The organism is Desulfobotulus alkaliphilus, from assembly GCF_007830435.1.
GTDB classification, from domain to species: domain Bacteria; phylum Desulfobacterota; class Desulfobacteria; order Desulfobacterales; family ASO4-4; genus Desulfobotulus; species Desulfobotulus alkaliphilus.
Genome location: NZ_VLLC01000018.1, coordinates 1 through 57,671 on the forward strand (window position 1 = coordinate 1; position 57,671 = coordinate 57,671).

The 57,671-nt window shown below is 51.9% G+C and carries 50 protein-coding genes (1 of these 50 running past the window's edge); 22 read left to right on the forward strand and 28 right to left on the reverse strand.

The features are described from left to right. Positions 1-173 precede the first annotated feature (173 nt). Positions 174-524, forward strand: a complete 351-nt coding sequence (locus LZ24_RS11240) for a hypothetical protein (protein WP_222427617.1) — start codon at positions 174-176, stop codon at positions 522-524. A 90-nt stretch (positions 525-614) separates the two neighbouring features. On the opposite strand, the gene LZ24_RS11245 is transcribed toward LZ24_RS11240, so the two are convergent. From LZ24_RS11245 to LZ24_RS11265, 5 genes are all read right to left on the reverse strand, one after another. Then, positions 615-2,156: an SDR family oxidoreductase gene (locus LZ24_RS11245; RefSeq protein WP_144685403.1), complete on the reverse strand. Its 1,542-nt coding sequence runs from the start codon at positions 2,154-2,156 to the stop codon at positions 615-617. A 102-nt stretch (positions 2,157-2,258) separates the two neighbouring features. Then, on the reverse strand, positions 2,259-2,570 hold the full coding sequence (locus LZ24_RS11250) for a hypothetical protein (RefSeq protein WP_144685404.1): 312 nt from the start codon (positions 2,568-2,570) through the stop codon (positions 2,259-2,261). A 414-nt stretch (positions 2,571-2,984) separates the two neighbouring features. Next, the gene (locus LZ24_RS11255) at positions 2,985-3,677 is read right to left on the reverse strand and encodes an arylesterase (RefSeq protein ID WP_144685405.1); all 693 of its coding nucleotides are present in this window, start codon (positions 3,675-3,677) and stop codon (positions 2,985-2,987) included. A gap of 266 nt (positions 3,678-3,943) precedes the next feature. Then, on the reverse strand, positions 3,944-6,442 hold the full coding sequence (locus LZ24_RS11260; protein WP_144685406.1) for an ABC transporter permease: 2,499 nt from the start codon (positions 6,440-6,442) through the stop codon (positions 3,944-3,946). Next, positions 6,426-7,097, reverse strand: coding sequence for an ABC transporter ATP-binding protein (locus tag LZ24_RS11265; RefSeq protein WP_144685407.1), 672 nt, complete (start codon positions 7,095-7,097; stop codon positions 6,426-6,428). The genes LZ24_RS11260 and LZ24_RS11265 overlap by 17 nt, the downstream gene beginning before the upstream one ends. 113 nt (positions 7,098-7,210) lie before the next feature. On the opposite strand from LZ24_RS11265, the gene LZ24_RS11270 reads away from it, so the two are divergent. Beyond that, positions 7,211-7,660, forward strand: coding sequence for an NUDIX hydrolase (locus tag LZ24_RS11270; RefSeq protein WP_144685408.1), 450 nt, complete (start codon positions 7,211-7,213; stop codon positions 7,658-7,660). Positions 7,661-7,733: 73 nt separating this feature from the next. Here the strand turns inward: LZ24_RS11270 and LZ24_RS11275 are convergent, their stop codons facing one another. From LZ24_RS11275 to LZ24_RS11320, 10 genes are all read right to left on the reverse strand, one after another. Further along, positions 7,734-8,585, reverse strand: coding sequence for a rhomboid family intramembrane serine protease (locus tag LZ24_RS11275; protein ID WP_144685409.1), 852 nt, complete (start codon positions 8,583-8,585; stop codon positions 7,734-7,736). Between the two features lie 29 nt (positions 8,586-8,614). Further along, positions 8,615-8,971: a HepT-like ribonuclease domain-containing protein gene (locus tag LZ24_RS11280; protein WP_144685410.1), complete on the reverse strand. Its 357-nt coding sequence runs from the start codon at positions 8,969-8,971 to the stop codon at positions 8,615-8,617. After that, entirely contained in the window at positions 8,964-9,263 is a 300-nt protein-coding gene (locus LZ24_RS11285) for a nucleotidyltransferase family protein (RefSeq protein WP_246118585.1), read from the reverse strand. The genes LZ24_RS11280 and LZ24_RS11285 overlap by 8 nt, the downstream gene beginning before the upstream one ends. A gap of 21 nt (positions 9,264-9,284) precedes the next feature. Then, on the reverse strand, positions 9,285-10,322 hold the full coding sequence (gene rlmN, locus LZ24_RS11290) for a 23S rRNA (adenine(2503)-C(2))-methyltransferase RlmN (protein WP_246118586.1): 1,038 nt from the start codon (positions 10,320-10,322) through the stop codon (positions 9,285-9,287). Positions 10,323-10,328: 6 nt separating this feature from the next. Then, on the reverse strand, positions 10,329-10,655 hold the full coding sequence (locus LZ24_RS11295; protein ID WP_144685411.1) for a hypothetical protein: 327 nt from the start codon (positions 10,653-10,655) through the stop codon (positions 10,329-10,331). Positions 10,656-11,093: 438 nt separating this feature from the next. Further along, positions 11,094-12,917: a UbiD family decarboxylase gene (locus LZ24_RS11300; RefSeq protein WP_144685412.1), complete on the reverse strand. Its 1,824-nt coding sequence runs from the start codon at positions 12,915-12,917 to the stop codon at positions 11,094-11,096. Beyond that, complete coding sequence (locus LZ24_RS11305; protein WP_144685413.1) at positions 12,914-13,417, reverse strand: pyridoxamine 5'-phosphate oxidase family protein; 504 nt, start codon at positions 13,415-13,417, stop codon at positions 12,914-12,916. The genes LZ24_RS11300 and LZ24_RS11305 overlap by 4 nt, the downstream gene beginning before the upstream one ends. 91 nt (positions 13,418-13,508) lie before the next feature. Beyond that, the gene (locus LZ24_RS11310; protein WP_144685414.1) at positions 13,509-17,225 is read right to left on the reverse strand and encodes a pyruvate carboxylase; all 3,717 of its coding nucleotides are present in this window, start codon (positions 17,223-17,225) and stop codon (positions 13,509-13,511) included. Positions 17,226-17,353: 128 nt separating this feature from the next. Further along, a complete protein-coding gene (locus LZ24_RS11315) occupies positions 17,354-18,235 on the reverse strand; it encodes a biotin--[acetyl-CoA-carboxylase] ligase (protein WP_186443087.1) in 882 nt (293 codons plus the stop codon). Further along, a complete protein-coding gene (locus LZ24_RS11320; protein ID WP_144685416.1) occupies positions 18,235-19,923 on the reverse strand; it encodes a glutamine--tRNA ligase/YqeY domain fusion protein in 1,689 nt (562 codons plus the stop codon). The genes LZ24_RS11315 and LZ24_RS11320 overlap by 1 nt, the downstream gene beginning before the upstream one ends. 632 nt (positions 19,924-20,555) lie before the next feature. Here LZ24_RS11320 and LZ24_RS11325 point away from each other — a divergent pair. Continuing rightward, positions 20,556-21,077, forward strand: a complete 522-nt coding sequence (locus tag LZ24_RS11325) for a DUF84 family protein (protein WP_186443088.1) — start codon at positions 20,556-20,558, stop codon at positions 21,075-21,077. Here LZ24_RS11325 and LZ24_RS11330 read toward each other — a convergent pair. Further along, positions 21,074-21,952 (reverse strand): pyruvate, water dikinase regulatory protein, encoded by an 879-nt coding sequence (locus tag LZ24_RS11330; protein WP_144685418.1) that lies wholly within the window; start codon positions 21,950-21,952, stop codon positions 21,074-21,076. The genes LZ24_RS11325 and LZ24_RS11330 overlap by 4 nt on opposite strands. A 140-nt stretch (positions 21,953-22,092) precedes the next feature. Between LZ24_RS11330 and LZ24_RS11335 the strand changes: the two genes are divergently transcribed. Beyond that, positions 22,093-22,674, forward strand: a complete 582-nt coding sequence (locus LZ24_RS11335) for a hypothetical protein (RefSeq protein ID WP_144685419.1) — start codon at positions 22,093-22,095, stop codon at positions 22,672-22,674. Here the strand turns inward: LZ24_RS11335 and mnmH are convergent. Genes mnmH through LZ24_RS11350 form a run of 3 tightly spaced genes read right to left on the reverse strand, consistent with a single transcriptional unit; the run spans position 22,623 to position 24,779 of the window. Beyond that, positions 22,623-23,867: a tRNA 2-selenouridine(34) synthase MnmH gene (gene mnmH / locus LZ24_RS11340; RefSeq protein WP_186443089.1), complete on the reverse strand. Its 1,245-nt coding sequence runs from the start codon at positions 23,865-23,867 to the stop codon at positions 22,623-22,625. The two genes, LZ24_RS11335 and mnmH, sit on opposite strands and share 52 nt — an antisense overlap. After that, the gene (locus LZ24_RS11345) at positions 23,857-24,399 is read right to left on the reverse strand and encodes a dihydrofolate reductase family protein (protein WP_246118587.1); all 543 of its coding nucleotides are present in this window, start codon (positions 24,397-24,399) and stop codon (positions 23,857-23,859) included. The genes mnmH and LZ24_RS11345 overlap by 11 nt, the downstream gene beginning before the upstream one ends. After that, entirely contained in the window at positions 24,396-24,779 is a 384-nt protein-coding gene (locus LZ24_RS11350) for a hypothetical protein (protein ID WP_144685421.1), read from the reverse strand. Before LZ24_RS11350 ends, LZ24_RS11345 begins: the two co-directional genes overlap by 4 nt. A gap of 161 nt (positions 24,780-24,940) precedes the next feature. Between LZ24_RS11350 and LZ24_RS11355 the strand changes: the two genes are divergently transcribed. From LZ24_RS11355 to LZ24_RS11385, 6 genes are all read left to right on the forward strand, one after another. Then, entirely contained in the window at positions 24,941-26,065 is a 1,125-nt protein-coding gene (locus tag LZ24_RS11355; RefSeq protein WP_186443090.1) for a hypothetical protein, read from the forward strand. Continuing rightward, positions 26,062-26,571 (forward strand): flagellar basal body-associated FliL family protein, encoded by a 510-nt coding sequence (locus tag LZ24_RS11360; protein WP_144685423.1) that lies wholly within the window; start codon positions 26,062-26,064, stop codon positions 26,569-26,571. The genes LZ24_RS11355 and LZ24_RS11360 overlap by 4 nt, the downstream gene beginning before the upstream one ends. A 315-nt stretch (positions 26,572-26,886) precedes the next feature. Continuing rightward, positions 26,887-28,134: a glycosyltransferase family 4 protein gene (locus tag LZ24_RS11365; RefSeq protein ID WP_144685424.1), complete on the forward strand. Its 1,248-nt coding sequence runs from the start codon at positions 26,887-26,889 to the stop codon at positions 28,132-28,134. After that, positions 28,121-28,831, forward strand: a complete 711-nt coding sequence (locus tag LZ24_RS11370; protein ID WP_144685425.1) for a class I SAM-dependent methyltransferase — start codon at positions 28,121-28,123, stop codon at positions 28,829-28,831. Before LZ24_RS11365 ends, LZ24_RS11370 begins: the two co-directional genes overlap by 14 nt. Positions 28,832-29,003: 172 nt before the next feature. Further along, positions 29,004-29,873 (forward strand): hypothetical protein, encoded by an 870-nt coding sequence (locus tag LZ24_RS11375; protein ID WP_144685426.1) that lies wholly within the window; start codon positions 29,004-29,006, stop codon positions 29,871-29,873. A gap of 1,182 nt (positions 29,874-31,055) precedes the next feature. Then, positions 31,056-31,457 (forward strand): putative signal transducing protein, encoded by a 402-nt coding sequence (locus LZ24_RS11385; RefSeq protein WP_144685428.1) that lies wholly within the window; start codon positions 31,056-31,058, stop codon positions 31,455-31,457. Between the two features lie 225 nt (positions 31,458-31,682). Here LZ24_RS11385 and LZ24_RS17960 read toward each other — a convergent pair whose 3' ends face one another. Beyond that, complete coding sequence (locus LZ24_RS17960; protein ID WP_281282287.1) at positions 31,683-31,808, reverse strand: hypothetical protein; 126 nt, start codon at positions 31,806-31,808, stop codon at positions 31,683-31,685. Positions 31,809-31,814: 6 nt separating this feature from the next. Here LZ24_RS17960 and LZ24_RS17245 point away from each other — a divergent pair, with 6 nt between their 5' ends. The 4 genes from LZ24_RS17245 to LZ24_RS11400 all read left to right on the forward strand — a co-directional run bounded on the left by LZ24_RS17245 (position 31,815) and on the right by LZ24_RS11400 (position 35,188). Next, complete coding sequence (locus LZ24_RS17245; RefSeq protein ID WP_186443092.1) at positions 31,815-32,270, forward strand: B-box zinc finger protein; 456 nt, start codon at positions 31,815-31,817, stop codon at positions 32,268-32,270. 1 nt (position 32,271) lies between these two features. Further along, a complete protein-coding gene (locus LZ24_RS11390) occupies positions 32,272-32,886 on the forward strand; it encodes a GNAT family N-acetyltransferase (protein WP_186443093.1) in 615 nt (204 codons plus the stop codon). A gap of 76 nt (positions 32,887-32,962) precedes the next feature. Further along, positions 32,963-33,730 carry an alpha/beta fold hydrolase gene (locus LZ24_RS11395; RefSeq protein WP_186443094.1) on the forward strand — a complete coding sequence of 256 codons (768 nt, stop codon included), beginning with the start codon at positions 32,963-32,965 and terminating at the stop codon, positions 33,728-33,730. Between the two features lie 183 nt (positions 33,731-33,913). After that, complete coding sequence (locus LZ24_RS11400) at positions 33,914-35,188, forward strand: citrate synthase (protein WP_144685431.1); 1,275 nt, start codon at positions 33,914-33,916, stop codon at positions 35,186-35,188. Positions 35,189-35,696: 508 nt separating this feature from the next. Here the strand turns inward: LZ24_RS11400 and LZ24_RS11405 are convergent. Further along, complete coding sequence (locus LZ24_RS11405) at positions 35,697-36,932, reverse strand: uracil-xanthine permease family protein (protein WP_144685432.1); 1,236 nt, start codon at positions 36,930-36,932, stop codon at positions 35,697-35,699. A 135-nt stretch (positions 36,933-37,067) separates the two neighbouring features. Beyond that, entirely contained in the window at positions 37,068-37,694 is a 627-nt protein-coding gene (gene upp / locus LZ24_RS11410) for a uracil phosphoribosyltransferase (RefSeq protein ID WP_144685433.1), read from the reverse strand. Between the two features lie 301 nt (positions 37,695-37,995). On the opposite strand from upp, the gene priA reads away from it, so the two are divergent. Next, a complete protein-coding gene (gene priA / locus LZ24_RS11415; RefSeq protein ID WP_144685434.1) occupies positions 37,996-40,392 on the forward strand; it encodes a replication restart helicase PriA in 2,397 nt (798 codons plus the stop codon). A 93-nt stretch (positions 40,393-40,485) separates the two neighbouring features. On the opposite strand, the gene LZ24_RS11420 is transcribed toward priA, so the two are convergent. From LZ24_RS11420 to LZ24_RS11430, 3 genes are read right to left on the reverse strand one after another with little or no spacing between them, the layout of a single operon-like run. Further along, positions 40,486-43,287 carry an ATP-binding protein gene (locus tag LZ24_RS11420; protein ID WP_144685435.1) on the reverse strand — a complete coding sequence of 934 codons (2,802 nt, stop codon included), beginning with the start codon at positions 43,285-43,287 and terminating at the stop codon, positions 40,486-40,488. Between the two features lie 23 nt (positions 43,288-43,310). After that, positions 43,311-44,441, reverse strand: coding sequence for an ABC transporter substrate-binding protein (locus tag LZ24_RS11425; RefSeq protein WP_144685436.1), 1,131 nt, complete (start codon positions 44,439-44,441; stop codon positions 43,311-43,313). Positions 44,442-44,501: 60 nt separating this feature from the next. Then, on the reverse strand, positions 44,502-45,665 hold the full coding sequence (locus LZ24_RS11430) for an indolepyruvate ferredoxin oxidoreductase subunit alpha (RefSeq protein ID WP_186443095.1): 1,164 nt from the start codon (positions 45,663-45,665) through the stop codon (positions 44,502-44,504). 553 nt (positions 45,666-46,218) lie between these two features. Here LZ24_RS11430 and LZ24_RS11435 point away from each other — a divergent pair. After that, on the forward strand, positions 46,219-47,157 hold the full coding sequence (locus LZ24_RS11435; RefSeq protein ID WP_144685438.1) for a hypothetical protein: 939 nt from the start codon (positions 46,219-46,221) through the stop codon (positions 47,155-47,157). A 177-nt stretch (positions 47,158-47,334) separates the two neighbouring features. Here the strand turns inward: LZ24_RS11435 and LZ24_RS11440 are convergent, their stop codons facing one another. From LZ24_RS11440 to LZ24_RS11450, 3 genes are all read right to left on the reverse strand, one after another. Continuing rightward, positions 47,335-49,299: a M48 family metallopeptidase gene (locus LZ24_RS11440; RefSeq protein ID WP_144685439.1), complete on the reverse strand. Its 1,965-nt coding sequence runs from the start codon at positions 49,297-49,299 to the stop codon at positions 47,335-47,337. Positions 49,300-49,332: 33 nt separating this feature from the next. Continuing rightward, complete coding sequence (locus tag LZ24_RS11445) at positions 49,333-49,923, reverse strand: LemA family protein (protein ID WP_144685440.1); 591 nt, start codon at positions 49,921-49,923, stop codon at positions 49,333-49,335. A 145-nt stretch (positions 49,924-50,068) separates the two neighbouring features. Next, complete coding sequence (locus tag LZ24_RS11450; protein ID WP_144685441.1) at positions 50,069-51,553, reverse strand: amidase; 1,485 nt, start codon at positions 51,551-51,553, stop codon at positions 50,069-50,071. Between the two features lie 308 nt (positions 51,554-51,861). On the opposite strand from LZ24_RS11450, the gene LZ24_RS11455 reads away from it, so the two are divergent. From LZ24_RS11455 to LZ24_RS11480, 6 genes are all read left to right on the forward strand, one after another. Next, positions 51,862-52,629: a substrate-binding periplasmic protein gene (locus tag LZ24_RS11455; protein ID WP_144685442.1), complete on the forward strand. Its 768-nt coding sequence runs from the start codon at positions 51,862-51,864 to the stop codon at positions 52,627-52,629. A gap of 83 nt (positions 52,630-52,712) precedes the next feature. Further along, the gene (locus LZ24_RS11460; RefSeq protein ID WP_144685443.1) at positions 52,713-53,501 is read left to right on the forward strand and encodes a substrate-binding periplasmic protein; all 789 of its coding nucleotides are present in this window, start codon (positions 52,713-52,715) and stop codon (positions 53,499-53,501) included. A gap of 282 nt (positions 53,502-53,783) precedes the next feature. Next, positions 53,784-55,370: a methyl-accepting chemotaxis protein gene (locus LZ24_RS11465; RefSeq protein ID WP_144685444.1), complete on the forward strand. Its 1,587-nt coding sequence runs from the start codon at positions 53,784-53,786 to the stop codon at positions 55,368-55,370. Between the two features lie 46 nt (positions 55,371-55,416). Continuing rightward, the gene (locus LZ24_RS11470; RefSeq protein WP_144685445.1) at positions 55,417-56,163 is read left to right on the forward strand and encodes a substrate-binding periplasmic protein; all 747 of its coding nucleotides are present in this window, start codon (positions 55,417-55,419) and stop codon (positions 56,161-56,163) included. Positions 56,164-56,215: 52 nt separating this feature from the next. Further along, a complete protein-coding gene (locus tag LZ24_RS11475; protein ID WP_144685446.1) occupies positions 56,216-57,421 on the forward strand; it encodes an ABC transporter substrate-binding protein in 1,206 nt (401 codons plus the stop codon). A gap of 15 nt (positions 57,422-57,436) precedes the next feature. Continuing rightward, positions 57,437-57,671, forward strand: the beginning of a protein-coding gene (locus LZ24_RS11480; protein WP_144685447.1) for a substrate-binding periplasmic protein. 482 nt of this gene lie beyond the right edge of the window; only the first 235 of its 717 coding nucleotides appear in the window; the start codon lies at positions 57,437-57,439; the stop codon falls past the right edge of the window.

Here is a 57,671-nt window from a genome sequence, read left to right on the forward strand (position 1 = left end):
TGCTGGATTTTTGTATGCTGGTTATTTGGTGATTGTTTAACGGAGTTCAGGTTTTCAGGTGTTTTAGCTGTAATCTTAAAATCTGATGTTGAATTCAAGGTAATCATTATAAGACCCCCTTCCCGATTAAATCAGCATAATAACAATCAATTTTGATTATCTTAATGAATAATATGATTTGGCCTTTACAGGCATTTTATCTGGCAGGTCAGATCAACTGGAAATCTATTTACAGATGTATCGGCATTGCAGCAAAAACCTTTAAAAAAATGAAATGTTCATTTCAAAGCAATGCAACACAAAAAGCAAGCAGCAAAGGTGTTACACCTGAACGAGCGCTGCCGGTTTTACCCTCTGACAGAGGAATAAAATCCGGTTCTTTCTTGTTGGACGGACAAAGACGAAATGCAGTTTTCCATATTTTGCCCTTTAATACCAGCATGAACACAGAAAAAAGGGGGGTGACCCTTCCCGATCATGCGATGCTGGCTGGGCTGAATGCTTTTGTATCAACAATGGCATAGATCACATAAAGGTCTGTCCAGGTGTCATTATTATCCCTACGGTTTTATTCACAGACCGTAAAAAATGGCGCAAGAAAGCATGCTGTTTGCTCACTCATCCAGCGTACACACAAGGGCTTTCCAGTCATAGGAAAAGGCTTTAACACTGCCTGCGGGTTTTCCAGCGGCTTCTGCAATGCGGCCCAGCATCCCTTTAAAAATCAGATGATGAAAAGGAAGCAGGGCATACCAGTAGACAATACCCAGCAGCCCTTTGGGAAGAAAGCGGGACATCTGCTGCAGTTCACAATGTCCATCCCCCAGATCCTTCATGCGGAATTCCAGAAGGGCTTCACCGGGAACACGCATCTCCGCCAGAAGCAAGAGGCGCTCCCGGGTTTTCACATCCAGCACCCGCCAGAAATCTAAGGCATCCCCCACCAGAAGCTCCTCGGGGTGTCTGCGTCCCCGGCGAAGGCCCACGCCCCCTGTGATCTGATCCCAGCGTCCCCGGATACGCCAGAGCAGATCCCCGTAATACCAGCCATTTTTACCACCGATGGATGTCACCTTCTGCCAGATGTTTTCTGGATTTCCCCGGATTTTCACCTTGTAGCAGCAATCCAGAATGGTGCCGCCGCTGTAGGAGGGGTCCGTACACTGCACCCATTCCGGCGGAAGGAGCTTTCCCGCATCGGACCAGCGGGTTTCCACCTCTTCCTGGGCCACCTTGCGGATGGCCTCGCGGATGGCTTCCCTGCAGGAGAGAAGTTTCTGGGGAATCAGCCCGGCAATGCGCATATCCCCACAGACCACCGGATTTCGGAGGCCTTCTGCAAGGGGCTTGGCAATGCCTGCGGGAAGGGGGCAGACCAGATGCACCCAGAAGGCTGAAAGCCCCGGAGTCTGAAAAGGAACCGGTATAATCATCCGCTTTTTCAACCCGGCCTCTTCCGCATAGAGCTGCATCAGATCCTGATAACTTAAGATGTCCGGGCCGCCGATGTCAAAGGTTTCTCCGCCCATGTCCGGATGCACCATGGCTCCCACCAGATACTCCAGAGTATTGCGTATGCCGATGGGCTGGCAGGAGGTCCGTATCCACTTTGGAGTCAGCATAAAGGGCAGGCGATCCACCAGATAGCGAAGAATTTCAAAGGATGCGCTGCCCGAACCCAGCACCATGGCGGCCCGGAGAACCGTCACCGGCGTTTTGCCGGAAGAAAGTATCCTTGCAACGGCATGCCTGCTTTTCAAATGGGAACTGAGATGGGGATCCTTTTCATCCCCAAGGCCGCTCAAATAGACGATCCGTTCCAAACCGGCCTTTTCCGCAGCCTGCACCATGTTCTTTGCGGTTTTTTCTTCCCTTGCGGCAAAACCGGCCGAATCTCCCTCCATGGAATGCACCAGATACCAGGCTCCGGCACAGCCTTGGGCAGCTTTTTCCAAAGCCTTGCCATCCATGAGATCGCAGGCCAAAAGCTCCACATTGGGGTGCCTGCTCCAGGGCCGGGCATGCATTTTTCTCAAGGATCTGGAAAGGGCCCTGACTTTAAATCCTCTGGACAGCAAAAGGGGCACCAGCCGCCCCCCGATGTAACCCGTTGCCCCCGTAACCAGCAGGGGCTTTTCCGGAATATCAACATCCATGGATGCTCCTTTCATGGAAAACCAGCAAGGTGCAGCATCAAAAAGGGCGGGAGGTCCAAGCACCTTCCCGCCCGTATCTTTTATCAAAACACAAACAAAAAATTATCCTGCAATGGAAACAGGGGCGTAGCGGCCGATTTCTTCCATGGTCTTTTCATAGCGGCCACGCATATCCACATGGGCTTCTTCAATACGATCCTTCACCGGCGCCCACTCCGCAGGGCACTCAAAACGCAGCTGATTGATGCGGTCATCCAGCTCCGCCACAATCATATGCAAATCTTCCACATTGGCCGTTACCTTCTGCTTATCGGCTGCGGAAAGGGCATCCAGCTTGCGCATCATGTCATAGAGTCTGGCTTTCCATACGGTGAGTTCCATTTCCGTGCCTTTGCAATAGTCTTTTACATCCATGGCAGGCTCCTTTAAGGGTAAGGATTGAAAAAAGATCATCTGGGGAGAGAACGGTGGTTGCTCAATAGAACGGAACAACCTGAAGATGAACATACTCTAAGGCATAAAATCCATCAGGTAAAGGTCGGATATCAAAAAAAACAGGGAATTATTTGCGCCACTGTCTATATTTGAAAGAGTCGCAGAAATAGCTGATTCTGTGGATTTTATCAGCCAAAAAGACCATGAGCGGCAAGTGATTCAGGCTGCCGGTAAAATGGCGGAAGACACATTTAAAAAGATTTGGGACAATGCCGAGGACGATGTTTATGACCGATTTTAAGAAAACTGGGTAGCATCACAGATAATGACCGGGCTGCTCTGAACGAAGGTCTGCAAAGCATTCTCGGTGAATGATCCATGAGAACTTTCAAATCATCGGGCATGAACTTTCTCTGCAGAGAGATCCAGCCCCGCCTTTTCAAGCTTTCTCTCCACAAAGGGAAGAAGCTGATCCGTGATCCTTTCATAACCCTTTGCATTGGGATGAATCCCGTCGGACTGATTCATGGCAGGTTCACCAGCCACCCCTTCCAGAAAAAACGGAATCAGCTCCACATCCCATTTTTTAGCAAGCCTCGGGTACACCGCTTCAAACTCCTTTATATAATCCGGCCCCAGATTGAAAAACATCCGCATCCCCCCCATAATAACGGGAATACCCGCCGCATCCAGACGTTGAAGCACTTCACCCAGATTCTGTTCCATGGCATCCACGGGAAGACGACGCAGCCCGTCATTGGCACCGCTGACAAGGATCAGCAGATCCGGCTTCAGGCGGCTAATGATCCAGTCCACCCGTGAAAGGGTCCCCGCCGAAGTTTCTCCACTGACACCCGCATTAATGACGGAAACGGGCCATCCCCTCTCCTGCAAAGCCTGCTCCAGACGGGCCGGATAAGCCTCGTCCGGCAGCACACCAAGGCCTTCCGTCAGGCTGTCTCCCATGGCAACGATGGTATAGGCCATTTTCATGGGCTCCTTTTTGGCAACTTCAGGCTCCGGTGTGCGGTCACATCCTGCAATGAGCAGCACGCCGCAGACCAGACTACAGAGTACTTTTTTCATCAATCCTCCCCACCTTTCATCCCATTCTATTTTCTGAATACCACTCTCTTTCAGCCACAGGAATTTTAAGCCATTGAAATTACATGACCAGATTTTACGATTGTTGGCTTAGCACCCGTAAAGGGTGCCCCTACAAAACAGGGGCTGTAAAAACCATTCGTAGGGGCAGGCCCCTGTGCCTGCCCGTATTAAAGCCCGCACCATGGACCTGACAACAATCTGACCAGCAGACTATGGCTGAGTCAGGGTAGTAATCAGATTCTATTTTACCTGCTCCGACCCCGTACGGCATCCGCAGGCCGCGTTCCCATGGAGGGCCATGCAGCCCCCGTACCCAGAAGAACAATCACAAACAGGGCCAGAACGGAACAGCCGGAAAGAAGAAGGAGTTCCGGATTAAAATCCAGCCCAAAGCCCTTGACCACCACAAAACCCGCAAGGCCTTCTGCAATGAAAAAACCCAGACCAACAGCAAGCAAGCCCTGAATACCCGTTTCCAGCACCCCGGTCTCCAGAAGAAAGCGATGGTCCGCTCCCACCACCCGAAACAAAACAGCATCCCTTGCCCGATCCGCAGCCGTTGCCGCAAGGCCACCCAGCCAGACAAGAATTCCCGCACCAAAGGCGAGCATGGAAAAGGCCCGCAGAAGCCCTGCCATCTGCCTTGCAAGGTCCGCATGGCGCTCAATCATCTCCCGAACGTCAATAATGCGGATATTGCTGAACTGCTCCGCAAGGTTTCGCTCCAGAATTTCCTGCTGTTTCCCGTCTGCGGACAGGGCCGCAAACAGGGTGTGGGGCACATCCACAAGGTCCTTTTCCCGGAGATTGAAAACAAAAAAGGGCCGCAGACTGCCATCCTGGCGTTTGCGTACACTGGTAATCACCGCGGTCATGGAAACCCCCTGTATGCGGAAGGTAATGCGGTCTCCCACACGTAAGGGGTAGGTCTCCCGGATATAATCCAGAATGGAGACCTGGGCTTCTTCCAGATCATCCCGGAACAGGCTCTCCCCCTCCACAAGGGCCTCGTCCTCCATGACCCCGTGCCATGTGAGGCTGAATTCCCGGCCAAGGTTATCCCCCCGCTTCTTTCTTTCCGCAGCCGCATCAATGGGCCTCTCATTCACCGCCAGTACCCGTGCCCGCACCATGGGGAAAAACAGGGCTTCCGGTCCCAGAAGATCCGCCACGGCCTCCCTCTGGGAGGGCTGAATATCAATCACATAAAGATTGGGAGTATTTTCAGGAAAGGCATCCAGAAAAAGACGGGACAGGTTGCGCTCCATCAGCACAAGGGCCAGCACAAGGCCCGTGGCAATGGCCATGGAAACAACGGTGGCAACTGGCGTGGCCCCCGGCCTTTTCAAGGCCTGCATAACCACCCTGTGCCTTGCACCCCTTGCCGGGAAACGGATGGCCAATTGCACCAGCAGCCAGGCAGCAGCAGCGGTGGCTGCCATGGAAGCCATAAAAATCAGTACGGGCACACGGCTTCCCCCCGCCTCCTGCAACATGCGGGCTGCCAGAACGAGAAGCCCTGCCACCCCTGCCCAGAAAAGAATACGGGCGGTCCTTCCTGCCCTGCCGCTGTTTTCTCCCCGGTGCAGAATTCTCACAGGCGGAGTTGCCACCATACGGCTGAAGGGAAGGATGGAAAACAAAAGGGTGAAGCCACCGCCCACAAGGAGGGTCAGCAGCAGGGTTTCCATGGAAAACCCGAAAACAAGCCCCCGGGGCAGCATTTCCGCCATAAAAGAACCCATGGCAAGGGCCAGAAACCAACCCGCAAGCCAGCCCGCAAGAAGGGCCGGAATCACGATGGAAGCAAGGAAAAGGGCCATGTGCCAGCCCACCTGCAAGGGCGTTGCCCCTAAGGTTTTCATCAGGGCCACAGCCTTTTCCCTCTGCATCCACAGGGCCACAAGGCTGCCCCGTATGCCAAAACCGGCCAAAACAAGAATACCGATACCACAGAAACGCAGATAATAAAAAAGGGAGTCCATCCAGCGCAAAGCCCGGTTTCCCGTGTCCTCATAGGTCCGCAGTTCCTCGGTGCCGTCCATCAAAGCGGCGGAGAGTCGGGCTTTCACCGCGGCCCTGTGCCCTTCTTCGCTCAGTGCCACCAGAAGTCGGTGGCGGACACGGCTTCCTGTGACGGCAAGGCCCGTTGCATCAAGGTCTTTGTGATGGATGAAAACCCTCGGTGCCAGCCCTGCCGCATCAATGGGACGGTCCGGCTCCGAGAGTACGGCATCCTTAACGGTGAAAAAGGCATCTCCCAGTTGCAGCCGCTCCCCTTCCCCCACACCGAGGCGGCGAAGGGCCATGGGCTCGGCAATGAGAATACCGGGTTGCAGAATCTCTCCCAAAACGCCATCCGAGGCAAGTGTCACCTGACCGTAAAAGGGATACCCTTCGGAAACGGCCTTAACGGAAACAAGACCGGTACGCCCCTCTTCGGGCAGGGCCATGGCGAGAAATTCCGTCACAAAGGCCGTGCGTATCCGCCCGCTTTCCTCCAGCGCCTTCACCTCGGCCATGGCCCCATGGGAAAAGACAAAGGCAGACCGGATCTCCATGTCCGATGCGATAAAACTTCTGGCCTCCTGTTTCAGCATGCGGTCGGCGGCCATGCGCAGGTTCTCCACACCGGAAAAGGCGGCAACGGAAAGAAAGACACAGGCAAAAAACAAAAGGGCTGTCCCCGGAGCATGACGCCACTCGGAACGGATGCGGGCCAGCATCCTAAGCACCGCTGTCATGGGCCACCTCCCCGTCGGACAGGGTGATCACACGATCGGCCTGTTCCGCCACCTCGGCGCTGTGGGTCACCACCACAAGGGTGGCCCCCTCCTCTTCCTTCAGATCCACCAAAAGCTGCATAACCCCATCCGCCGCCGCCGAATCCAGATTTCCTGTGGGCTCATCGGCAAAGATGATTTTTGGCCGGTTCACCACGGCACGGCAGATGGCAACCCGCTGCTGCTCGCCACCGGAAAGCTGGCGGGGCAGATGCTTTCGCCTTTCCCAGAGTCCAACCTGACGCAGAAGACTTTCCGCCCGTTCACGGGCATGGGCGTTTCCGGACAGCTCTGCTGGAAAAAGAACATTTTCCAGAGCCGTCATGCCGGGAATCAGGTGGAAATCCTGAAACACAAAACCGATTTTTTTGTTTCTGAAGGCAGCCATGCGGGATTCCGGCCAGTCCGTAATATCGTCTTCATCCAGAACAAGACGCCCCCCCGTTGGCCTGTCCAGACCGGAAAGCAGGGTCAGGAGGGTGGTTTTACCGGAACCGCTGCGGCCCTGAATGGCTGCAAAGGAAGCTGCTTTAATATAAAGATCCATGGGATGGATCACAGCAAGGGTACGTCCGTTCACCTGATAGGATTTTTCAAGGGCTTGGGCCCGGATCATACGGCCTCCATGGTGTTTTAAAAAAAGGTAATCCTTGCAGGGCAAGGGCAGTTCATGGAAAAGTATGCACATTTTTAAGGGGAAACAACAGCAATTCAGCAAAAAGGTGTCCGATGACAGAAAAAAACGCTTACCCGGTCCCTGCGGTGGGGGCTGTGGTCTTCCATGAAAATAAAGTGCTTCTGGTCAGACGGGGCAAGGCTCCGGCTGCGGGATACTGGGCCATCCCCGGCGGAAAAATGAACCTTGGGGAAGGCTATGGCCTGACTGCGGAAAGGGAAATTTTTGAGGAAACGGGTATCCGCATCCGTGCAGGAAAGGTGGTCTGGGTGATGGATCTTGTGGAAAAGGATGATCAGGGCCGGGTTCTCTGGCACTATCTCATTGTGGATGTGCTGGGCCACTACCTTGAAGGCCAGCCCAAAGCGGGTGACGACGCAAAGGAAGCCGCATGGGTTTCCGAAGAAGAGCTTGAAAACCTGCAGGTATCACCGGATACCTTAAAAATGCTGGCAGAGGTTTTCGGGTTCGGAAACCATGACCGGGGTACCTGCAAAAGGTAGAAAAACGTAAGTGTACAACTTGCCAGATACCCTGCCTGCCTGACAGATGCACAGGTCATCAGCCCCATTTCACTCAGATCAGACGGCCGAGGCTGCCCCTGTAAACCAGTGCCGTAAAGGCCACCCATGCCAGCAGAGCCAGCACGACCATGGCAATGCCAAAGACTGCCATGCGAAGATTGGGGGTTTCAGGCCTGTTTTCAGAATAGCCCAGAGCAAAAGCCGCAAGGATTCCCGCCAAAAGTCCGCCTCCATGGCCCCAGTTGTTAATACCGGGCATCAGGAAACCGATGATCACAAGACCGATAATCCAGCCTTGGGTATGCTGATACACCGCCTTTCCATGGAAGCCTCCCCTGCGTTTTCCATAGTAGAGAAGGGCTCCGATAAGACCGCATACCGCAGCCGATGCCCCGATGGTCAGACGCACGCCTCCCACAAGGGAAAGGGCAAAGCCTGCCGCACTGGTGAGAAGATAAATGAGAAGCATCCGGAAAGGACCAAAGGCCCTTTCCGCCAGCTGCCCCACATGGTAAAGGGCCGCCATGTAAAAAAGAATGGGGAGCAGGCTGCCAGGAAAAAAACCCGCCGTAATCAGGGTCCACCAGTTCCCCATCTGATAAACGGGAAAGGTTCCCGTCGCTCCCAGCATGAGAAGGCTGCGGGTATCCGGCGCAAGAGCGGCAAAGGGATTCATGGTCCACTTGGTTTCCGCAGGGTTGAGGAGCAGGGAAAAAAGAAAAAATATGGCATTCACCCAGATCAGTACGCGGATGATCTCCCCCGGTCTTCCCATGCGTGCAACAAGATTGGCAGGAAGCAGGGGATTACCGGGATGCTTCTGGCCGCACCATGGACACTGGTCCTGATCATGGCTCACCATTTTACCGCACTTCGGACACATCCGGGCCTTTGTATTTTTCATGGAGCCTCCTGAATATCATATTCCGGACTTTAATCTGAATTTATATGGCGCAGCTTCTGCAGATCAGCCAGAAGAACCGGGACATCATCACGGATCACACTCCACAGGGTATCATTATCTATGCCAAGATAGGCATGAATCAGCCTGTTACGCAGGGCAATGACAAGACGCCATGGAATCTGCGGGTTTGCTTCTCTGACTTCCGCAGGAATATGTTTGGCCGCTTCACCTATCAACTCAAGGTTTCGTACTGTGGCATCATAATTCAAGCCGCTCGCCATAAAATCGGACGGCCCCATATTTTCAGTATAAAGCAGCACTTTTTCTGCAAACTCTATCATATCATCAATGTAAAATTTCCATTCCCTACGGACAGAATCAGACATTAACACGCTCCCGTTCTATGAATGGACGAAGTTCAGGACGCAGGGCTTTTTCCGTGACAAGATCAACGGAGACCCCCAGCAAATCCTCAAGAAAAAACTGAACCCCGAAATAACGCTCCGACGTTGCAGGGCCGTCAAAGGACACCATCACATCCACATCGCTTGTTGCGGATGATTCGTTCCTTGCCACAGAACCGAACAATGCCAGCCGGGTCACCCCGAAACGCTTTTCAAGGACAGGTTTACTGCGGATAAGAAGTGCAAGAATATGATCCTTTTCCATTCTTTTCATAGGGCCTCCTGTTTTTCTTTGCTACTTCTTTTCCGGCCTGCCCCCCAGCTGCCCGCAACCGGCCATCACTTCCCTGCCCCGGCTCCAGCGCTTTCGCACAAAAAGCCCCTTGTCATACAACAGGGCGCCAAAGCGGTGAATGTCTTGATCCTCTGTGGCGGGCCACCTGCCGCAGGTTCCGGGATTATAGGGAATAAGATTGATGCGCACCGGCAGGCCCGCTGCAAAATCCGCCAGCGCCATGGCATCTTCTCTGCTGTCATTCACACCCGGAATCAGCACATAGGCAAGGAGAATGGCCCCACCCGATGGCAGGGGATATTCCGCCAGCGTTTTTTTAAGCAAAGCCAGAGGAAAGGCCCGGTTTACGGGCATCAGCTCACTGCGCAGCTCATCGGTAGCGGCATTGAGGCTTAAGGAAAGATGCAAAGGCCCCATGGATTTCATGGAAGCCAGTTTTTGGAGGCCCGGCACAAGGCCTACGGTGGAAAGGGTCTGCCGCCGTAAAGGAATGTTAAGCCCCCGCTGATCCGCAAGAATCTCCACGGCTTTCAGCACCGCATCCAGATTGTCCATGGGCTCTCCCATTCCCATATACACCACATTACGGACGGGCCGCTGCAGCTGATACCGGGCAGCCATCACCTGCAAAACAATCTCTTCGGGCTGTAAGTTGCGGATCAGCCCCATGGTGCCCGTTTCGCAGAAAGCACAGCCCATTCGGCAGCCCACCTGGGTGGAAAGGCAGAGGGTTTCATGGCTTTCCATGGTGAGAATCACGGATTCAATGCGTAACCCGTCATGCAGGGCAATGACAAACTTGAAGGAATCCCCAGTGCCTGCCGTTTCCACAATCCGGGCCTCGGGAATACCAAGGGTTTCCTGCACCACCAGTGCCAGTTTTTGAGATTTTTCAAAGGCCGGATGCAAGGCGAAGTCGGGGTTTCCCCGCCCCATGACCTCACGGTAAAGGGCCCTTGCATGGAAGGCACCCTTACCATGGCTGAGGCGCAGCCAGTTTTCCAGATCGGCGCAGGTCATGGAAAAAAGAGTATGCATGGGCTCTCAGGCCTTTTGCTCTTCCAGAAAATCCACGATCACACGGGTCAGAAACTCGGTGGCATCCATTTCCGTTCTTTCCGCAAGCTCCCTTGCCCCGTGCCAGAGACGCTTTTCAAGGGGAAAATGCACATAACGGAGTGCTTCTTCCTCGCTCATGCCCGCGGCTGCCCTTGCCCGACAGGGAATGGCTGCGGTTTTTTTGGGATCGGTTTTCTTGGCATAGGCATTGAGCACAAAATCCACCATATCATCAAGGTCCAGCCCGAAATTGGCCGAACGCTTCTGATACCACTTCACAAGATCTTCATTCAGATTCAGGGTTACTTCCATATGCGCTAACTCTCCATGGTTTTTCAAAGGTAATAACTCAGCAAATCACTGCCAGTTTTGCACTGTTTAAAAAATCGTAAGTATTCAGCACAGTTTATTCCGAACTGCCAATGCTGTAGTTGCAGCAGCGTCTTACTGCTGCAAGGCTCCGTGGCTATTTGCAAGTGACATTGCAATCGTTTCGGATCAGAGCTTTGCAGGCCTGTGCGAAAGAAGCGGCAAACTGTCTGAGCCGCCACAAAGGCAGCGTACCAAAGCCTGCCATGGTAATCAAAAAACTCATCCTGCCTGTGGCGGGGAGTTTTTGCCGCTTCCGCACAGGGCAAGAAGCTCCCGAATAAGATTGCGTCACAGGCAAATAGCCTGGGGCCTGTGCATCTGCCTTGCAGATATGATACCTGAAAAACTGTGCTGAACAGCTACAAAAAATCTTTATTCTCAGACCAGACCATACAGAGGTCCACCCTTTGCGGCCAGCGCATCCACCCTTTTTTCAATGGCAGGATCCGTTTCCAGCCCCGGTGCGTGGTGCCCCTTGATACGGGCATCAATGAGCAGGGGCCCCGTACAGCCCCAGTGCTTGTTGTGGATAAAACTGCCTCCGCCGTGAACATCCTTTGCAGGATCACTCCGGGTGAAGGTGACCCACAGCCAGTTTGCCTCCCGTCTGGCCACAAAATCCGCATCATCCACCAGAAGGATCAGGGGAAAGGCTTCCCTGAATTCCGAATCCGTACCCAAAAAAACCGCCAGTTCTTCAGCGTCCCATGGTAAAGAACCAACGGAAACCCCACCGGATACGGCCAGAATGCCCGGCATCACAAGGGCCGCCCGGTCAAGGCCAGAGGGCAGGGAAAAACCATCGGGCAGCCTTGTTCCCAGCCGCCTTCGCACGGGACCACAGGCCGCCACCACCAGCTTGGAACCCTGATTGACCCCGTCTCCGGAATAATCCAGCGTGTCCATGGTGGTCCGGGTATGAAAATGAAGATCCCTTGACCAGTCCACCCTTTCCAGTACATGGGCAAAAAAAGAGGGAATATTGTGAATGTCCAGATTCGGCGCATCTTCTTTTGCCACAATGAAAAGATACTTGGCAAGGGAGCAGTGGCCAAAACCAAGGATGGCCGAAGCCTGAGTCAGCAGTTCCATGGGCCTCGGGGTCCGGGGTTCAAAACGTTCATGGCCTATGGCCAGCAGCAGGGGGTGCACACCTGCGGCATCCACGGCATGGACGGCTGCCACGCCGGGCAGGGAAACGGGCACCATGGGAGCTGTGATATCATGGATAAGCTGACCGAAAACCGTATCTTCCGCAGGCGGTCTGCCCACCACCGTAAAGGGCCAGATGGCATTTTTTCTATGGAATACCCGCACATCCTCCAGATAGGGAAAGTCATGGACCAGACTGTAGTATCCCAGATGATCCCCAAAGGGGCCTTCGGGCTTCTTTCCTTGGGCCACGTAGCCTGTGATACAGAAATCCGCATCCAGACTGATAATATGGTCTCCCCTGCGGGCATAGCGGAAATTGCGTCCTCCCAGAGCACCGGCAAAGACCAGCTCCGAAAGACCTTCGGGAAGGGGCATGACCGCAGCCAGGGTATGAGCCGGAGGTCCGCCCGCAAAAATACTCACGGGCAACCGTTTACCCATGGCAGCGGCTTTGGTGTGGTGGATGCCAATATCCCGGCGGATCTGATAATGAAGACCTACCTCCTCATCCTGAATATAGTCATTTCCGGAAAGCTGTACCCTGTACATGCCAAGGTTGGTGGAAAAAATCCCCGGCTTTTCGGGATCTTCACTTAAAACCTGAGGCAAAAGCACAAAGGGACCGCCATCTTCAGGCCAGCATCGCACGGCGGGCAGGCTGGATACACGGGTTTCACAGGCTAAAACAGGCCCTGTTTTTTTCCGTATGGGAAGGGAGGCTCCAAGGCTTTGCGGCAGGGAAAGGAGACGGGATGGCCGCTTCAAAAAAATGGCTGGGTCTGCCTTGGCTTCCACCAGCGTACGGACCGCAGCAAGGGTATCCCTGAATAAAAAACGGGCCCTTTCAAGGGTGCCGAAAAGATTGGAAACCGCAGGAAAGGGCGAGCCCTTCACCCTTTCATAAAAGATGGCCGGTCCTCCGGCTTCCTGTACCCTGCGGTGGATGGCCGCCATTTCAAGATCCGGGTCCACCTCCTCACGGATGCGGACCAGATCCCTTTGCTTTTCAAGATCCCTCACAGCCCCTTCAAGGCTTGCATATCTCATGGGTTTTTCCCTTCTTTCATCTCAACCTTCTCCCTGAAACCAAAACCCAGCCGGTTATCGCCATAAAGAACATGCTCCGGTATGAAACAAAAAAAGCGGTTCCCGAAACGTTCACCAAACTGCAGGGGATCATACATGCCCGCACCGGCCATTTCCCGTATAAAGGAAAATTTTCTTAAATATTTGGCAAAGGCCGTTGCCGATCCGCTGCCACCGGGCCGGATACTTCCTGCCATTTGCAGGCCCCTGATTTTTTGCCAGTGACCTCCGTCATAATATACACTTGCCGAGGCCCGGTTTCCATCAAGGATATGCCGGGATCCGGGAGAGGAAAAAAACCAGAAGGCCCCCCTGTAAAACACATAATAAACGGGCGCTGCCCACGGACCTTCGGGGCCGGAGGTCGCAAGGGTCATGACCTGGGAATCTCTGGCAAGCTCCCTTGCAGATCCGTTAAGATCTTCCTGTGACACCTCTTTTTTTTTCTTTGGAAGCACCATGGGACTCCTGACCCTGACCTTGGTCCAATTAAAAAAGGACGGCCCATAAGACCGCCCCTTTTCATTGCATACGTGGAACAGATGTCAAGATCTAACCCTGTTTTTTACCGCAGGAGGGGCAGAAAACAAAATCTTCCTGAACAGGCGCACCGCAGTCTTTACAGCGGTTGGCGGAGACCGGCTCCAGCTCCACCAGAAGCTCGCCGTCTTTCACGGGAACCATTTTCCTGTCCACCTGATACCGGGCAGACTTCAGCACCCGCTTCACCCGGCCATCCACAGCAGAAAGCACGGCTTTTTCCTGCTTCATGATGGAAATGTTGAACACTTCCTCACCGGCCTTCACCATATCCCCCACATTCACATGGGTCACCCAGAGGTCGCCGTTGGAAGGCGATGCAATGTGGTAGGGATTATCGGAATCCGCCATTTCCATACCTGCAGTGCCCCCCCTCAGGGGTTCAGCCACCTTGACCACATGGGTCATGATTTCCGAATCCAGATGATAGCGAACCACAACATTGCCGTCCTCATCGGGCAGGGAAAGGTCCAGAATGGTCATCTCATGGGGCATGCCCCGGCCATCTTTAAAGGAACAGGAACTGCCCTTTTCAATGCCTTCAAACCAGACATCCAGAGGCAGATGGTTGGGATCTCCGTATTTCTCCTGGAAACGGATGGTCTTCAGGGCATCTCCGGGGTGGTTCAGGTAAAGGACCAGCTCTTCCTTTGTGGGTTCCCGGTTCAAAGCCTTTGCCAGCGCCTCTTTTTCCAGATCCATATCCATGGGCTCCAGATGCTTCAGGGGAGAATCTTCCGTGCGCTTTTCCATGGACTTTTTATAATCCGGACCAAAGGCGGATTCATACACCCATTCCGGCGGGAAACCTAAGGGGAGTTTGCCAAATTTACCCAGAATCAGATCCCGGAAAGCGTCATTGGCCTCCTGATAAATCTCAAGCCTTGCCTTTTTCATTTCATCGGACAGGGCTTCTTCGGGGGTGTTCACAACGGTTTCCAGAACATCAAGGAGCTTACGCACATTCTTTTCTCCGCCCCGCTTGTAGGCACCGGTTACGGAAAGAAAAGCCGTGTTCCATGTAATCTGGGAACCGGGTGTTACATCGTGGTAACGGACAATCTGACGGATACCCGCCAGATATTTCAGCATATAGGGAAGCAGATGAATGTAGCCCTGCTTCATGGCCCCTTCCTGGGAAGAGCTGGTGGCCCCTCCGGGCATGCCATGCTGCACCACCTCATAATCCACACCCTGAAAATAGGGGGCCGTGTAACGGTCGTAGTAGGGCATGATCTGCTTCAAAACAAAGCCCGCATCCCGTACCCTTTCCTTGTCCAGACAGATCTCAAGGCCGTGTTCTTCTTCAATGAGGGCCGCCGTTGCAAGGGCATCCCCCTGACCGTACCAGCGGACCGATGCGCCAATGGCCACATCGAGAATGTGACACCCGGCTGCGGCTGCCGCAGAAAGGGCAGGAGAGAAAAGTCCGTCCGTGCAGTGGCGGTGATAATGGAGCACCAGATCCGGATATTTTACCCTGAGCCTTTTTACCAGATCCCGGATCATGGCTGGCGGGCAGACCCCTGCCATATCCTTTAAACCCAGAATGATGATGCGGCTGGCTTCTTCAAGGGACACACCGGCCACATCGGCCACCATGGCAAGGATCTCTTCGGTCACCCCAAGGTAGTGGTCCGCATCAAAACCCCTGGCATGGCTCATGGAAATGGCGGGCTGGAAAATCTTGTATTTTTTAGGCAGCACCACTTCCGCAAAGGGCCGCATGTTTTCGATGTGGTTCAAAAAGTCAAAGCAGCGGATGACATCATAATTCTCACAGATCATCTCGCCTGTGGTCTGCATGAGATTTTTGGGCTGGGGTTTATAGCCCAGCACGTTGGTGGAACGGATCAGAATCTGCTTCAGAGTGTCCGGCGCAAAATCATTCCACTCATCGGCTTCCTTAAAGGGATAGGTCATGTTCCCCAGCATGGCCACATGGAAGTGGGCACCGCCGCCGTTTTCAAGGGAAAAGAAACCACATTTATCCAGAATGGGTCCGATGAGGCGGTCTTCGGCCAGACGGAAACGGTTTCCGGAGTTGGACTGGGTCTGATCCCTGCATGTGGTGTCCGTAAAAAATACCTTCCCGGCAGTTCTCACATAATCAAGGATGCTCTCCCGGCTCTGGCCCCTTCTCAGGGGAACATGGGCAACAACATCCCTTTCCGGTGTGAAGGGAATAACCGGTGTGCAGGGACCAAGGCGCTTATCATGGAGCCCGCGGTACTTATCAAGGGAAAGGTACTCATTGTACCCCTTGGCGGAAATTTCTGCGATCAGACGGGAAAGCCGCAGGGCTTCGGGCTGCTGATCCACATAATCAAAAAGATCCGGGTTTTTCTGTACAAATTTGGTGTCATAATTGCCGGAAATGAATTCTTCCCGCTCCAGCACAACCTTATAAAAGGGAATGGTGGTTTTAACACCTGAAATCATGCACTCTTTCAAGGCCCTGCGCATCTGTTCCACATTCTTGGACCAGGAGTCTGCATAGGCAATGAGCAGAGAAGCGGCGGAATCATACTGGGAAGGAAATTCATAGCCCGCTGTAATGCAGGAATCGATACGGATACCCTGACCTCCGGGGGAGGTGTAACGGGTGATGCGGCCCGCATTGGGAGAAAAACCTTTTTTGGGATCCTCACAGTTGATGCGTACCTGCATGGCATGCTGATGGGGCTTTGTTCTTTCTTCATTGAAACGCAGGGCGCAGCCATAGGCAATGGCAATCTGTTCTTCCACCAGATCCACCCCATAGCGGCATTCCGTAATACCATGCTCCACCTGAAGGCGGGTATTGGCCTCAATCAGGTAGGGATTGCCCTCCATGTCCACAAGAAATTCCACCGTGGCCAGGGAATAATAATCCACGGACTTCACCAGCCGGATGGCATATTCCTTGAGGCGTGCCCGCAGTTCTTCGGTCATTTTCGGCCAGGGAGAGGGCGAGATTTCAATGAGTTTCTGATGATTGCGCTGTACCGTGCAGTCCCGCTCATCAAAGGCAAAGACATTGCCGTATTTATCCGCAATGACCTGAATTTCTATGTGACGAACTTCAGGAAGCAGTCTTTCCACAAAAAGTCTGGGGTTACCAAAGCTGGCCTCGGCCAGAGCGGAAGCCTTCACAAAACTGGATTCAAGGTCTGCATCAGAGTAGACCTCATAAATCCCTCTGCCTCCACCACCGCCTTCGGCCTTAAGCATGATGGGAAAACCCAGTTCATGGGCTATTTTTCTGGCTTCAGGAATCCCTACGGCCCCTTCGGAACCGGGCACCACAGGCACCCCCACCTTCTGGGCCAGCGCCCGCACGGCCACCTTGTTGCCCAGCTCATGCATGGCCTTCTGGGGAGGTCCAATGAAAATGATTCCCGCCTCCTCACATTTGGCAGGAAAGGAATCATCTTCCGCACCAAAGCCCCATCCCGGATGGATGGCTTCAATGCCTTCTTCTTTGGCTTTTTTTACAATACGGTCCAGGTCCAGATAGGCTGTGGGATTTTCGCCCAGCAGCATCAGTTTTCTTGCACCGATGGCTGCGGGAGAGGTTTTATCAATGTCCGTTGCCGTTATGCAGGCCGTTGCTCCAAGCTCTGTGACAGCCCTGGCAATTCTGCGGGCAGGAATACCCCGGTTGGCAATGAGAATGCGGACATCATTGCCCGACTCCCGCCTTCTGCGGATTTCTGAACGGAACTCTTCAAAGGTTTGTGCACCCATGTCTGTTTCCTTTTCTGGCCTTATTTTAAATTTATGGATAATGGTCAGATTTAAAACGCCCCTGAACCGGTTCCCAAGAACCTGCCAAAGCTAAAAATATTCTTCAGGGTTTTTAAATCCAACATAAACTATGCGGGACCGATGCTGCCTGAGTAAAAAATAATTTCCCCTTTTTCAGATAACAGGCGTAAACCGCCGTCTCCGGCAGGACCGATCAGAACAGCAGGAAAGCTCAGGCCTTCTGTCAAACCTCCCGATGAAAAAACCATCACCGCCTGTCCTTTCCGCCACAACCAATGAGTCGAACCAGTCATTAAACCATAATCCGATATTTTTTCAATACTTTTTGACAAAAAAACCCGGACATCCCCCATGATATCCACCCATAGATCCAGGGGATGGAAAAAAAATCCTTTTTCGTTCAGAGAGGTTGCGGCGATGGTGCTGTTTTTCCTTATTTCCCGGTCCGATGGCGCAGAAACAAGGTTTATGCCCATACCCGCAAGTACACAGTCCGGCCGGGAACGTATCAGCATCCCCCCCACCTTGCGCTCTTCAAGGATCAGATCATTGGGCCATTTGAGCAGAAGGGGCACCCCCTTCTGCCTTAAAACTTCCGTGAGGGCGGCCCCCAGCATCAGCGGCAGGCCTTTCACTTCGGAAAAAAAACCGGGCAGTTTCCAGACAAGGTGGAGATTGCCCAATGGTGAAATCCAGTGCCTTCCATACTGGCCCACACCGGCACTCTGGCTTTCGGCCAGCACGGAATCCCAGTCCGAAAAAAGACCCCTTTCCTCCAGCCAGAGGGCCACATCAAAGGCCGTGGAACAGTTTCCGCAAACCCTTATGACGGCTTCATCCCTGCCGGATTGACCCGCACGGACCCATCCACCACCATCCTCTGAACCAGAAGGAGAAATACCGGAGCCTTCATAAAAGCTCCGGTTTAAAGGGGATGCAAGGCCTTGCATCCCCTTCTGCCAGAATAAAATATGGGGAGACGCTTTCATCAGGATTTCCCGGCTGCCTTTGCCCATGAATCCCTGAGGGTTACGGTGCGGTTGAGAACCGGACGCTCCCTTTGGCTATCCGGGTCCACGGCAAAATACCCCACCCTTTCCAGCTGAAAAACATCGCCGGGAAGGGATTCAGCCATGGCCGGTTCCAGAAAGGCTTTTTTCTGCACAAGGGAATCCGGATTCAGGGCATCCAGAAAACTTTTCCCCTCGGGCATGTCATCGGGATCTTCCTGGGTGAAAAGCCGGTCATAGAGCCGTGCTTCAGCTTCCAGGGCATGACTTTGGGATACCCAGTGGATGGTCGCCTTCACCTTGCGGCCATCCGGCGCATTGCCACCAAGGGTTTCAGGGTCGTAAACCGCACGGATTTCCACCACCTCACCCGTGTCAGGATCTTTAACAATTTCCTCACAGGTCACAAAATAGGCAAAACGCAACCGAACTTCCCTGCCCGGAGAAAGGCGGAAAAATTTCTTGGGAGGATCTTCCATGAAATCCTCCCTTTCGATCCAGAGTTCACGGGAAAAGGGAACCTTGCGGCTGCCAAAGGCCGGATCTCCCGGATGATTCACCGCATCCAGCCATTCCACCTCTCCTTCCGGATAGTTGGTGATAACGAGCTTTACCGGGTCGAGAACCCCCATGCGCCGGGGAGCCGAAGCATTGAGATGGTCCCGGACACAATATTCAAAAAGGGCCAGATCCACGGTGCTGTCCTTTTTGGCCACACCGATACGCTCACAGAAATCCCGCAGGGCCGCAGCAGGCACTCCCCTTCTCCGCAGACCGGACAGGGTGGGCATGCGGGGGTCATCCCACCCATGCACATGGCCTTCATTCACCAGCTGAATCAGCTTGCGCTTGCTTAAAACCGTGGAAGAAAGATTCAGCCTTGCAAACTCATACTGCCTTGGCCTTGCAGGGGCATCAATGTTGTCCAGCACCCAGTCGTAGATTTCCCGGTTGTTCTCAAACTCTAAAGTACAGATGGAATGGGTGATGCCTTCCAGGGCATCGGAAATGCAGTGGGTGAAATCATACATGGGATAGATGCACCATGCATCCCCTGTCCGGTGGTGATGCACCTTGCGAATGCGGTAAATTGTGGGATCCCGCATGAGAAAATTGGGGGATGCCATATCTATTTTAAGCCTGAGTACATGGCTGCCCTCATCAAATTCACCGGCCCGCATACGGGCAAAAAGATCGAGGTTTTCTTCCACACTCCGGTCCCGGTAGGGGCTGTTTTTCCCCGCTTCCGTAAGGGTTCCCCTGTAGCTGCGGGTTTCTTCGGCGGAAAGGGAGCAGACATAGGCCTTGCCCCCCCGGATGAGTTCCACCGCAAAATCATGGAGTTTTTCAAAGTAATCGGAAGCATAAAACTCCCGGTCCCCCCAGTCAAAACCCAGCCAGCGCACATCTTCTTTGATGGCGTTGACATATTCCGTGGACTCCTTTTCAGGATTGGTATCATCAAAGCGCAGATTGCATTTGCCTGAAAATTCTTCTGCCATACCAAAATTCAGACAGATGGATTTCGCATGGCCCATGTGCAGGTATCCGTTGGGCTCCGGAGGAAAACGGGTATGCACCCGACCCTTATGGGTATCTGCTTCAAGGTCTGCCTTGATGATATTGCGGATAAAGTGGGAAGGTGCTGCATTTTCTACTGTACTCATGGTATCCTTTCAGGGCATCTAAGCCCGATGCTGGCAGTCCGTCACGGAGACACAAAAATCCCGTGTGCTTCTTAAAAACAATCTCTACTCGTAATTATTCAGCAAAGTTTTCCAAGTACCATAGCTGCAAGACAGACGCACAGGCCCCAGGCTATTTGCCCGTGACGCAATCTTATTCGGGAGCTTCTTGCCCTGTGCGGAAGCGGCAAAAACTCCCCGCCACAGGCAGGATAAGTTTTTTATTACCATGGCAGGCCTTGGTACGCTGCCTTTGTGGCGGCTCAGACAGTTTGCCGCTTCTTATTAGCACTCCGGCACTCAAGCCTGAAAAGGCTGCATCGTTTACATGACGAGCTTTGGTTTTAGAGCTTGAGTGCCGGACAAAGCTCTGATCCGAAACGATTGCAATGTCACTTGCAAATAGCCACGGAGCCTTGCAATAGTACGAAGCTGCTGTACCTACAGCATTGACAGTTCAAAACAAACTGTGCTGAACAGTTACCTCTACTCTTCAGTACCATTTTCGTTTGGCAGCGGCTATAGCGTCAGTCAGGTGTACAGACACCCAGCCCGATTGTCCTTTACTAAAACCAAGGCGTTGAAATTAACACACAATGCTTCAAGGAAAAAACATGCATTTCTGTTTAGGCTCCCTCAATCCCGTGAAAAAAGAAGCCCTGATTCAGGCCCTGAAAGAATCCGGCCGCTTTTCCTCCATCCATGTGAGCTGTGAAAATGCGCCCTCCGGTGTACCGGATCAGCCAAGGGGCTTTGAAAGCACCCTCACCGGTGCCAGAAACCGGGCAAAGGCCGTATGGCATGAAGGCATTTTTATGGGTGTGGGCATTGAATCGGGCATTGTTCCCGTTCCCCTGACCCGCACGGGCTTCATGAACCTTACGGCCTGCGTATTCTATAATGGCCGGGAATATTTCACGGGCCTTGGTCCTGCCTTTGAACTGCCCACCGAAATCAGCCGCCTTGTCAGCGAAGAAGGACTGGAACTGGATGCGGCGGTACAGGCCGCAGGCTTCAGCAAAAACCCCCGCATCGGCTACAGCGAAGGGCTCATCGGCATCCTTACCGGCAATGCCGTCACCCGCATGGATTACACCAAACCCGCCATCCACATGGCACTGGCGGCGCTTTGCTAAGGCTCCACCTTCCGTTTCCCCTGCTTGTGGGCCCCTTCGGGAAAGCGCTTTTCTATGATGGCTATCACCTCTTCGGCACTGGATTCAATGGGCTTGTTGCTCACATTGATGGTGGAAAAACCATGGCGGCGGTACAGCTCCCGCACGGCATCCACTTCCCGGTACACCTCCTTCACCCCGGAATAGGCCATGTCATCGGTGAGCCCCAGCCGCTTTCTGCGGATCTGCCTGTGGGCAGCCAGTTGTTCAGGATCAATGTAAAGGGCCACAATGCGTTTGCGGTTGATGGCCATCAGCTCGGAAGGCAGAGGGATGCCTATCACAATGGGCACATTGGCCACCTTCCAGCCATGGACGGAAAGGTACATGCTCAAAGGCGTTTTACCTGAACGGGAAAGGCCCACCAGCACAATTTCCGCCTTGCCCAGATCCTGGGGGTTGAGTCCGTCATCATGGGCCACGGCAAATTCAATGGCCGTTACCCTGTCCATGTTCACCTGATTGAACTTGCGGTAGCGTCCCGGCTCACACAGGGGCGCATCCCCGAAATGCTGCTGCATCATATCCAGCACAGGCCCCATGAAATCCACACAGGGAATATCCATCTGCTCACATTCACAGATCAGCAGTTCCCGCAGCCCCGGATCCACAATGGTATGGACCACAACCCCCTTTTCCCCGACCACCCTCTCAAGGGCCTCATGGATCTGATGGGCATCATGGACATGGGGTACACGTATAACCTTGCTGCGCACACCGGGAAACTGCACCAGTGCGGAACGCACCATCTGCTCGCCATTAATTCCCTGTCCGCAGGACAGGACATAGACAGGGGCCCCCTGCCGGGTCATGGTCGTAAGCTCTCCACCAGGCATGAAATCTCCTTTCGGGTATATTCAAAAAATCCAAAGACTTCCTGACGATGTTCCTGTATTGTTCCTCAGATCTTTTGACAAGGCAGAGGAACTCGACTATGGGTACAGTGTTTTTTTAACACTCGGACACGGAGGCCAGTATGGGCATGATCCTAGAAAAACTGAAACATTTTAAAAAAAATCAGGATGTGGTGGAAATCGGAAGGCGTCACTTTTCCGAAAGCCCCATCCTCGGCCAGATCCGTGCCCTTTCCGACACCCTCGTTCAGGTGACGGAATACGACAGCACAGGGCGTTACAATGGCATCAGCGTCTTTTACGCCGATGACATTACAGACCTCCTCTGGGAAACCCGGGACACCCGGACCGTCATGAAACTGGCCCGGCTGCGTACCCCCTTTGAGGTGCCGGAACTGCGGCTGGGTTCCCTGAGGCTTCTCATCGAGGACATCCAGCAGCGCTTCGGCACGGCGGCCTTTCTCAATGAGATGGCCGGACTCACGGCCATGTGCGGCGAAGTCATCAGTGTGGACAACGAATGGGTGCATATCCTTGAGTACGCCCCCCGCAGTGAGGATGGCCGCTTCCAGAGCATGACAAGGCTGGATCTCATAACGAGGCTCTGTGCGGATACGCCTGCCATCCATGACGTGATCCGCATCCACCGGATTCAGACGGACAGCGGTGAATCCCCCCAGACGCCCCCGGCGGAATCCCCCTGATCCCCATAAGCCTTTTCCCATAATCCGGCCACCACCTCCGTGGTGGTCAGGATATCATCACTGCACAAAACCTTTGCAGGCAAAGATCTTTCTTCCCCGTACCCCCTATCATAATATTCTTCCAGAATCTCCTTCAGAAAAGCATCCACTTCCCCCTGATCCAGCAGGGCCTGCCACTGCCGGACCCGGTTTCCTCCAAGCCGCCTTGTGAGAAATCCCAGTGCATGGCGGACAGCAGCCACACCCCCTCCATCTGCACCAAAGTATTCCCGCTTAAGCCTTGCCACACGGGCTTCCATGGAAGCTTCCAGACGAATGTGGGGGCCTTTTTCCAATGCCCTGAAAAGGGCCGGAGGTACCTGCACAGGACCGATCTTCCGGCTTTCCATTTCCGTAACAAAAACAGGAAAACTGCCATCTTCTGCCCGATGGGCCAGCAGAAAAAGATAAAGCCGCATTTCAAAGGCCTGCTGATCCACCACGGTACTTTTTCCCTTTTCCGCAAAGCGGATGTGCCCGAAAACCGAAGCCGCATGGCCAGCGGCAGCCTCCAGATGCAAAACCGGAACATGGGGAAAATGTGCAGCCAAAAGCTCCAGCACCTGCGATTTACCACACCCCGTAGCACCGGAAAGGGGCCAGAGGGTAAAATCCCCATGATAGAGAAGCTGATACACCCCCCTGCGGAAACCCTTATGCCCCCCTTCAAGACGCATAACAGAAAACCCGTGCCTTGCCAGAAGGCCTGCCGCATAACGGCTCCGGCCCCCTCCCCGCCAGCAGTAAAGCACAAGGGGTCTGCCCTGACTCAGTGCCCGCACCCTTTCCACATAAAGGGCTTCCTTTTCCTTTGCCAGATAAAAGGCGTAGCGCATTGCCGTCCTGTGATTGTGCCTTCTGTACAAAAGTCCCACCTCATGGCGCTCCCTGTCATTGAGAATGGGCATGGAAAGGGCTACGGGAATGGCATCTTTTTCATATTCTGACTCGGAACGGACATCCAGAACCAGACAATCCGCATTGCCGTGGCAAAGGTGGCGGCGCAGCATTTCTCCAAAGGACTTTCGGGAAATATCCCTGACCTCCGGTGCAATGAGATCCTGCCTCAGCTCCGGCAGGTCCAGATCCTGAATGCGCCTGCACAAAAGGGCCAGCTCTTCCTGCTGGTCACAGGGTTTTGTTTCAGGCATCATGACAGCCTCCATGGCGCACCCTGTAGTGGAGAAGCAGAGACCCGAAGCCCAGAGGTTCTGCATTCACAAGCAAAAGATCCATGGGAATATGCTCAGAAAAAAGTCCGGGACCTGCCCCAAAAATCAAAGGGGAGACGGTCACAAAAAGTTCATGGATGCGCCCTGCCTTTGCAAAGGCCGTATTCAGGCGGCTGCCACCGATCAGGGCCGCCTCCCCGTATCCTTCTGCGGCAAGACCATCCAGAACCGCATCTACGGAACCCGATGTGAATGCAAGATCGCCTGAGACAGAAACACGGGATTCTGGAAAACGGGTAAAAACCACATTTTTCCGGCCCGGAAGGGGACCTCCCATGGCATCAAAGGTTTTTGAACCCATGAGAACAAGGCCCATGCGCCGGGTAAGGGCTGAAAAATGTGCCTTGTCCGCTGCCTCCGTCCAGTCCAGCGGATCGTTAAGGCTGCGGGCTGTCCTGCCGTCCAGGGTCCGTGCCATGACAAGACTCACCCGTATGCCTGTTTCAGTTTTCATGCATGGACCGGTACGGGCAGGGGTTTTCCCTGATAATGCTCTTCATAGGCCGCATGGACAGCGTCAAGGGGGTGACGGTCAAAGATATAGGCTGCCAGCTCTTCGGCAGGCTCCGGGTCTTCCAGATCATTTTTAATGCGGGTCATGAGCACCATGCGCACCAGTTGCACCCGGGCATCCTTGTAGCGGATGGCCTTGTCCAGAGACCGCACATCCTCTTCCTCCATATCCGGCCCCATCCGCTCCGGCAGCACGCCCGCTTCCTCCAGCACGGAAAGCCTTTCCGGCGCAGGAATTTTTCCAAGCCTCCGGCAAAGGCCTTCGGGCAGACGCTCAAAGGCCTGATTTACCGCTTCTTCCGTAAATACCGTATCCACCACCACAGACCTCCTCTTTGATGTAAAATCATCTTTCTTAAAACTGGCCGAATGTAAGTCAGACGGGTTGCAAGGTCAAGCGGCTTAGATACAGGGCATATTTCTTGCTTTTATAAATGCAGGAAGAAAAAAGAACATCACCGTATTTTACCGGAGAATCCGCCATGCATATTTTAAGAATATCCACCCTGTGTCTCTGCCTTTTTTTCGTCATGGGCTGTACGGAAGAAAAAACAGACACGCCCCCGGCTCAGCCCCCCGCAAAAACCCGTCCCGAGGCCTCCATGACCTTTGATTTCAGAGGGGGGGATTTAAAGGTGACCGACAGAAGCAGCAGCATTTTCGATGCTGGCATCACCCTTGCCGCCCATGCCCTTGCCTCCCCGGAGACCATAGAAATCCGGCCTGCCAGCCTTCCGGCCCCCCTGCCAGCCGGGGAAAAAGCCGCAGGCCCTGCCGTGGCCTTTGCTCCCCACGGCCTTCTTTTTCAAAATCCTGCCATTCTTACCCTGCCCTACGCGGCAAAAACTGCCGATGGCAGCAGCATCCATGATTATCGGGTTCATGCCCGCTACTTTGATCCCATTGCGGGGCAGTGGAAAGCCATGCCCCTGAAAAAAAGAGACATCAAAAATAAAACCGTTTCCTTTGAAAGCAATCATTTCAGTGTTTATATTGCAAGTGTTCAGGCACCGGATACGGATTTTCCTGCTTACCCTCAAAAACTGACGCCGGGTGAATATTTTGTGCACCCTCCTGAGTTCAGGCTTGAAAACGGTAAACACATCCTGATAGAAAAAGGCCGGATCAACCGTCCCGGCATGCAGGCGGGCACCCCCTTTCACCTCTATGTCCGTTTTTATGATCAGGCCCTGCTGGCACTGGTGGACCAGCAGGCATCCGTGAACACGAAGGCAGGCCACAGGGCCGCATTCACGGAAGACGGTACAGGGGTCATCCTTGACACCTTTCCTGTTTTTGAAAAGGTAAGGGCATCAGGTGATGCACGGCTCTGGCGCTGGGAATCGGTTTTTGTGGCCGAGCTCACCCGGCTTGTCAATTACAAAACCGTGGATGAACAGAATCCCTATGTTCAGCCCTTTCCTGTCAATGAAAGGCTTTACGCAGAAATAGAAGCTGTAAACGAAAGGGAAATACGCCTGTCCTGGGGCTTTGACCTTCCCATGGAGATGGAATCGGAAATATATCAAGATAATCCCAGAGCCCAGACCCTCTGCATTGCCTTTGAAGCCACCTTTCTGGGGTTTCCCAATGGAGAAGAACCATGAAAAAGCAGATTCAAATCGGCATCGGCGTGGTCGTTCTTCTTGTGATCATCATCGGCCTTGCCTTGTATAAACCCTACTATGACCAGAAATACCAGTTCTCAGGCTTAGGAGAAATTTATGAGGCCAGACGGGGCAACTGGGAAACCCAGCAGCAGCGGCGCATGTTCTTTGAACCGGGAAGCCAGCCCCCCCTGGAAGAAACAGCCCATCTGCCCAGCTATGAACTTCGCTTTGCAACCAATCTTGCGGACGGGAGCTTCATGGCCATGGAGCTGACCTTCCGCTTCAGAAACAACAGCGGCATTACAGAAATCCGGAGAAGAGCCGACCGCATCCGCCACGCCCTGACCATCGCCCTTTCCCCCTATACCCGTGCGGACCTTGAAAACAATGAGGGGCGGGTACTGGCCGTGACGGATACCATCCTGCACCGCTACATTGAATCGGAGATCCAGCACCTTTATCTGACAGACTTCAGGCTCAGCGGCGGACCTGACAGTCCTTGAAAAAAAAAAGAGAGTGGGAAGCCAGAAGTTTTTTTCCATCATGTTTTACAGGAGCAGCCCTTGTGTCTGACCGCATGAAAATACCCGCCCGCACCATGGACCATCAAAATGTGACTGCGTCAGGGGAGTCATCAAAAAAAAAGATTCCCCTGAAAAGGAAAGTCGCCCTGCACATCAAAAAGCCTTGACGAAATAAGTCCCATCATCATATGGGACTCTTTTACCAATGGATTTTTCCAGGTAGAGGTGCTGGAATCAGCACCTTCTTTTTGCCGGAAATTTCTACGTTATTCAGTCATAAGACCGGGAGTCGGCATGTCAGAAAAAACAAACCAGCCCTTACGCATATGTATGATCAGTTACAGAAGCAACCCCCACTCCGGCGGACAGGGAGTATACATAAGAAACCTTGCCAAAGCCCTCTGTGAACTGGGTCATGAAGTGGACGTACTGGCCGGCCCCCCGGACCCCCTGCTTGAAGGCGCTGCCCGGCTGATTCCCGTTGAAACCCTGGATCTTTACAATCCCGAAGCCCTTTTCAGAACCCCCCGTCTGGATGAACTGAAGGATCCGGTGAACCTCATGGAATGGATCGGTACCTCCACCATGGGCTATCCCGAACCCTTCACCTTCGGATTCCGGGCCGTGCGCCACCTGAAAGACCAGCTCCATAAATACGATATTATCCACGACAACCAGAGCCTTTCCTATGGCATAGAAAAGCTCAGCCGGAAAATACCCACCGTGGCCACCATCCACCATCCCATGACGGTGGACCGCAGGCTGGCCGTGCGCAGCGTGCGGGCACCCTGGAAAAAATTCAAGCACCTGCGCTGGTATTCCTTCATCGGCATGCAGAAGAGGGTCAGCCGCAAACTTCCCAAAATTATCACGGTAAGTGAATTTTCCAAAAAGGATATTGCACGGGAATACGCCATTGATCCTTCCCGTTTTTCCGTTGTTCCCAATGGCATTTCAACGGAACTTTTCCATCCCATGCCAGCCATCCCCAGAGAACCGGGACGGCTCATTGTCACCAACAGTGCGGACATGCCCCTAAAGGGCCTCTACCATCTGCTAGAGGCCCTGCACCGGGTGTCCCTCACCCACTCCGTGCGGCTTACGGTCATCGGCAAAGCCAAGGAAAAGGGAGGCATTGAGAAACTGATCAAAAAACTCAATATTGCCCACCTCATCGATTTTACGGGAAGAATTGATCACCATCAGTTTGTCAGGGAATATGCCAAAGCATCCATCGCCGTTGTACCTTCCCTTTACGAGGGTTTTGGCCTGCCCGTGGGCGAAGCCATGGCCACGGCCACACCGGTGATCTCCACCACGGGCGGTGCCCTTCCGGAAGTAGCCGGAGATGCGGCCCTTCTCGTACCACCGGGCAATTCCAATGCTCTGGCAAAGGCCATATGCAGTCTTCTGGATGATCCTGAAAAAAGAAAACAGCTCGGAGCAGCAGGATACAACCGGGTACACGAACATTTCACATGGAAAAATGCTGCGGAAAAAACCGTAGAAACTTACAGGGAGGTTATCCGTGATTACCGTTGATTTCCGTCGCATGAACATACAGCCGGGCTGGAAAATCCTCGACATCGGCAGCGGTCCCGGCCGCCATACGGCAGCGGCCTACGGCCTTGAAAGGGTTACGGCCATTGGCGCAGACCTCTGCCACAAAGATCTCCTTTCCGCCAGAGAACGCCTTGAAAACCATGACATGATGGGCTGGCACGGTGGCGGCTCATGGGGACTGAGTACGGCAGACATCACAAGGCTTCCTTTCAAGGATCAGGCCTTTGATGCGGTCATCTGCTCTGAGGTCATGGAACATATCCCCAACGACAGGGCCGCAGCAGCGGAGCTGGTCCGGGTGGCAAAGCCGGGGGCCGATGTGGTGGTCAGTGTCCCCCGTTTCTGGCCGGAAAAAATCTGCTGGTGGCTGGCAAAGGACTACAGCCATGCCAATCAGGGCCATGTCCGCATTTATAAAAAAAATGAGCTGATCCGTATGCTGAAGGCACAGGGGCTTGAATACAAAGGATACGGTTACGCCCATGGTTTGCACAGCCCCTTCTGGTGGCTGAAATGTCTGGTGGGCCCCACCAATGATCAGCACCCGGCGGTAAAGCTTTACCATCGTTTTCTGGTCTGGGACATTATGGAAAAACCACTATTTACAAGGTTTCTGGACCGTATGCTCAACCCTTTCATGGGAAAAAGCCTTGTGCTGTATTTTCGTAAGCCATAAGATAAAAAAAAAACAAGCTGCCTATAAAACAGATGAAAATTAAAATTATGTTCCGGGGTGCTTGCATCCCGGCATCTGAATTGTTAGGATGGCGTTCACGGTAGCGGGGCTTCATGAATGGTCCTGCTTTCTGCCCTGAGCGGCATGACAGCCTTTATTAAGATTTACAGACATGAAAAAACACCGCATCCTTCCCATTCTTTTATGCCTGACGCTCATGATATCCCTGATATTGGCAGCGGTGCAGGCCATAGCCGGAGAGCCCCTTCTTCCCGGAACGGAATCCCCTTCCCTTGCCATGCAGGTTCATGTGCGTGAAACCAATCAGGCCTTACTGACCCCTCACTGGAGCCATGCGGATCAAGCCATGCACCTAAGCAATCCAGGTAAATCCCAGGGCATGGATCTGCGCATGACCATGGACAGACTTCATTTCAAATCTTCCATACAGCAGGAGAATACCCGAAGTTCCTTTCCCTATACGCCTGAATTCGGAGAAAAGAATCTCTACAGCACAGACCAGGACCGCATGGACTGGGCCGCAGGCATTGGTTATCAGTGGGATCTTCTCAACCAGCGCCTCTCCCTGATTCCCATGATGGGCCTTTCCTATCACGGTCACCGCCAGACTCCGGATGGTTCCCTGCCGCCTGCTGCGGAGCCTGCACCGGATAAAAATGCTCTCTCCGAATGGAACAGCTGGTGGTTCGGCCTGGATCTCCGTGCCCAGCCAAGACCGGATCTTTCCGTGGAATCTTCCCTTCTTTTCCACAATGCCAGATTCTCGGAAAGAAATTCCGAATGGGCTGAAATGAGTGAGACCGACATCAAAAATGAAGGCGAAGGACGCATCTTCCGTCTCGGAGTCCGCCAGCAGATCAGCCCCTCCTGGAGTGCCGGTATCCTCTACAGCTGGCAGCAGTGGATGGCCGAAAAGGGTGAGCTGCCCCCAGGTCTTGCACCCGATGACAAAAGACACTCCGGCATTCCCTTCAATGGCAATCTTCAGGAGCTGAACATTTCCCTAAGCTATGGTTTTTAAGAAAGAAGGAAAGGGGGGCAGACCCTTGACACGCTTTCTGGTCTCCAACTAAAAGGGGACATCTTTTACATAGAAAAAAAAAGCCATGACTCTGATGATGGCGTATTTCAGAAACAATCTGCTGGCTTTTCAAATGATTTTGATGGTTTTCTTTGTTGCGGTATCGTGCAGGCAGCGGGTTCCCGGTTTCAGGATTTGGAGGGGAGCAATGGTGCCATTATTAGAGATACCCAAACCAAGCTGGAATGGCAGCGCTGCCCCCATGGTCAGAGCTGGTCGGGTTCCGGTTGCAGCGGCATTGCCTGGTATGGAACATGGCCGGAGTCCTTGAATCTGACTGCTCCGGCTGGATTCCGACGCCCTACATTGCATGGACTGGAAACTCTGGTTCCATATAATCAAAGTGTCTTTCATGGTGCTGGCAGGTTTTGGTCATCCTCCCCGCCTGCAAGCATACTCCGAGAATGCACAGAATCTATTCCATTCCTGCAACGGACGTGTCAACGGAAACAACTTGCGCTTCATTACGATCATGTGCACCTCGTGCGTGAAGGCAGGTAACCACCAAAAAAGGACAGTCCCCTGCCTGCTTCTCATAGAAATGATACGAATGGATTCATTGCTTACTCGGAACATATAAAGCGTCGATTCTTTTGAAGAAAACCAAAAACGAGATGGTTTTGTCGAGTGAGTTTTGAACTTTTAAGTAAGCCTCCATCAACTCTTTGCGGGCAGAATCAAAAATCCGGACTTTCATGAAAACTCTTTTCTTATGGATTTTTTTGCATCTTCTCAATCCATGTACGCTTCTTCTCCCTTTTCAAAGGAGCCCCTCCTTTTCTTCAAGGACACTCCCATGCCATTGGGGGGATAGCACCATATCTCCACCCCGGCAACAATCATCCCAAAGCAGCTCCATGGCTAAAATTTTCTCTTCAAAGCTCATGGTTTTTTAGACTGAACCAGACCCATTGGTACCCCTTTCCTTTTAACCCAAAAATTTAAAAGTGATCAGCCCCCTTTTAAAATAATGACATTGCCGAACCCTTCTCACGGAGGTTGAAAATCCGATGAAAAGACAATTTCGATTTTATGCAGTGCACCATCCGGTTCAAGGCTGAGTTTGAAGTGTAAAGGAAAGCAGGGATCAACCCGGTAACCTGATACCATAAGGAGTCATATGTGATTGTCGTTGGCAGATTTTCGTTCCCCCATGAAGCTCACATTGCCAAAGCCAGCCTTGACAGCGCTGGCATAGAAAGCTGCATTGCAGACGAGCATACGGTGAATGCTCAGTGGTTATATTCTAATGCCATTGGTGGCGTTCGCTTAATGGTGGCAGAAAAAGACGCAGATGAAGCTTATAAAATACTGAACACTGACTTCTCGCAGTCATTAGAAAATGAAATCGCTGCTGAGGAAGGCAGGGACGTTTGCCCTCATTGTGGCAGTACGGATTTGTCCCCACATACCAAAGGGAAGCGTCCGGCTTTTCTGGTTTTCATTTTGATAGGCTTTCCATTATTCTTTTACAAGCATGGGTATAAATGTAAGCAGTGCGGACAATTTAACGAAAAGCTTTGAACAGCGGCATAGCTGTGAAAAAAGATGTTTTCTGCATTAAAAATCCCCGTTTTCCAGAGCCCTTAAAGAAGAACAAGGCAGGGATGCTGTGGTATGGGATGACAAGGTTGATATGAGTGAATATGATTTAATGATGAACGATCAACTCTTACCATACCAAACTTAAAGGAGATAAAAACCAAAATGAAATCAAAATGTCAGATATGCAATTCAGAATATACCCGTTCAGGCATGTCCAGACACATCAAAAACTGTCTGGGCAAGCATTTTAAAACGTCTGGCAATGGAACAGCCAAGCGGGTTTTTTACCTCCACATCCATGCCACATACAATCAGGACTATTTTCTCCATATCCTCATGAAAGAAAATGCCCGGCTCGAAGATCTTGACACCTTCCTTCGTAACATATGGCTCGAATGCTGCGGACATCTGAGCGCTTTTACCTACGACGGCTACGGGGAAGATATTAATATAAAATCAACAATCTCCAAGATCTTTGAGCCCGGTCTTTCCTTATCCTATATGTATGACTTCGGTGACACGACAGAACTCACCATCAAAAATGTTGAAATATATAAAGGTGTCACCGAAGGAAATAAAAAAATCCAGATTGTGTCCCGCAACGCGGACCCAGCTGTCATCTGTGATGAATGCGGCAAAAAACCGGCTACAGTAATTTGTACGGAATGCCAGTATGAGGATGCAGGCTGGCTGTGTAAAAAATGTGCCCAAAACCATGAGTGTGATGAAGACATGTTTCTTCCGGTTGTCAATTCTCCAAGGGCTGGTGCTTGTGGATACACAGGAGATTAAAATGACGTTTCCCCTCCATTTTCGCCGGGCCGAAGCCAGCCCGGAAGATGCCCTTTTCTTTGCACAGGCCCTCAACATGGCCAGTGATGGCCTCCTGCATTTTCTGTTCGGCTCCGGATACGGGGATATTATTGCCCAGACCAGCATGGTTTCAGGCCACGACCTCTCCCTTGAACATGTCCTGCTGGCAGAATGTGAGGGAGAACCTGTGGCCATGCTCAGCGGCATGGCGGTGGCATCCATGGCCGATTTTTCCCCTGTTCTACGCAGGGCCGCAGGCAGACAGATCTGGCGGGCGGGCCTTCTTGCCCTTACCGCCCTTCCCCTTTTCAAAGCCATGTCCATACACAACCCGAACGACTGGTATCTTCAGGCCATTGCCGTATCGGAAAAGCTGCGGGGAACGGGGACAGGATCAAAACTCCTTGCCATGGCCGAAGAAAGGGCGATAAGCTGCGGCGCACACCGCATCACACTGGATGTGTCATCGGCCAATGCCGCAGCACTTCGCCTGTATCAGCGCATGGGCTATGGGCAGGAAAGCATCTCTTCAGCGGCTCTTTTATTGGGCGGCCTGCGGGTTCGGCGCATGGTCAAAACCCTGCTACTGGCCTGAGAAAAAAGAATCTGTCCTGCCATCAAAAAATCAGGGCAAACCGGCTCAGAAAAACCGCAAGGAAAGGATACCTGCCATGCAAACCACAGAAAAAACCCCTTTCGTCTTTTTTCAGGGAAAAACGCCCTTCAATCCGGAAAAACCCAGCCTCCTCTTTATTCACGGAGCAGGTCTGGATGGCCGGTTCTGGAAACTGCAGATGGAAGGGCTTTATCCTGCGGCCAACTGCTTTGCCATCACCCTGCCCGGCCGGGGGGCATCGCCACTGCCCGCCTGTTCTTCCGTTGCAGACCAGGCCTCCCACATTGCTGCATTTCTGGATCATATGAAAATTGAAAAGCCCTTTATCTGCGGCATTTCCATGGGCGGAGCCATTGTGCTGAACCTGCTTGCGGAAAACTCCGCCTGCTTTTCCGGTGGTATCATCATCAATTCAGGGGCAAGACTCCGGGTCAATCCGGGGATTTTTGAAATGGTTGAAAAGGATTTTAAAAATTTTAAAGATCTCCAGATACAGCTCAGTATTTCCCCGTCCACCCCAGCGGATACCATAAAACCCCTTCTGGATGCCGCATCCATTGATAATCCTGACACCATCACCAAAGACTTCAGGGCCTGCGACGGCTTTGACATCATGGACCGGCTGCACCGGATCACAGCTCCCGTGCTCATCCTTACGGCATCCGATGACCAGCTTTCTCCAGTGAAATACGGCCACTACCTCAAAGAGCATATCTCCGGTTCCCTGATGGAATGCATTGAAGGAGCAGGCCATCTTTCTCCCCTGGAAACACCCGAGGCGGTGAATCAGGCCATTTTACATTTCATTTCCTCTCCGGAATAAGCCCTTTTCTTCCCCATCCTTTTTGCGCCGGAAAAGGATGGGGATCTGAGATCGCTCAAAAAACAAAAAGCCTTCCTTGACCCCCATGACCCGAGGCCGTATATTATCCAGCTCAAAGCAGGCCCTGTGTTCTGGTTTTACCGATTCCGTAACACACACAACCTTTTTACATAAGGAAAATATATGAGCGAAACCGTAAAACTGATCATAGAGGGAAAAGAGTACGAGCTTCCCGTCATTGTAGGTACAGAAGGCGAAAAAGCCTTTGATATTACATCCCTTCGCCAGAAAACCGGTTATATTACCTATGATCCGGGATTTGGCAACACAGGCAGCTGCGCTTCGGCCATCACCTTCATGGACGGAGAAAGGGGCATTCTCAGATACAGGGGGATTCCCATCGAAGATCTGGCAGAAAACGCCACCTTCATTGAAACGGCATATCTGCTCATCAACGGTCACCTCCCCACCCTTAACGAGCTGAACAGAACCCGTGTGCTTCTCAATGATTTTTCCCTGATCCATGAAAGCATGCAGGTCTTTTTCCAGAATTTCCCCAGAGCATCCCACCCCATGGGCATCCTTTCCGGCATGATCATGGCTTTAAGAAGCTTCTATCCGGATATGGGGGAAGAAGACATCAACATCCACTTCCTCTATCTGCTTTCCAAGGTTCGCACCATGGCGGCCATGTCCTACCGCATGTCCAGGGGAGAAAAGGTGGTCTATCCCAGACACGACCTCTCCTACTGTGCCAACTTTCTCAATATGATGTTCGACAGCCCGGTTCATCCCTATATTGTGGATGAAGATCTGGTACGTGCCCTCAATGTCTTTCTCATCCTCCACGCAGACCACGAGCAGAACTGTTCCACTTCTGCCGTAAGGGTCGTGGGCTCCAGCAAGGCCCCCCTTTACGCTTCCATTGCAGCAGGCGTTTCCGCCCTCTGGGGCCCCCTGCACGGGGGAGCCAATCAGGCGGTCATTGAAATGCTGGAAAAAATTCTCAAGGAAGGCGCTACCATTGATGAGGTTATCCGAAGGGCCAAGGACAGAAAAGATCCCTTCCGCCTCATGGGTTTCGGCCACAGGGTGTACAAAACCTATGACCCAAGGGCCAAAATAATCAAAAAGATGTGCGATAAAATCCTTGAAAAACTGAAAATCGAAGACCCCCTGCTGGATATTGCCAAAAAGCTGGAAGAGGTGGCCCTGACAGATCCCTACTTTGTGGATCACAACCTCTATCCCAATGTGGATTTTTATTCCGGCATTGTCTTAAGGGCCATGCGCATTCCCACCAACATGTTCCCCGTAATGTTTGCCATTGGCCGTCTGCCCGGATGGATTGCCCAGTGGAAGGAAAGCATGGAAGATCCTTCCCAGCGCATCAGCCGTCCAAGGCAGATTTATACCGGCCTTCCGCAGAATCCCTTCCAGGATATCATGGAAAGGTAACAAAAAAGGCATGTTCCGGCAGAAATATATCCCGCCGGAACATGCCGTAAATATTCACCATATTTCCTTGAACAACGAAAGCACCTCCCAGACTTTTACGAAGGCACTCTGGTTATTTGCTTGTGACGCAATCCGAAACGATTGCAAAGTCACTCGCAAACAACCAGAATGCTCTTAAGCATGATATACTCCGCACGATCATTTTTGAAACAAAATGATGAACATTTTGGTTTTATTACTTTCTTCCCTCACCCCCGGCCCCTCTCCCGAAGGGAGAGGGGAGAAAAACAGCCATCCTCAAGGCTCCCTCTCCCCTTGGGTGGTGGCTGAGGTTCTCGAAGCCAGAGGGTTGCCTGCCCGACACACAGGCCTTCTGCATAGCTTTTTATAATGCCATGGTTTCTTTTGCCTGTGTGCGGGGGGGTGAGGGTCTCATTAAAAAAATCAGAATAACAATCCAATTTTCTGATGTTTCACATATGAGCATCTGGAGTATAACAGCCTCAACCTACCTTGCTCTGGGCAAAATAAGATTCAGCATAATCCCCAGAATGGCCGCAAGGCCGATACCCTCCAGAGAAAACTGCCCCGCAGAAAAGCTCATGCCACCGATACCAAAAACCAGAATCAGCGCCACAATGGCAAGATTGCGGTTCTGCATGAGATCCAGCCCTGAACGCACCAGACTGTTCAGACCTACCACCATGATGGCACCGAAAAGAAGCAGCATGATCCCGCCCATGACCACGGCGGGAATGGTGGCCAGCAGAGCCCCCAGCTTACCCACAAAGGCAAGGAGAATGGCACAGATGGCCGCCCAGGTCATGACCCCTGCGTTTTTCACCCCGGTCAGTGCCACGGCACCGGTTACTTCCGAATAGGTGGTGTTGGGAGGTCCGCCGAGAAAGGAAGCAAAGCTTGTGGCAAGGCCGTCTCCCAGCATGGTGTTTTCAACCCCAGGATCTTCCAGATAATCCTTGCCCGTAATGGCACCGATGGCCAGCACGTCTCCAAAATGCTCGATGGCAGGGGCAATGGCTACGGGAATAATGAACAAAATAGCAGCCAGATGAAATTCAGGGGCTGTAAAGGAAGGAATGGCAAACCAGGGAGCCTCTTTTACGGGTGTAAAATCCACAAGGCCATAAAAAAGGGCCAGAGAATAGCCCACCACAATACCGCAGAAAATGGGAATCAGACGAAACATGCCTCGCCCCAGCAAAGAAACCAGTACCGTGGTTGCCAGAGCTGCCATGGAAACGGTGAGGGCTGTTCCTCTGGGTACAATATTATCGGGATTGGCCACACCCGTTGCCATCTGCACGGCAATGGGGGCAAGGATAAGACCAATCACCATAATTACAGGCCCCGTCACCACAGGCGGCAGAATACGGTGCACAATGGCCACTCCCTGCCAGCGGATGAGAAAGCTTAAAAGAATATAGACAAAACCAGCGGCCACAAGCCCACCCATGGTGGCAGCCACACCCCACTGGGCCGTACCAATGGAAATGGGAGCAATAAAGGCAAAGGAAGATGCAAGGAAAATCGGCACCTTCCCCTTTGTCACCAACTGAAAGATCAGTGTGCCTGCACCTGCCGTAAACAGGGCCACATTGGGATCAAGGCCCGTGAGAAGCGGTACCAGTACCAAAGCACCAAAGGCCACAAACAGCATCTGGCTACCGATAAGGGCGTCTTTGCCCTGAAAACGGTAGGCCGTGGGGTCATTTTTGTCCTGCATAAATAAAGCTCCTTGGAAAATATAGTTGCCAGCACCCATGGTGCAGGCTTTCATACAAACAGGCGCAAGACCTGCCCCTGTGAATGTTTTTTTATGCCCCCGTTTTATGCAGGGCAACATTTACGGGTGCCCGCTTCAGCGGGTTCCGAAAATCTTATCCCCTGCATCCCCCAGACCCGGAAGAATATAGCCCTTGTCATTCAGACGCTCATCCACGGCAGCCACATAGACATCCACATCCGGGTGCGCCTTTTCAAGGCGTTTCAGGCCTTCGGGGGCCGCCACCAGAAAAATCCCCCTGATCTGCGTGCATCCGGCTTTTTTCAAAAGACTGACGGTCTCAATGAGGGTTCCGCCCGTAGCCAGCATGGGATCCAGAATCAGGGCCATACGCTTATCCATATCCGAAGCCAGCTTTACATAATAATGCACCGGCTCCAGTGTTTCCTCGTCCCGGTACAGCCCCACCACACTGACCTTGGCAGAAGGAATCATATCCAGCACCCCGTCCATCATCCCAAGACCTGCCCGCAGAATGGGAACCACCGTCACCTTTTTCCCCTTGATCTGATCCACTTCTACGGGACCGGCCCAGCCGTCTACGGTAACGCTTTCCGTCTCAAAATCCTTGGTGGCCTCATAGGTAAGAAGCCTTGCCACCTCATTGGAAACAGCCCGAAAATTTTTGGTAGCCAGCTCCTTTTTCCGGAGCAGCCCCAGCTTGTGCCTGATCAAAGGGTGATCTGCCACATACACAGCCATACAAACCTCCTTGGGGGAAGAATCTTTTTTTACCAAATCACAGGCAGAATCCGGCAGCTTCCAGAGCCTGCACCTGCGGCACAGCCCCTGCCCTGAAGACTGTCCGGACCATGGGGGCAAGGGATCAGACCAGAGGCCATACACCTGAAACAATTGGATTTTATTGCTTTTTCAAGCAGTGAATCCAAAACACATTAAAGGAAGCGAGGGCATCGGTCAAGGCAAAAGCATCGGCCTTGCCTGACCAATGCCAAGGTGCTACAAGCGGATTCTGATGTGAAACACCTTTTACGGACAGATCATGGAATCCAAATCTTTTTTTATACATGTGGCTGTGGATGCCCCCCTTTTTTCCCTTTTCACCTATGGTGTTCCCCATGGCCTGAGGGATCGTATCCTCCCGGGTATCCGGGTGCTGGTTCCCCTCGGCCCACGGAGAATCACAGGGTATGTGATCAAAGTCACCGACCATGCACCCGAAGACATCCGTATTGCAGACATCCTTGATGTTCTGGATGAAGCCCCCTTTTTCCCTGCAGAGCACCTTGCTTTTTACCAGCGCATGGCCGCCTATTACCACCATCCGCCGGGAGAAACCCTTTCCACGGCTCTGCCTGCGGGCATCAACCTTTCCGACAAAAGCATGTATGCCCTGACCCCGGAAGGCGAAAAAGCCGAATCCAGCCATCCGCAGCTCAGCATACTGCAGCTTTTGAAAAACGCCCCCCTCTCCCTGCAGCAGATCCGGCTCCGGGACCACGGCACCACCAAAAAAACCATGGATCTTCTCTGCAAAGAAGGCCTTGTGGAAATCCGCAGGATCTTCAGGGAAAGGCAGGCAAAGGCCAAAACCCGCAAAAGCTACGCCATTGCACCGGAGATACAGCCCCCCCTTTCCATCACACCCAAACGCCTTGCCCTCTGGGAATGGCTCAAAAAAAACGGACCTGCGGATACCTCCATCATTCAGCAGGAGATGGGCAACCCGGCCTCAGCCCTGCGCTGGCTGAAGGAAAAGGCGCTGATCCTTGAAGAGGAGGTCCGGGTTTTCAGGGACCCTCTGGGAGACACGGTGGAAGCCGACCTTCCCCCTAAGCTCAATGAAGAACAAAAAGAAGTTGTGCAGACCGTTCTCACGGCCATGGAAGGGGGATTCCACCGCTTTCTTCTCCATGGAGTCACGGGTTCCGGAAAAACGGAAATCTACCTCCACCTTGTGGACGCCTGCCTGAAAAAGGAAAAACCCGCCATTGTTCTGGTGCCGGAAATTGCCCTGATCTCCCAGATAGCCGGACGCTTCCGTGCCCGTTTCGGAGAACGGGTCGCGGTACTGCACAGCGGGCTTTCCAAGGGAGAAAGGCTGGACCAGTGGGAAAGGATTCTTTCCGGGGAGCTGAAGGTTGTCATCGGAGCCAGATCTGCGGTTTTCGCCCCTGTTCTGAACCCCGGCATCATTATTGTGGATGAGGAGCATGACGGCTCCTACAAGCAGGATACGGGTCTTCGATACAATGGCCGGGACATGGCCATCCTCAGGGCACAGCTGGAAAACTGCGCCGTTCTCTTAGGATCCGCCACCCCCTCCATCCAGAGTTATGCCAATGCCATCAACGGCAGGTTCACCCTTCTCCGCCTCACCCGCAGGGTCAACCAGCGCCCCCTGCCTGCCGTCACCCTTGTGGATCTCAGGGAAATGAAACATGCCGCAGGCGTGGAACGCTATATCTCCCGCCCCCTGTACGGAGCCATGAAAACCGCTTTAGAAAAGGGTGAGCAGGTTCTTTTGTTTTTAAACAGAAGGGGCTATGCGGGTTTTCCCGTATGCGGCAGCTGCGGGGAGATTGTCAAATGCCGCCACTGCGACATTTCTTTAACCCTGCACAGAAAAGCCAGCGCCTTTCTCTGCCATTTCTGCGGATTTTCCATGGCTTCCAGCCCCCTTTGCCCCTCATGCAGGGCGCCGGAAGTCCGGGTTTTGGGCATGGGAACGGAAAAGGTGGAAGCCGCAGCCCGCTACCTTTTTCCCGAAGCCCGCATCCTGCGTATGGATCAGGATACAACGGCTAAAAAGGGGCAGCTCATCCGCATGCTTCGCCAGATACGCAGCCGGGAAGTGGATATTCTTGTGGGAACCCAGATGGTGGCCAAAGGCCATGATTTTCCGGGAATTACCCTTGTGGGTATTCTCAATGCGGATCTGGGATTGAGTTTTCCCGACTTCCGGGCCAGCGAACGCAATTTTCAGACACTGGCCCAGGTGGCTGGTCGGGCAGGCAGGGGGGATCTCTCGGGCAGGGTCATCCTCCAGACCTTCAACCCGGATCATTACAGCATACAGACTGCCTGTTCTCAAGACAGTGAAGCCTTTTTCAGAGAAGAGATCGGCACACGCAGAATGCTGGGGTATCCGCCCTTTTCCCGCATGATCCAGATCCGCATTTCAGGAGAAAAGGAAGAGAAGGTTCAGGAAGCGGCAGCAAAAGCCGCAGACAGGGCAAAGGCCGCCTCATCGGGAAGGGTGCGTATTTTAGGGCCTGCCCAGTCCCCCATCGCCCGCATGGCAGGTCAGTTCCGCCATCAGATTCTTCTCATGGGAACGGACAGTCTCTGCCTCAATGAAAGCGCAGAAGCGGCTGTTTCCGTTAAGGTGTCAGGTGTCAGGGTGCTCATGGATGTGGACCCCTATGCCATGCTTTAGATGGCTTCATGGATCATCATTTAACCGCCCGGATGCCGGGAGAAAGAGCAGATTCCGGATATCTTACATTCCGGAATATGGTCTTTAAAAATTTTATATTTTTTCAAGGGCATCCATGGTTTGCTGGAAAATTTTCCTGAAATGTTCCATGGCCTGCTTCAAATCTTTATCCCCATACTCCGGTGCAGAACGCAGTATCTTTTCCAGATTTCTGATGGAGCTGAACAGCTCATCGCCGCCAAGATTGCCTGCAACGCCTTTTATATTATGCAACAATACTGAAATCCGCTGCAGATCTCCGTCAGCAAGGGCTTTGTCAGCATCTTCAAGGGCGTATTGATACTCGTCATAAAAATATTTTAAAAAAGAATGATACAAAGCCTTATCTCCCATCACCCTGGACAGGCCTGCAGTCATATCAAAACCAGACAGATGTTCCGGCAGCAGCTCTTCTGAAGAATCATTTTCCGATAATAAGTCTCCGTTTTTTCTTTTTTTCAAAATTCCCATGCTTTCAGCTAAGGAATTCTCCGGAAGCCAGCGAACAAGGATCCCGTACAGCTCATCAAAATCAATGGGTTTTGAAATATGATCGTCCATACCCGCTGCCATGGATTTTTCCCTGTCCCCAGCCATGGCATGGGCTGTCATGGCTATAATCGGCAAAGGCCGCTCCGTGGTAACACAAAGCTTCCCTTCCTTTTCCATGTTCCTTATCATCCGGCTTGCTTCATAACCATCCATCCCTGGCATCTGAATATCCATAAGCACAAGATCAAACGCTTTTTCCCGGACTTTTTCCACCGCATCATGTCCATTCTCCACAACAACGGGAGTAAGACCGAAACTTTCCAGAATTTCTTTGGCAATCTGCTGGTTAACGGGATTATCTTCTGCCAGAAGGACGTACCCTGTAAGTCCATCCACGCACTCTGACAGAGCTGCCGTTTCAGCCCGAGACGGCCTATGATCAAAAACAGAATCCACAGGTTCATCAAGCTTTTCAAATCTGGCCGTAAAAAAGAATTCACTCCCCTGCCCCGGCCTGCTGCTTACTCCTATCTCCCCTCCCATTCTTTCAACAAGAGACTTTGAAATACTTAAGCCAAGCCCGGAACCACCAAACTGACGTGTTGTGGAAACATCGGCCTGAACAAAAGGGGTAAAAAGTCCCTTTAACTGCTCATCTGTTATGCCAACCCCCGTATCCTGAACCATGAAGCACAATACCACAGAAATTCCGTCATCCTCTCCACAGTCAACAATCACGCGGACATGACCTCTTTTGGTAAATTTCAGTGCATTCCCTGTAAGATTGGTCAGAACCTGACCAAGGCGGAGGGGATCTCCTTTGAGATATCTGGGGATCAGAGAGGGGCAGGACACTTCAAAATCAATACCTTTCTCTGCGGATTTATCCGCATGGAGATCCTTAAGATCCTTAAGTACCGAATGAAGATCAAAGGGTATTTCTTCAAAATCAAGGTGGCCGGATTCAATCTTGGAAAAATCAAGGATATCATTGATGATGCCCAGAAGATTAGCGGCCGCTGTCCGGATCTTGCCAAGATAATCCCTCTGCTGATCCGTCAGCTCTGTTTTCAAGGCGAGATGGGTTAATCCAAGTACAATATTCATAGGGGTGCGGATTTCATGGCTCATGCTGGCCAGAAAAGCACTTTTTGCCCTTGTTGCAGCCTCAGCGACTTCCAGCTCACGCTGCACCTTTTCTTTTTCCACACGCTCCGTAATGTCCTGAATAACACCTTCTATAAGAGGACCGTCACTGCTGATAAGATGATGGGCATTGATCCGTACCCACACATTTTTTCCATTACGCTTTCTCAGTTTTACATGAAAATCCCTGACCCTGCCCTTTGCCTTCAGCTCACCCAGAAAAGAATCCCAGGCTTTTGGTTTTGCAAAGCACCCTGAACCGAATTTCTCTGCCACTTTTATCAGTTCTTCCCTTGAAGAGAAGCCAAAAATATTCAACACCGCTGGATTCACCGTCTGTATGTGCCCGTCCGGTGTCACCTGAAAGATACCTTCAGCCGCATTCTCAAAAATACCCCGGTATTTTTCCTCTGCAATGGAAAGATCCGCACAGGCCTGTCTCAGATACACCAGCATACGCCTGAAAGCCCTTGCCAGAGAACCTGTTTCATCCCTGCTCTTCAGGATATCTTCAAAATCTCTGCCCCCGGCTTCAAGGGCGCTGCTCAGCTGGTTCAACAGTTCTGCGGCATTGTCAGCCCCCGGATCTTCACCAATACACCCCATACTGTCCTTCAGGGTACGAAGAGGCCTTACAACCATACGTGAAAGCATCAGATTAAGAAGCCCGGACATGACACAAAAAAGGGAGACAAGGGCAACTGTAAAAATCAAAACAATTGTTTCTGTTTCCCGCTGAAGGCTTCCCAGAGAATATTCAATGCGACAGAAGCCAACATGAAGTCCATGGGCTTTCAGCACTCCGGTATAGGTCAGTTTAAGCAGGCCATCCTCTTTACTGACAATATAGTCAGGCCCATTAAGCAGAAAGGCTGTCTCCCCTGCCGTAAGGGGTGATGGCAAAAAGCTTCCGGTTCCTGTAAAAAACCGGCCTTCACCATCAAAAACCAGCACGGAAAGAACATCCTGACGTTCAGAAATTTGAAAAAGAGTCGCCTGTGCAGCCTTGGTGAGACCCGAAAAAACCTCATTACTTAACTGGTCATTGTGTTTATACAAAAGATCTTCAAGGAAGCCAGCCAGACGCATAACATAATCTGCCCTCCTCTGGGTTTCATAAAAACACAGACAAACACTGGAAAAAATGGCAATAACGATGAAGGTTAAAGCAATAGCAAGATTAATTCTCGTCCGGAGCCGCCTTATCCTTATCATCATCAGAAAGTCCTCCAGAAGCTGTTTCACTCTTCCATAACAGAGTGCAGGCTTGCTTTACCCTGTCTGATTTTCATAATCACAACAGCTTTTTTTTCAGGATCTCCGTTTTCATCCATGGTGATTATTCCCGTTACACCTTCAAAGCCCGATGTGGCAGCAAGGGCATTTCTTATCTTTTTCTTTTGCAGAGATCCGGCCCTTTCAATGGCATCTGCCAGAAGCATGGTTGCGTCATAAGCAAGTGCTGCATTTTCATTCACATAATAAAACCTCTGAAACCTGTCCATGAATTCCCGCACCTTCTCCCTGCCTATCTCCGGTGACCAGTGAGAAGCAAAATACCCACTCCTTATTTCATGACCACCCACCGCCCAGAAATTCCATGCGCCCCAGCCATCACCTCCCAAAAAAGCACTCCCTAGCCCGAGATTCTGGGCCTGCTTAATCATGCGGGCGCTTTCGTTGTGCCCGGAAATAAAAATCAGATCAGGAATATCTTCACCAATCTTCTTCAGAATCTCATGGAATTCAGCATCACTCTGACCTCTTTTATAATCCAGAGTATTAAGCACCCTGCCCTTACCTCTGGTAAAGGCCTCAGAAAAAAATGCTGAAAGATCCATACTGTAGATACATGCAATACACTGCACAATTACTGCTGTTTCCGCTCCCAGTTTTTCCAGGGCAAACCTTGCAAGAACCTGCCCCTGCAGGGTATCCGTAAAGCAGACCCTGAAAATATAATCCCCGATCCGGGTAATGGCAGGATTCGTTGAATTGGGTGTTATCATCGGGATGCCCGCATTCTGAAGCACAGGAGCCATCGCCATGGAGTGATCACTCCATGATGCCCCTATAACGGCATGGACCCTTTGATCAACGGCTTTTTCAGCCGCAAGCCGCGACAGAATGGCACTGCTGCCGTTATCAATTTCTATGAGTTTAATCTTTTTCCCCAAAAGCCCCCCTGCACTGTTCAGCTCCTCAACCGCATAACGGACCCCCTGAACCTGATGCAGGTTGGATGCACTGGCTGCTCCGCTCAAGGCAAAAACAGATGCGATTCTGATTTCCTGATCATCTGCCAGCACGGGTACGGCAACCAATAGGAAAAACACAACAACAAGGGGCAAAAAAGCAGAAGACTTTCCCATGATGGTATCTCCTTTCAGTTTTTATCGGCTTTTTCCAAATGCCGCTGCCAGACACAGTCCTTAAAACAGCTTTGTCCGCAACCGATCTGCCAGAGAAGCCGCCAGCATCTTCACAAAACCTGAAAGATCCAGCTTTTTTCGCTTCCATGCAAGTTTCAGCATGGCAAGGGCAATATGGGAAGGAACCGGGGGTGGGGCATCCTTTCTCACAAGGCCAAGGGCAGAAACCGGACAGGTATCCACACAGAGACCACAGCCGATGCAACGTTTTTTATCCAGATAAACGCTTTTTTTCTCTTTGGAAAAGGCTCCCATGGGGCAGCGCCGGAGACAGATCCCGCAGCCCGTGCAGAGGGAGTCCTCCAGACGGGCATAAAAGGGGGATGCCACCACCTCGCCGGGATTTGCCAGCTGCCGGAAGGTACGCAGCAGACCGCAGCAGCAGCCGCAACAGCAACAGATCCATTTCACTTCCCTGTCATTGCTGGGCTGCAACACAAGACCTGCACGGCTTGCCGACTGAAGAATTTCCCTAACCTCTTCCCGGCTGGCTTCCCGGCCCGCTCCGGTCCAGCGATAATAATCATCGGCTTCACCAAAGTTAATACAGGTTTCAAGGGGCCTGTCACAGGCGGCCTGCTGCATCCCCATTTCCAGACGACAGATGCAGGGGGCCACCACAAAACTTTTTTTGTTTTCGATCAGGGCAAAGGCCTTTTCATAGGTCATGACCCGCAGATCCGCATCAATGCTTTCCGAAACAGGAATCACCCGCATCTGCGGTGCCTTCTGCCAGGCCCCCGCATCCACCAGCCAGGGAACATAGGATTCCATGGCTTCCACAAGCTCGAGGCTGAGGCGGCCCACCTGCAGCTCCCAGATACCCACAATAAACTGGGCAGCCATATACCGGGGAATGCCGTCCTTTTTTACACTACGGAAAATCAGCCCCTTTGATGCCATGGATTCGAGCATCCCTGCCGCCTTCTCACCCGGCATCCCCGCCCGGAAAGCCAGAACCTCCGCCCTTTCCTCCAGAAGGTTCAGATGCAGGGCCAGTGCCGCCTCTTCCGGTGCAAAAAGGAGCTTCAGAATGCGAATTTCCACTCCATGGGGGGTCTCGGGAAAACCGCCGGGCTGCCGGTCCAGATGCCGGGCAAGCCGACGGTAAAGGTTTTCCTCTTCAAAAGACCTTTCTTTTTCCTTGTTCACAGGATCTGCCATACGGATCCTTCCTTCCAAATAAAAATACCAGCCACAGACCAAGGTATCTGAAAAAGCCATATCCGGCCTTAAGACCTGCTTTTACAGCTGCTTTAGCCTGTTACCAGATTATAGTAAAAAATCTGATTACCACTGTCTTTCAACCATACGAACCCTAATCCATGAAATTAAATGACCAGATTTTACGATTATTAACGGCCACCCGTAAAGGGTGTTCCCAAAAAACAGGGCCTTAAAAACCATTCACAGGGGCAGGCCTTCAAGCCTGCCCGCATTAAAAAATCCGCTTGCCATGGGGCAGACAACAACCTGACCAGCAGGCTGTGGCATAGCCAGGGTAGAAATCAGAATAAAAAAACTACTTATTTCAAGACATTTGTCCTTGACTCAGGCCCAGCTTCATGGTCTTCTATTCATATCTCATTACCATTTTTTATGCACAATCTCCTGATCCATATTCCTTTCGAGCTTTTCATCTTAACCCAGAAAAGCACCTTCGCTTTTCGATTAAGACATTCCATAACTCGTACAGAATCCAAACAGGGAGGTATTCATGATGCATTCAAACCGGTTGACTTTTTTTCTCATCGCAATGTTTTTTGCTTTGTTATCAGTACCTAACAGCACGATCCATGCCAGTGAGGTTGTCAGCGTTATAGGTCATCAGTATCCACCCTATCAGAATCAGGATCAGTCAGGTTTTCAAAATGAGTTGGTCAAAGAGGCATTTAATGCCGTTGGTATCACTGCCGACATAGTTATTACCCCTCCTTTCAGAACGATTAAAGATTTTTATGACTGCAGATATGCCGTTTGTGCTGATGGTGAAACCCTGACCGATGAACAAAAAAACAGAGAACTCGACGTAAAAAAACATGTATACTGGAATGTACCTATAGGTCTTATGTATTATAAACCCAATTTAACAGCATCAGAAATAAAAGCACTGGAGTCCGTCAGCGATTTTTCACAAATAAATCCTGACTATTCAATATTAAGTTATGGAGGATACGATCCCTATACCCCTGAAGGCTTCAAAGGAAAAGTAGATTCCAGAACCCACTCTCCGGAACAGACCCTGATGATGGTAAGGGGTGACAGGTATAAACTGGGATTCGAGGTTCTGGGAGTCACCCCCTATTATGTAATAAACAGTGACAAGCCGGATGATCTGAAAAACTGGGGATTTGTGAATGCATGGGTCTTTGTGCCTCAATACATGGCCTTTAAAGGAAAAGACCCCAAAGGCTCTTACTATGAAAAAAAATTTCTTGAAGGCCTTAAAATAATAAAAAATAATGGAACCTATCTGGATATATACGAAAGACTTTATGGCAAAAACAATATTCCAAAATCTGCCATTGATGACCCCAATGGAGATATAAAAAAAGAGGATATGGGCAGACTTGTGGATGATGCCAACTTTGATCTGCAGAAATTCCTCAGACAAAAAAGAGATGCAACGGGATCAATTGTGGAATTTGTAGACTGATATCAAAGATCCATCTGGCTAACCCGGCTTGCCCAGCCGGGTTAGCCAGAGCACAAAACAAAAACCAAAGTCCGGTACACAAACATAATGCGTATTTTTATCATATCCCACTTGCGTACTTTAAGTACCGGACTGTGCCACCCAAAAAAACAACATGAACACCTTGCTCCTGAAAATTCAACCTCTGTTCACCGCCACCTCCGGCAGCACAGGAGGAACCGGAATATGAAGACAGGCGCAGATCATCCGCAGAAGTTCCGCCTCTTCCAGGGACAGCTGCCCGTCGTGTCCCGCCGTCACCAGCAGGGCCTGGACCAGCTCGCCTTTAGTCATAAAATCCAGACCGTCCAGCACCTCCAGTGCCATATCCAGATCCCTTTCCCAGTTGACAGGCGCCTCGTACAGGGGCACATCCATGGGAAGCATACGGCTGATACCCGCCAGAAAGGCCCTGCGGGCAAGGGCTTCGGAATCATGGCCCTGCCAGGCAAGAACGGAAAAAATATTTACCAAGGCTTCCCTGCACTGTTTCCCCCTGCACTTTCCCCCCTCGGGCTTTCTGTTGGGGGACTGGGCCTCGGCCAGACGCCGCTTCAGAAGACGCACGAAACAATACTCAAAAACCGTGACCTTGCCGTCCATGGCAACCATGGCTTCCATGAGATCCGTAAGGCGTTTGCCATAGGGAGCATCCAGCTGGCGCAGGGCGGAGAAAGCCAGATCCGAAAGGGGAAGGGTTAAGAGGGGATGCATCTTTTCCGCTTCTTTGGTAAGTATTGCAACTTTTTCGGCAAACTTCAGGTTCAGCATTTCTTCCACCTTGCCCATCTGCGATTCCCGCATATCCTTCTCCCTTGCCAGAAAAAGGGCCGGAAAGAGGGCCAGAACCTCGCTGCGGCTGCGGGCCGCATGCAAAAGGGTATCGGGAATGGCAGAAACGGTCTGAACCGCATGATCCAGATGTTCTGGATCCGGCGATTCCACATCCTGATTCAGGGACGCAGCAAAGGCCGATGCCGCCACCTTTTCATTTTTGCCTGTGAGAAAAGCCCATGGATCAGAAGAACCGGCAAAGGCAGCATGGATACCGGATCTCTGATTTTTTGCCGTATCCGCAGAAGCTCTGCGCTCCATATCCTCCGGCCGGAAGCGGGGATCAATGGCCTTAATCCTTTCTTCTATGGGCGGATGGGTAGCCAGCATGGAAAACCAGAAGCTCTGGCCCGTGGCAAAGAGCATGTGGCTGACCTCTTCCCTGTCTGCGGCCTTAAGCTGGGAGCCCGAAGAATAACCGGCTATTTTTTTCAAGGCACCACCAATGCCATCGGGGTTTCTTGTAAACTGGACGGCACAGGCATCCGCAAGATACTCCCGCTGCCTTGAAACACTGGCCTTGATCAGTCTGCCGAAAAAAACGCCGATATACCCCACAAGCATCAGGCCCAGCCCCAGAATGGGACCACCGCCACCCTGCTTTCTGTTACCGATAAAACTTTTTCTCCTGCCGCCGCTGTGCAAAAGACCCCGGCCAATCACACTGATGGCAAGAATGCCATAGAGAATACCCATCATACGGATATTCATCCGCATATCTCCATTGAGAATGTGGGTGAACTCATGGGCAATGACCCCCTGCAACTCATCCCTGTTCAGCTGATCCAGCGCTCCCCGGCTGACGGCAACGGCCGCATCTTCCGGCGTATAACCCGCAGCAAAGGCATTGATACCCTTTTCCGCTTCCAGCACATAAATGTGGGGCGTAGGCAAGCCCGAGGCAACGGACATTTCCTCCACCACATTGCAAAGGCGTCGCAGGGCCGGATCCGTGCTGTCCGGATCCACCCAGGTGCCGCCCATGCCCACGGCCACCATATCTCCGCCGCTACGGAGCTTACTCATGCGGTACCAGCTGGCACCACCAATGACCATAAGGGTGATGAGGCTGACAATACCATGGGCCTTCATGGATGCGTTCAGCTTCATATGCTGCATTTCATGGGCGCCGAACTCAAAAAAGCTGAAGAAAAGAAGTCCTACGGCAAGGTTCACCGCAAAAACAATGAGCACAACGGCAATGATAAAAAGAAAAACCATCCTGCGGCTGTTGCGTCTGGCACGGTCCTGATGTTCAAAAAAATTCATCTGGAACCCCTTTCTCTCCCATTATCTGCCTGTTCAGGAAAAAGAAACCTTGGGCACCTGACGCTTGGCCTGATCTTCTATCTCAAGGAGGGCTGCGGCAGTAAAACGGAACTGGGAGGCAACAATATTTGCCGGAAATTGTTCGCGCTTGACATTATATGTCATGACAGCATCATTATAGGCCTGTCTGGCAAAGGCCACCCGATTTTCCGTACTGCTCAGCTCTTCGGAAAGCTGTTTCATGTTTTCGCTGGCCTGCAACTGGGGGTAGGATTCCGACAAGGCCATGAAACGCCCCAGCATCCCGCCAAGTCCCTGCTCTGCCACAGCCAGCGCCTTCATGGCTTCGGGATTGCCCGGATCTGCCGCCGCCTTTCTCAGCCCGGAAGAAGCCTGATTTCTTGCGGCAATGACCGCCTCAAGGGTTTCCCGCTCATGGGTCATGTAGGCCTTGGCCGTTTCCACAAGGTTGGGAATCAGGTCATAGCGCCGGGTCAGCTGCACATCAATCTGGGCAAAGGCATTCTGAAACCTGTTTTTTAAAGAAACCAGCTTATTGTAGGTAACAATGGTAAAAATCACCACAAGGACCGCACATACACCAATGCCAATTATCCATTCCATGTCAACACTCCTTTTTTCTGGTTTTCAGGTAATTATCCAACACATTTTAACTTGAAAAATTATACATTAATTTCAAAGCATTAGTTCTAAAAAAAGACAATCGGGCTGTTTGTGAGTGACATTGCAATCGTTTCGGATCAGTTCCCTATCCACACACAGGAGGCCGTCTGTCCGACCATGGAGCCGCCCGTTCAATCTGGGCAGCCAGGGCAAAAAGGGTGGCATCCCCACACATCCCTCCCATAAACTGCATCCCCAGAGGCAAACCTTCCTTTGTCCAGTGCAAAGGCAAAGACATACCCGGCAAGCCCGTCACATTCCCGCAGAGGGTAAAGCCCATGCGGTTCAGGGTCGGAGCGGCAAAATGCCTTGCCAGACCGCTTTGCAGAAGAAAACGGCTTCCCGGAAGAAAGGAACCCGCCACCAGAAGTTTTTCCTCAAGGGCTGAGGGAGGTATCACACCATGGGCCGCAGGGGGACCAATGAGGGTGGGCGTTAACAGGATATCCCACTTCTCAAAAAAACGTCCCATCTCCAGCTGCACCCCATGCCATCCTTCCTTGGCCAGCACAAAATCCATGGCCGAAAGACTTCTTCCAAGGGCCGCCATGTTCCTTGTGGCAGGCTCCAGTTTTTTAACGGCTTCCAGCCCGCCCTTTTTCCGCACATCATGGCAGATGGCCGCCGTATGACCACAGACCACAGTCAGATAATCCTTCCAGAAGCGACGGCGGTTAACGGCAGGGGATGCCTCTTCCACACTGTGGCCGAGATCCTGCAAAAGACGTACCGTTGATTCGAGCCCCGCCAGGGCCTCGGGATCAAGCCTGACGGGCACCATGGGAGAGGAGGAAAAGGCGATGCGCAGAGGTTTGGGATCTTTTTCGCAGGCCTTGAGGCAGGAGGCTTCCAGCCGGGAAACCCGGTAGGCTGCCCCGGTCTCCGGCCCGGAAACCGCATCCAGCATGGCCGCACTGTCCCGGACGGATCGGGTGATCACATGCCCTGCAACAGCGCCTTCCCAGGGTTCCCCGAAATCCGGGCCCACGGGTGTAAGCCCCCGTGAGGGTTTGAATCCAAAAACACCGCAGCAGGCCGAAGGAAAGCGGATGGAGCCTCCCCCGTCACTGGCCGATGCCATGGGAACAATGCGGGCAGCCACCACCGCTGCGGAACCGCCCGATGACCCACCGGTACTGTATCCTTTTTTCCATGGATTATGCACCGGCCCGAAAGCTTTGGGCTCTGTGGTGATGGTCAGGCCAAACTCCGGCGTACTGGTTTTACCAAAGGGGACAAGTCCCGTTGCAAGATAACGCCTGACCAGCTCACTGTGGGTGTGGGGCAGCTCACGCACCGCCCGGCTGCCCATACGGATGGGCTCCCCTGCAAAGCTGTCCATGAGATCCTTCAGCAGAAAAGGAACACCCGCAAAAAACCCTTTGCCATCACAGTGTAAGGCCATTTTCTCCGCCCGTTCCCGAAAGGTATGAATGATGGCGTTGAGCTCCGGATTCAGGGCTTCAGCCCGATCCAGTGCCGCAGCAAGCACCTCCCGCGGAGAAACCTCCCCCTGACGGATCAGTTCCGCAAGGCCGATACCGTCATAATCCGCATACTCTTTAAACATGCATCCCCCCTTTACTAAAAAAACGTATACCCCCCATCAGGCAGGCTGCATAAAACACATGGCCAATCCCTGCAAAAACAGGGAATATAATAAAGACAATGGTATATTCTTACGCAGAGAGACCCCGGCTGTCAATCACAGCATGTAACAGGCCGGGGAAAACAATATCCCCTTCACATTCAGGGATCTGAAAAACACCGGGGAAAAAATGACTGGTATTCAAAAACATGATAAGGTAAAATAAATAAAGTAAAAATAAATACCCATAATCCACCCCCACCTGAAACCAGCAAAAACGGAGGATTCCCATGATGACTTTTTCCTATCGTTTTCCCCGCATGATCTTTCTTTTTTTACTGACCATTCCCCTTCTTTATTTGCCCGCCAGCCCCGTTTTCCAGACAGCCCATGCCGCTGGAAAAGTGGTCATTGCCAATGGCGACTGGGCTCCCTATCAGGGCAAAGACCTGCCCGGCGGCGGTCCTGCCAGCATCATTGTGACCGAAGCCTTTGCCACGCAGGGCTTGGATGTGGAATTCCGTTATATGCCCTGGGCCAGGGGCCTGAACCTCACCCGTGAGGCCCAGACCGATGCCACCATGCTCTACAGCTATAATGAGGAAAGGGGGCAGAGTTTTCTATACAGCGATGCCATCATCAGCCTTGATACGGTTGTCTTTCATCTGAAAGACAAAAAATTTCACTGGGAAAACCCCGAAGATCTGAAGGGTATGACCTTAGGTGCCGTACTGGAATACGACTATGGTTTTGTCCGGGAAGACAGCGGCTACACCCTTGACAGGGTTGCTTCCGGTGAATTTAATTACCGCAAACTCGCCGCCGGACGCATTGACGCCCTTATGGAAGAAAGGCTGGTGGGGCTTGAAACGGCGAGACAGGAAGGCCTTGGAGACAGAATCACCTACCATGCCAAACCCATAAAAAGCGTTCCCTATCACCTCATCGTTTCCAAAGAAAACCCCAGAGCAGAAGAAATTATTCAGACATTCAACAAAGGGCTGAGCCAGTTGAAAGCCGATGGACGCCTGAATCAGATTCTGCAGATTACGCCTTAAAAACCTGAATAACCAACGCCTTTTTGCGCAGCCCTGCCATAAAGGCGTTTTTTTATCTTTTATCATGCTGGAGTTTAAAAAATATGGAAAAAAAACGTTCTGCCATTCTTCTTGCCCAGGGAATTGCCCTGGCTTTTCTTCTGATTGCAGGAGCTGGTTTCTGGTTTTACATGTCCATGGACCCCAATCTTGCCAAAGCGCTGGACAAAAACTCCAGAACCCTTGTCATTGCCAATGGTGAGTGGGTTCCTTATCAGGGAGCATCCCTGACCGAAGGTGGCCCCATGAGCCGCATCGTGACGGCAGCCTTTGAACGGCAGGGCTGGACAGTGGAATACGTGTACCTTCCATGGGCACAGGGGCTTTCCATGACGGAAAGGGTAAAAACCGATGCCACCATGCTCTACAGTTATAATGATGAAAGGGGGAAAAAGTTTTATTACAGTGATCCTGTACTGGAACTGGACACGGTGGTTTTCTATAATCTGAACAAACCAGTCCGGTGGGAGAGGCCTGAAGACCTGAAAGGGCTTACCCTGGGAGGGGTGGAAAAATACGATTACGGCTTTGTCAGGGAGGAAGATGGATACCGGATCCGCAGAAGCAGTGACCCCGCCAATAATCACAGGAGGCTTGCGGAAGGCCGACTGGACGGGGCGATGGAGGAAGTTCTTGTGGGGATGAAAATTTTAAGGGAAGAAAACCTCCAACACCGCATCTCTTTTCATCCCACCCCTGTAAAAAGAACCAATTACCACATGATCATATCCAAAGACCACCCAAGGGCTGCTGAAATCCTGCAGGTTTTCAACCTCGGCCTTGCCCGCATCAAGGAAGACGGCACCTTCACCGCCCTGCTGGAATACAAGTGATACCAAAAGAGGCCTTGCAGAGTTTTTTCTTTTTAAATATAATTTTTATCGAAAAATCAAGTTTATGAAAAAGAGAGTACCCTTTAAAAAATATAATGGATGTCTGCAGCAAACAGACTCAACCTTCGGAATCAGGCAGATCAGTCTCCCTGCCCATCCGGTATAAGAAACGGTCAGGCAGGACAAACGGCATCTTTCTGCCCGAATCCGGGCAGGAAGATGAAAAAGATACGCTCCCATAACCAACCACCTTCCTAAAAAACCACCACCAAGGAGTCTTCCATGGACAAAACATCTCTCCGCATTCCCATGCAAAAACGAATCTTTGTCCGTATTGTCAGCACTGTTCTGGTTTTAACCACGCTGATTCTTATGGGGATGGGCTTCTGGCAATACCAGAGTGCCAAATCCCGGCTGGAACAGGGCCTGAATGTGGATGCCGACCTTGCCCTGCAGCGCATCCTCCTCACCCTGCAGGATCCTTTATATAATTTTGACATGGCCCAGACGGAAGCCATTCTCCGGTCTGAGATGCAGGACCTGAGACTTCTCGCCGTGGCCCTTTCAGACCCTGCCAACCAGCGGCAACTCCTTATTCTGGGCAGAAACGCAGACAAAGAAGTCCAAAATACGGAAAAACTGCCGGAAACAAGAAGATTCCAGAGGGAAAGCCCCATCTCCAGAGGGGATGACAAACTCGGTAATATCCATATCATACTGAACCCGGATTTCTTTCAGGACAGCCTCCGTGAAATCCTCATCAACACCATCATCACCATTGTCATTCTCAACATTCTTCTGCTTGCGGTCATGGCCTTTACCCTCAGAGCCATGGTCTTTTATCCCCTTGACAAAATGATTTCTGCTGTGCGGGATCTGGCCGAAGGTGAAGGGGATCTCACCCAGCGCATTTCAGAAAAAAGCGGGAATGAACTCAGCCTTGCCGCCCGCTGGATCAATGTCTTCATTGCCCAGATCCATGAAATTATGGGCCGCATCCGTGATAACGGCAACAAACTCACGGACTCGGCCACAAGCCTCCTCTCCATTTCCGAAAAAATGGCAACAGACTCCAGAACTTCTGCGGAAAGGGCCACGGCCGTTGCCAGTGCCACGGGGCAGATGAGCCAGAGCATGGGCAGTGTGGCCTCGGCCATGGAGCAGGCTGCCACCAACACCTCCATGGTTGCCGCAGCTGCTGAAGAAATGACTGCCACCATCGATGAAATTGCCAAAAACACAGAAGAAGCCAGACGGACCACCCAAAACGCGGTACACCGCTCCGAGGGTGCAACGGAAAAAATGACCGAACTGGAAAATATTGCAGGGCAGATCGGAAAAGTGACCGAATCCATCACGGAAATATCAGAACAGACCAATCTTCTGGCCCTGAACGCCACCATAGAAGCAGCAAGGGCGGGCGAGGCTGGCAAAGGCTTTGCCGTTGTGGCCAGCGAAATCAAAACCCTTGCCACCCAGACCACCACAGCTACGGAAAACATACGGAACATCATCGCATCGGCCCAGTCTGTCATTAAACAGGCCACCGGCGAAGTGCAGGAAGTCTCCGGTGCCATTCAGGCCACCAGCGACATTGTAACGGTCATTGCCACGGCTGTGGAACAGCAGTCCGCCGCCACCCGGGAAATTTCCGGCAATGTCCTTCAGGCGGCTGAAGGAATTCAGGAGGTAAATGAAAACATGGCTGCCATGACGGGCTTTGTGCAAAGCATCCGTCAGGACATAGAAAGTGTGGACAATATCAGTAAAGAGATGAATAATATCAGTTGCGATGTGAACGGCAAGGCCCGGGAAGTCTCCGGCATGGCAGAAAACCTCCAGGGGCTTATCGGACGATTTGTCCTGTAAATCAAATATTCCAACACAGAACTGAACCAGACCAAAGGAGCATTCCATGAAGTTTCCGGGCAGAATTCTTTTGATACTCTTGATGGCACTCACCCTTACTGCACAGGCAGAGCCGGAAAGAAAACTCACCGGAATCTCTCTGGACTGGGAACCCTATATTGGTGCCCATATGCCGCAGCAGGGCTATGTGGCACAGATCGTCCGGGAAGCCTTTAAAGCAGGTGGCGGTTATACCATGGACGTAGAATTCATGGCATGGACATGGGTGGTCGCCCTGGCCGATTCCGGCAGGTATGACTTTTACTTCCCGGAATATTACGATGCAAAACTTGAAGAAAAGTATTATATATCAGATCCCATTCCCGGCGGTCCCCTTGTTTTTTTTAAAAGAAAAGACACAAACATCCAGTACAATCATCTTCAGGATCTCAGACCCCATAAAATCGGTACCGTCCGCGGCTATGTAAACACCCCTGAATTTGACAATGCAGACTATCTGACCAAGGTGGAGGCCATGACGGATATGGAGAACATCCAGAATCTCCTTAACGGAAAAATCCAAGTAATGGTAATGGACAAATATGTGGGCCTCCACCTCCTGCGCACAAAAAGCTCTGACAGAGCCATGGAAGTGGAGGTCATGACCCCTCCCTTAGGTGTCAATGACCTCCATGTGTGTTTTCCCAAAAAGACCGGGAATGCCCGAGAACATCTGGAAGCACTGAATCAAGGGCTGAAAATCCTCAAGGAAACCGGCCGGGTCAAAGAAATCATGCAAAGCCACGGCTTCTGAACCTGTTTCATAAGCATCTTAAATCCTTTGCCCAAATACAAGGAGACAGCGAATGAAAAATAAAACCGCTGCCCACTGGCCCTTCCTGCTCCTGTCATGTTTAATCTTAACCCTGCTCAATGCTTCCCCCCTGCCTGCGGAGTCAAATACGGGCATTACAGATACCCACATACGCATAGGCCAGTCATGCTCACTTACAGGGCCTGCCATGGGACTGTGCAAGGGCATGAGGGATGGGGCACAGCTGTATTTTGATTATATCAACGCACAGGGTGGTATTCATGGCAGACAGATTCAACTGATCACCCAAGATGACGCCTATAATCCGGAGAAATGTAAAAAAAACACAAAGGCATTTATAAACGAGCAAAATATTTTTCTTTTGTTCGGATATGTGGGAACCCTCACAACAGAAACAGTGCTGCCCCTGCTTCAGGAAAAAAAGTTCCCTCTTTTTGCCCCCCTTACCGGTGCCAGAATATTCAGATACCCTGTCATACATGAAGTGTTCAACATAAGGGCCAGCTATATACAGGAAACCGAAACCATGGTTGACCGGCTGGTAAAGGACAGGGGCATAAAAAATATTGCCGTTTTCTACCAGAATGACAGCTACGGCACAGACGGGCTCAACGGCGTACGCATTGCCGCATCCAAATACGGAATCGTGCCCTCAGGCACGGTATCCTACAACAGAGAGTCTCCTGATACAGAAAAAGCCGTAAGCCAGCTTATGGAATCAAATCCGGAGGCCGTTATCCTTATTGCGACAAGTGAACCCGCAGCACAGCTCATATCCGGAATGAGAAACGCAGGGAGTGAAGCCTTATTTCTCAATGTCTCCTTTGTCAATGGTGAAGACCTTGCCGAAAGGCTCCTAAACCATGGCATAGGGGTTGTTGTATCTCAGGTTGTTCCCTTTCCCTTTTACAGAAGAGTTCCGCTTGTGGCCGAATATAGTCAGATCGGATCCAAACTACGTCCTGAAAAACAAGCTGACTTTGCTGGCATGGAAGGGTTTGCAGCAGCCAAAGCCCTGACCGGTATTCTGGCCGATACCCCTGCTCCCCTCACAAGGGAAGCCTTCATGAAAAGTGCAGAGCAGCAGGATGAAAGGGATATCGGCGGCTTCACCTTTTCCTTCAGCCCACAAAGGCGGCAGGGAAGCAACCTTGTTTATCTGACCCAGATCGGCCCCGGGGGCTTTCTCCGCCCCATTGAGAACCTCAACCAGCTTTATCCGTTTCACAAGAACTGAAAGGATCAGATACCCATGAAAACTGTCAGACTATCCACCATCGCCCTTATTTTTTCTCTATGTTTTTATGCAATTTCAGCATCCGCAGAAAACCTCACCGGTGCCAGCCTGAACTGGGAGCCTTACATTGGCGAGACAATGCCCCGGGAAGGTTATGTGGCCGAAGTGGTGAAAGAAGCCTTTTCCAGAGAAGGCTACAATCTGGAAATACAGTACATGCCCTGGGCCAGGGTAGTTGCCCTGTCCAAAG

Coding starts and splice junctions, on each gene's coding strand:
- LZ24_RS11240 (WP_222427617.1), top strand. CDS start 174: ATGATTTGGCCTTTACAGGCATTTTATCTGGCAGGTCAGATCAACTGG.
- LZ24_RS11245 (WP_144685403.1), bottom strand. CDS start 2,156: ATGGATGTTGATATTCCGGAAAAGCCCCTGCTGGTTACGGGGGCAACG.
- LZ24_RS11250 (WP_144685404.1), bottom strand. CDS start 2,570: ATGGATGTAAAAGACTATTGCAAAGGCACGGAAATGGAACTCACCGTA.
- LZ24_RS11255 (WP_144685405.1), bottom strand. CDS start 3,677: ATGAAAAAAGTACTCTGTAGTCTGGTCTGCGGCGTGCTGCTCATTGCA.
- LZ24_RS11260 (WP_144685406.1), bottom strand. CDS start 6,442: ATGACAGCGGTGCTTAGGATGCTGGCCCGCATCCGTTCCGAGTGGCGT.
- LZ24_RS11265 (WP_144685407.1), bottom strand. CDS start 7,097: ATGATCCGGGCCCAAGCCCTTGAAAAATCCTATCAGGTGAACGGACGT.
- LZ24_RS11270 (WP_144685408.1), top strand. CDS start 7,211: ATGACAGAAAAAAACGCTTACCCGGTCCCTGCGGTGGGGGCTGTGGTC.
- LZ24_RS11275 (WP_144685409.1), bottom strand. CDS start 8,585: ATGAAAAATACAAAGGCCCGGATGTGTCCGAAGTGCGGTAAAATGGTG.
- LZ24_RS11280 (WP_144685410.1), bottom strand. CDS start 8,971: ATGTCTGATTCTGTCCGTAGGGAATGGAAATTTTACATTGATGATATG.
- LZ24_RS11285 (WP_246118585.1), bottom strand. CDS start 9,263: ATGAAAAGAATGGAAAAGGATCATATTCTTGCACTTCTTATCCGCAGT.
- rlmN (WP_246118586.1), bottom strand. CDS start 10,322: ATGCATACTCTTTTTTCCATGACCTGCGCCGATCTGGAAAACTGGCTG.
- LZ24_RS11295 (WP_144685411.1), bottom strand. CDS start 10,655: ATGGAAGTAACCCTGAATCTGAATGAAGATCTTGTGAAGTGGTATCAG.
- LZ24_RS11300 (WP_144685412.1), bottom strand. CDS start 12,917: ATGAGATATGCAAGCCTTGAAGGGGCTGTGAGGGATCTTGAAAAGCAA.
- LZ24_RS11305 (WP_144685413.1), bottom strand. CDS start 13,417: ATGGTGCTTCCAAAGAAAAAAAAAGAGGTGTCACAGGAAGATCTTAAC.
- LZ24_RS11310 (WP_144685414.1), bottom strand. CDS start 17,225: ATGGGTGCACAAACCTTTGAAGAGTTCCGTTCAGAAATCCGCAGAAGG.
- LZ24_RS11315 (WP_186443087.1), bottom strand. CDS start 18,235: ATGAAAGCGTCTCCCCATATTTTATTCTGGCAGAAGGGGATGCAAGGC.
- LZ24_RS11320 (WP_144685416.1), bottom strand. CDS start 19,923: ATGAGTACAGTAGAAAATGCAGCACCTTCCCACTTTATCCGCAATATC.
- LZ24_RS11325 (WP_186443088.1), top strand. CDS start 20,556: ATGCATTTCTGTTTAGGCTCCCTCAATCCCGTGAAAAAAGAAGCCCTG.
- LZ24_RS11330 (WP_144685418.1), bottom strand. CDS start 21,952: ATGCCTGGTGGAGAGCTTACGACCATGACCCGGCAGGGGGCCCCTGTC.
- LZ24_RS11335 (WP_144685419.1), top strand. CDS start 22,093: ATGGGCATGATCCTAGAAAAACTGAAACATTTTAAAAAAAATCAGGAT.
- mnmH (WP_186443089.1), bottom strand. CDS start 23,867: ATGATGCCTGAAACAAAACCCTGTGACCAGCAGGAAGAGCTGGCCCTT.
- LZ24_RS11345 (WP_246118587.1), bottom strand. CDS start 24,399: ATGAAAACTGAAACAGGCATACGGGTGAGTCTTGTCATGGCACGGACC.
- LZ24_RS11355 (WP_186443090.1), top strand. CDS start 24,941: ATGCATATTTTAAGAATATCCACCCTGTGTCTCTGCCTTTTTTTCGTC.
- LZ24_RS11360 (WP_144685423.1), top strand. CDS start 26,062: ATGAAAAAGCAGATTCAAATCGGCATCGGCGTGGTCGTTCTTCTTGTG.
- LZ24_RS11365 (WP_144685424.1), top strand. CDS start 26,887: ATGTCAGAAAAAACAAACCAGCCCTTACGCATATGTATGATCAGTTAC.
- LZ24_RS11375 (WP_144685426.1), top strand. CDS start 29,004: ATGAAAAAACACCGCATCCTTCCCATTCTTTTATGCCTGACGCTCATG.
- LZ24_RS17960 (WP_281282287.1), bottom strand. CDS start 31,808: ATGGAGAAAATAGTCCTGATTGTATGTGGCATGGATGTGGAGGTAAAA.
- LZ24_RS17245 (WP_186443092.1), top strand. CDS start 31,815: ATGAAAGAAAATGCCCGGCTCGAAGATCTTGACACCTTCCTTCGTAAC.
- LZ24_RS11390 (WP_186443093.1), top strand. CDS start 32,272: ATGACGTTTCCCCTCCATTTTCGCCGGGCCGAAGCCAGCCCGGAAGAT.
- LZ24_RS11395 (WP_186443094.1), top strand. CDS start 32,963: ATGCAAACCACAGAAAAAACCCCTTTCGTCTTTTTTCAGGGAAAAACG.
- LZ24_RS11400 (WP_144685431.1), top strand. CDS start 33,914: ATGAGCGAAACCGTAAAACTGATCATAGAGGGAAAAGAGTACGAGCTT.
- LZ24_RS11405 (WP_144685432.1), bottom strand. CDS start 36,932: ATGCAGGACAAAAATGACCCCACGGCCTACCGTTTTCAGGGCAAAGAC.
- upp (WP_144685433.1), bottom strand. CDS start 37,694: ATGGCTGTGTATGTGGCAGATCACCCTTTGATCAGGCACAAGCTGGGG.
- priA (WP_144685434.1), top strand. CDS start 37,996: ATGGAATCCAAATCTTTTTTTATACATGTGGCTGTGGATGCCCCCCTT.
- LZ24_RS11420 (WP_144685435.1), bottom strand. CDS start 43,287: ATGATGATAAGGATAAGGCGGCTCCGGACGAGAATTAATCTTGCTATT.
- LZ24_RS11425 (WP_144685436.1), bottom strand. CDS start 44,441: ATGGGAAAGTCTTCTGCTTTTTTGCCCCTTGTTGTTGTGTTTTTCCTA.
- LZ24_RS11430 (WP_186443095.1), bottom strand. CDS start 45,665: ATGGCAGATCCTGTGAACAAGGAAAAAGAAAGGTCTTTTGAAGAGGAA.
- LZ24_RS11435 (WP_144685438.1), top strand. CDS start 46,219: ATGATGCATTCAAACCGGTTGACTTTTTTTCTCATCGCAATGTTTTTT.
- LZ24_RS11440 (WP_144685439.1), bottom strand. CDS start 49,299: ATGAATTTTTTTGAACATCAGGACCGTGCCAGACGCAACAGCCGCAGG.
- LZ24_RS11445 (WP_144685440.1), bottom strand. CDS start 49,923: ATGGAATGGATAATTGGCATTGGTGTATGTGCGGTCCTTGTGGTGATT.
- LZ24_RS11450 (WP_144685441.1), bottom strand. CDS start 51,553: ATGTTTAAAGAGTATGCGGATTATGACGGTATCGGCCTTGCGGAACTG.
- LZ24_RS11455 (WP_144685442.1), top strand. CDS start 51,862: ATGATGACTTTTTCCTATCGTTTTCCCCGCATGATCTTTCTTTTTTTA.
- LZ24_RS11460 (WP_144685443.1), top strand. CDS start 52,713: ATGGAAAAAAAACGTTCTGCCATTCTTCTTGCCCAGGGAATTGCCCTG.
- LZ24_RS11465 (WP_144685444.1), top strand. CDS start 53,784: ATGGACAAAACATCTCTCCGCATTCCCATGCAAAAACGAATCTTTGTC.
- LZ24_RS11470 (WP_144685445.1), top strand. CDS start 55,417: ATGAAGTTTCCGGGCAGAATTCTTTTGATACTCTTGATGGCACTCACC.
- LZ24_RS11475 (WP_144685446.1), top strand. CDS start 56,216: ATGAAAAATAAAACCGCTGCCCACTGGCCCTTCCTGCTCCTGTCATGT.